The sequence below is a fragment of the Pseudoalteromonas sp. 23_GOM-1509m genome (assembly GCF_000518425.1).
In the GTDB taxonomy this organism is placed as follows: Bacteria; Pseudomonadota; Gammaproteobacteria; order Enterobacterales; family Alteromonadaceae; genus Pseudoalteromonas; species Pseudoalteromonas tetraodonis.
Genome location: NZ_KI912434.1, coordinates 159,029 through 216,699, shown reverse-complemented (window position 1 = coordinate 216,699; position 57,671 = coordinate 159,029). Strand labels below are relative to the sequence as shown.

Below are 57,671 nucleotides of genomic sequence, written 5' to 3'. Positions count from 1 at the left end.
ATGCTTGATCAACATCGCTGCCACCACCCATCAGTAATACAGCACCTTGATCAGCTGTTAATGTGCTGCATGAATCAGCACTGCCACCTTGTAAATATGCTTGTAATGAACCTGGTTTTGCAGGGCGAGAACTATAGCCACAATCATCGTTACCACTTCCGCCACCGGTGTTACTACCTTCACCAAAATTGACTGTTAGATCGTACCAACCTGTACCCGAGTAACGCGTTACTTTTACATAATAAGTACCCGTTGATTGCGCGTTATAACTGCCTGTTTCTGGCACATTACTGGTCGCCCCTTCGGCTAGGGCCGACCCCGTTTCTTGATATAATGCCCAGTCAAAGTCATCACGAGTATGATGATCAAGATTAACTTCAATAGGTCCGGTTTGCGTTAGTTCGAATCTAAACCAATCAGTATCATTTCGACTCAACGAGCCTGCAACGGCGGTATTACTACAAAGTGGGGAATTTGCATTGCTTTCAGTGTCGTTTGATTCAACCTCGTTTGTTAAACAAGCATTACTTGCAAACGAAAAAAACATGCACGCGGCTAGTGATCCATTAAGAATTGAGAGTTTTCTTTTCATTATTGTTACCTGAATTTTAATTACATAGAAGCCTTCCTACTGCGAGGCATTATTGCTTTTAAATTATTCAGGTTTTTTTATTCGTCGAACCATTCACTTAAATGATAGTTGACAGAACATTCTTGAGGAGCACTAGGAGTGATAATAAATAGTTTGTTCATTTATGCCTCCTAAGTGATTATTGGTGTGTTTCAGCATTGTTGCTGAATGTTCAATATTACAGTTAGGTGTTCAGTTTGCAACTATTTATTAACTTTTATTTTACTTTTTGTTCCAGGCTTTTGTTTTTATTGATTTATAAACATGTTTCATCGTTTATAGACTCTATTTGCTGTTCTTGAGCCAGTAATGCTAATTTTTCACGTTCAGCTTTAGACACATAAGCAGGTTTATTACTTTTATGTAATTTTGCATTTGCGCGCTTATCTTTGTTATTAAACTTTGTAATGATCTTTTTTCTGCGATTCATGATTAACCCCGTAATTTTAAGGTGCGCATTATACAGGCATCTTTAGTAAAGCTGTTAGATAAATATAGTGGCGGTTTTACGCTCTGTCGCAAAGCGTTGTTTGTTATTAAACAAGGGCGTTATAATTATGGTTCTTAGTTGTTAATTAAATGGGATTTGTTTTGAAAAAGTTAGCTTTAGCTAGTATCGCTTTATTGGCCTTTAATACTCATGCACAATTAAATAAAATTAATGACAGCGTGGCTGATTACGCTGTAAATACCTACCAAAGTGCGCAAGTACATACACTCACAAATTTGGTGTCTTTTCCAACGGTTAATAAAAGTGATGTTAGCGCACCACAAAATCCCGACTTTATTGGCTTTAAAGCGTTACTAAAAATGAAAGCGGCTGAGCTTGGTTTTGATTATCAAGATTTAGGTTACACCGTACTTATTGGTATGGGGCAACAAACTGATAAGGTAACCATAGTAACTCATGGCGATGTACAACCTGCTAATGCCAGCAAATGGAAGCAAAGCCCTTTTATTATTGACACCTCAGAGGCGGGTAAGTTGGTTGGTCGTGGTACCGAAGACGACAAAGGCGCTATTGCGACTGCAATGTACGCCATGAAGGCGATAAAAGATAAAGGCATAGCGCTTGATAACCGTATTGAATTAATGATTTACCTAGCGGAGGAGTCTGACTGGGGGCCGTTAACTGAGTTTATGAAAACTTATCAGCAACCAAAGTATGCGGTAACCATTGATGCCTCATACCCTGTAGTGGTTGCTGAAAAAGGCTGGAGCTTAATTGCGCCAACATTTGATGCAACATCACCACAAACAGGTGTGTATGTCAGTGAAGTAACCGGCGGCGCATTTGCCAGTCAAATCCCTGAAGATGCCAGTCTATTACTACATAACGCCAACGAAACATTAATTAATCAATTAAAAGCAAAAGCTAACATACTTAAGCAAGTTGAATTTAATTTTACAGAGCAAAATAACGCGCTTGCCATAAGTGTTAAAGGCATGTCGGCCCACTCATCTGAACCGGAATCAGGCGTTAACGCCATTGCTTATTTAGCTGAAATATTTAAAGACGTTGAGCTTGAAAACAACAGTGATGGCCAGCTCATTGATTTTGTTAATCAGCTTATTGGTTTAGATATTCACGGTAAACAGTTTGGCGAAATTGCTTATGAACATGACTTTATGGGGCCAATGACCGTAGCGCCTACGGTTATTGAACGTGAGGGTAATGCGCTTACTTTAGCGGTCAATGCTCGCCGTCCGGTTGGTAAAGATGAGACGTTACTTAAACAACAAATTGATACTGCGCTTGCTAATTGGCAAACGGCTAATCAGGTTACGTTAGCTAACATTAAAACCACCATTGGTACGCCCATGCTTTTAGATAGCGCACCCCATGCGCAAAAGCTACTTGATATTTTTAAGCATTATACGGGTGATAAAAACGCTGATTTTGTTTCAATAGGGGGCGGTACAAATGCCAAGCTATTTGATAATGCCGTGTCGTTTGGCCCATCTATGCCGGGCAAACGCTACACCGGGCACTCAGAACATGAGTTTATTACCCTTGAGCAATTAGCACTTAATTTACGTATGTACACCGCAATGATGATAGAGCTGGGGAATATGTAATTTTGGATATATAACCTATATCTAATACGAAAAAACCGCCGTAACGGCGGTTTTTTTATAGCAACGGTGTGCTATTGAAAATCAACTTCTGGCAAGCATTCAAACCCTGGTTTTGCAAATAAGTAACCTTGCATTAGCTCAATACCTGCGTGTTTTAACCACTGATATTCTTCAACGGTTTCAATGCCTTCAGCCAGAGCTGTAACATTTAGCGCGCTAAACATGTTTAAACAGTGAGTTACGATTGCCTGGCGATTTTTATCTTTGTCGATATCTCTGATCAGCGCCATATCAAGCTTGATAATATCAGTTTGAAAATCGGCTAATAGGTTTAATCCAGAATAGCCTGAACCAAAGTCATCGGTGGCTGTTTTAAAGCCTAATTCTTGGTAATAGCTCACAACACGTTTTACATGTGCGCTGTCTTCTATTTTTTCGACTTCTGTAAATTCAAACATAATATTTGTTGTAGGGAAGTTATACTTTTTAGCGGCTTCTAGGGTGGTACGAATACAACGCTCTGGCTTGTAGATAGCGTTTGGTAAAAAGTTAATACTAAGCATCGAATCTACACCTAGCTTTGATGCAAGTGCAATCGCTTTAATTCTGCATAACTGATCAAACGTATAGCGGTTAGTATCGTTAACACGAGAAATAATAGAGTAGGCCGATTCATTATTTAAACCACGGACAAGTGCTTCATATCCAAAAATAGTATTATTTTGACAATTTACAATAGGCTGAAATGCCATGGTAAAGTCAAAATCTAGTTCATTCGAATCAGCGCAATTGCTACAAGAAACTTTTTCGCAATTTAGTGATTTATCATTCATTCATCGTACCCTTTGTTTTAACCTACAAAATAAGGTGTGGTTAAGCCTGCCCTTAATCCTAACAAAGTATTGATATTTTACATAATCTATTTAACTGTTTTTGTTTAACCTTTTTGTAACTCACTGCGATTAAACAGTGCCTTTATTTCTATGATTAATGAAAAAGTAGCAATAAGGTTATGGCTTTTTTACATGCGCATAACCTTACTTTTCATGAGCTTTAAGCGCTTTGCGCCTAGCTTAATACACTAGGTATTTACTTAAGTGTGGCGTTAAGCGAAATCTCAGTATTTAATAATTTTGAGATAGGGCAGCCTTTTTTGGTTTGTTCGCACAATGCTTGAAATTGCTCATTTGAAATATCTGCAATGGTTGCATTTACTTCAAGGGCAATGTGCGTCACGGCAAAGCCATCATCCACTTCATCTAAACTAACCACTGCTTCGGTGTTTATGTTCTCAGCGGTAAAGCCCGCTTCACCAAGTGCCAGCGATAAAGCCATACCAAAACAGGCACTATGTGCTGCACCCACTAATTCCTCAGGGTTTGAGCCTGGCTTATCTTCAAAGCGGGTATTAAACCCATACGGCTGGTTATCTAATGCGCCACTTTGCGTTGAGATATAACCTTTCCCTTTTTTAATATCACCAGACCATGTTGAACTTGCAGATTTTTTAATCGTCATTATGTTCTCCTTGTTGAGGGTGTAGGCTTTTTAGGTTAATTAGTCATACCGTGTAGTGTTTGCAATACGTTGTAAACACTACACGGTAAAACAGCTAAAAAGCGTTATTTACATAGATAGTTGCAAAATAGAAGCCAAATAATTTAATAAACAAGGTCCACGTTATGTTTGGGATTATTTATTATCCCGAATTTAGGTTATATCAGCTATTTGCAGGTGATAAGGCGGGGCGCTTTCACGGTTTTGAAACGCTAAAATAGCGTTGTTTTTAATTATTCCGTGTTCAATATTGATAGCGCGGCGAATGGTTTCGTCTTTTTGCCATTGCTCTGGACCGGCTAAAACAGTTGGCAAGTATACAATGAGCGCGGCAGAAATAGAGCGCGTTGCACTTTCCCATAAGTAGCTAGGGGTATGATCAACCGCGTAATAATCAGTGGTTTTATAGCTAAACATTGGGTGTTTAAATGTTGTTGGCTTTGCAAAAAAGAATCCCATTCCTTCATCACAACTTACATCTATTATAAGGCTATTGGGTTTTAAGCAATCGGCTTCAGATTCAATCACAAAATTGACGGGGTTTGCGGTTTCTTGGTAGGTGCCATTAACAATAATGTCAGCTTCGCTAATAAGCTCAGTAAGCGGGCGCTGCGACCCATCGTGCTCAACCACCATCATACGAGCTTCGCCTTCAATGCCTGGGCGTACTTTAACATAATGACAATCAAGTACTTCCTCACGCACTTCATGATCGGGGCGCTGTATACAAATTGTAATATCTCTAAAACCATGAGCTTTTAATGCATAAATAGCACCTCGGCTAACAGCGCCAAAACTAAAAATAATGGTTTTACGTTGATTACCGTAATGGCCATCAATGCCTTTTAGTTGCAGAGCATGTAACACCGCACAATAACCAGCCATTTCATTGTTTTTATAAAAAGTATGACGGCCCACATTCCCCTGTGGTGACCATACAAACATGTCTTCAAAGGCAATAAGAGTGAGCTTTCTATCAAGGGCAGCTTGGGTAATTGCTTGTTGTTGTACGCAATGTACATAGCCCCAAATTGTGCCGCCTTCTTTAAGTTCTTGTAAATCAGCAAGCACTGGTTTGGCAATAATGACGGTGCCTAATTGGGTTAAAATATCACTGCGGGTGGCAATGCCGCCTGTCAGTGCTGCAATTTCTTCGTCGCTCATATTAAATGCCGCGCCATAACCTTGCTCAAAAATCATTTTTTTTCTGAGTTTTTCAGGTATACGCATTAAATGCACAGGATGAATAGGGTAGCGTCTTTCATCTGTTTTACGTGATGTTCCAATTACGCCAATAGTTAATTCACTCATGCTATATCCTTGATTAAAGTATGCTGAGTTTATAAACGAATAATGCTACATCGCTAACAAACAAAGAGGGGTTTTACAGGCAAGCTCACGCCATGGCTGTAAAATAAGGCTTGGTAAAGGGTGTTCTTTTAATTAGCTGTGCTAGGTGTAATGAATGTTGAGCAGGCAGAGGGTAGAGTGTTAACTTGCATTGAATAACAAGTTGAAACGTTAACCACTATAACAGCTATGTAAGATATAAAGTGAGATTAAAGCGAATATGCGTGTATTGGTTTTTATAAGCGGCTATTTGCTGCGTTTGCACCGCTCTGAGCAATAAATAACGTTATCCCAATCTCGTTGCCACTTTTTACGCCACGCAAACGGCTTATTGCATACTGGGCAAATTTTTTGCGGTAAGTTAAGTTTTTTGTGCGCCATAATTAGGTGTTCTCTTTATTGCTGTTACTGCGAGTTTTGCGTTTTACACGGGTGATTTTTTGAGTCGGAGCTACGTGTTTTTTAAGAATTTTACCTATGGCGCGTTTTACATCGGGCCGCTCTCGGTATTGCCATAGCCGTTCGCGGGCTTCTTTTGAGGCGGTGGTTAAATCAAGCATCGGCTCAGGGTAGTCTTCACCTAGTTTAAAGTCGTTAAATAGCGCTTCCATGGGCGTTTGCTCCCAAGGTTGATGTAAATATTCAATGGGGAGCTTTTCAAGTTCAGGGCACCATTTTTTTATAAACGCACCGGTTGGGTCTTGATCCTCCGATTGCTTTATTGGGTTGTAATGACGAATGGTATTAATACCGGTGACAGAGGCTTGCATTTGAATTTGTGGGTAATGAATTCCCGGTTCAAAGTCTAAAAAGTAATTAGCCAGCGGAAAACTTGCCTGTTGCCAGCTGATGTTTAAATGATGCGTTACAAAGCTAACTAGCATAGCGCGCATTCTAAAATTAATATAACCGGTGGCTTTTAAACAGCGCATGCAGGCATCAATAATAGGAATACCAGTTTGCCCCTGTGCCCAGCGTTCAATATCGCTAGTAACCTGGGCGTCATCACGATACGGAAATGCATGGTAACCCGGATTTAGCGCTTTAAATTCCATGGTGCATTCGCTTTCAAACTTTTGCATAAAGTGGCAATGCCAATGCAAGCGTGATACAAACGCGGCAAGTGGGCGCTTCCACCCTTTTTTATCAGCAGAAGTGCTATGGTATGCGTCAATCGCCATTTTATACACTTGCCTCAGGCTGATATTCCCCCACGCTAAATAGGGCGATAACCTAGAGCAATGTGTACGGCTTAAGCTTGGGCTGGATATTCCTTTTTGATAACTCTTACCGCGTTCAGCAAAAAAGCTTTGCATTACTTCACGGGCAAGTCGAGGGCCCCCGTGCTGAAAATGTTCATTATCTTGCGTGTAGGCGCTCGGCAGTATAGGTGTTTGATAATCAGTAAGAGTAAGTGGTTTTATTTGCTTCCAATTAGGTATAGCAATAGGTGCTTGCATGGTTTGTTGCCAGCGCTCGTTCCAATTACTGCGATTTCTTTTGCCACGTATCACAGCCCCGGTTGGCGACTCTAACCAGTTAATGTGATGGTGTTGGCACCAGGCTTTAATTGCTATGTCACGCTCAAAGGTATTGTTTAGCCCTATTTCTTGGTGGCTAAAGAGGTTTGTGATTTCAAACTGCGAGTGAAGCGATTCAAGTAGGGTTTGCATATCTTCATTAAATATATATACGCGGCTGTTAAAGCGAGCCAACTGAGTGTTTAAGTCGCAAATAGATTGATATACAAAGCGCCAATGCCGCTCGTTGTAATGCACATCGTCAATTAGTAAAGGTTCGAAATTATAAATTAAGAGGGTAGGCAGGCCGTTACTAAACGCATTTTTTAAAGGCTGATGATCGCTTAGGCGTAAGTCACGTTTAAACCAGACTATGTTTATTTTTATGCGCATGGATTCAATGTATTATTTAAAAATGCTATGAAGTAATTATTTAACTTGTACGCAGCGTAGCGATTTTCCGATTTAGTTTTTTAAGATTAAAAGTGAGAAATCATGTTTTTAGATTTAACCGATAATAGCAACCACTCTGTTTATAGCTACTTAGTAGGCGGTATAAGCCCAAGACCGATTGCGTGGGTAAGCACGTTAAGTGGAGAGGGGGTTGCTAATATTGCGCCTTATTCGTTTTTTACTGTTGCTAGTTGTAACCCGCCGGTTTTAAGCGTAACGCAGGTAAACCCTCGCGATAATGCAAATAAAGATACGTTAAATAATTTACTCGCTACCAAAGAGTGCGTAGTTAATATTGTTAGCCATTCGCTTGTTGAACAAATGAACCAAAGCTGCGCTAACTATCCACGTGACGTGAGTGAGTTTGATGCTGCAAATATACAGCGTACCCCCAGCCAATTAGTCAGTGTGCCAAGTGTTGCTGCGTCAAAAGTGCGCTACGAATGTAAGTTGCGAGAGGTGATTACTATTTCAGATGAGCCAAGCGGTGGGCAAATGATGCTGTTAGATGTAGTGGGTATTTTCCTCGACGACACCGTTTTAGTGAACGGATATATTGATCCAACGCGTTTAGATGCGGTGGGTAAAATGGGCGGCGATTATTTTAGTACCACGAAAGACAAATTTGCATTAAAGCGCCCACAGTTATAAAGCAATGTTGGTAACCTATTATTCGGTTTGTGGTAAAAAGAATGCACTTATAGCACCTAAAAAACCAAGGGTACTGTAAAGTAAAATTAGCTCAGCGGTTGATAAAAAAGCCTCGAGTAAACCTATACTACCCAGAAGTAGTAATAACACCCCAATTACCGTGTTACTTACCGATACATAATCGGTGCGTTTATTGCCCTCAGCCATATCAACAAGGTAAGTTTTTCGCCCTAAACGCACGCCTTGGTGTGCAACTGAGAGTAAAAAATACAATATAGGCATAACCCACCAATTTAGCAGTAGTGCGCTATACCAAGTGGCAATAACAAATACGGCTAAGCCATTAAATGTGACTAATATAGCGCTAAGCACTAAAACACGCTGGCTAGATAAATCACTGAGCCTGCCCCAAATAGGCGCCGAGACTAAACTAGCAAAGCCAGAAACGGCAATAAAAGTGGCAAGCAGAGAAAATTCAAAAGACTGTTTACTGGCTAAAACTATATAAAAAGGGGCACTTAGAGCTGAGCATAAAAGTAGCGCACGGGTAACAACAAAATGGGCAAATTGTTTATCTTTATAAAGCAGCTTAAGTTTAGAAAACGCATGCAGCAAGCCATTTTCACCACCATCGGTTGCCCCTTTATATTCATTTATTTGGCTGTAAAAAAAAGCCGCGATCACCCACATTATTGCACCGAGTGCTAAGGCTATAATGACGGTGTTTTGATCTTTTTGTTGTGAAAAAAACCACATAAGCAAGCCAAACGTTAAGGTGGCAAAACCGGCAATACTGGCAGCTAAGCCACTAATATTACCGCGCTGTTGCTTAGGAATAACTTTTCCAAGCACATCTTTTGCGGCCACCGAGTTAAACCCTCTAGCTAAGCTAAATAAAATTAATAAACCAATAATGGCGTAACCCGCAAGCTTGCCCTCAAGTGTAAACGCGACACCAACCATAGCCAAAATACATAAAGACTGCACAATAGCGCCAATAACCCACACCCATTTACGAATAGGCAATTGGCGGATAAAGCCAGCAATGGCCAACTGCGGCAGTAGTGAACCCGACTCTCTAATAGGTACTAGCCAAGCAATAAAACTCGCTGGCACGTTTAAGCTTTGCATTAACCACGGCAGCGTTATTTTGGGGTTGAGTAGCGCATCAGCAAACTTACTAAACAGTTGGCTTAGCAGTAAAGTAATAAAATTACCGGGGACTTCTTGGCATGCGTTTTCGTCAATGGCCTTACACGCGCGAGCATCTTCTTCGTTATTTAAGCGTTTATAAATTTGCTCTTTTGTTAGTTTTTTCACTCTATTTTACCGCTGTATAAGTACAAATATCTATATATATTAAGATGATATGGTTAACATATCTACTTTACTCATTGTTTTTAAGTTCATATGGCAACCATTTTAGGAGTTTTTTAAATAATATGTCTTGCGCAATGGGCTTAGAAATATAGTCGTTCATTCCAACCTGTAAGCACTTAGCTTTATCGCCTACCATAGCGTTTGCTGTCATAGCAATAATAGTAATTGGGGGATTTTTACTTCCAGCTTCATTTACTCTTATATTGGTTGTGGCTTGGTAACCATCCATCACTGGCATTTGGCAATCCATTAAAATGAGTGAGTACGGGTTATGGGAAGTTGTTTGTTTTAAATATTCGAGCGCGTGCTGGCCATTTGCTGCAATATCAATGCTATTAATTCCTATTTTTTTAAGCGTGGTAGAGGCGACGATTTGATTAATGTTGTTATCTTCAACCAGTAAAATACGAATACTTTTGTCCCACACAATATCATCGCTCGACAAAGGCTGAGTGTCAGATAAATCCTCAGTAATGAGGCTGCTATTACTTTGCTGTTTATCGCTAAAGCAGGTCGATAGCATCTTAAAAAGATTTTGTGTGATTATGGGCTTTGTAACAATGGCTGAAAACCGAGGCGCTTGATATAAATCGCGCTGTTTATTTAGCTCACCCGTGGTCATTAAAACAACATGCGCAGCCATAAGATCTACTTCTTTATCAAGGGTTTTACTTAAGGTTAAAGCATCGCCGTCACTTAGCTGCATATCAATCATAATTAAATCAAAACAAAGGTTTTGTTTTTCGATATATTGCTGACATATTTGCACAGCCTGCTTTGCGGATGGGCTGATTACGGCTGTTGCTCCCCATTTAGTAAACTGCTTGTGTAAGATAGAAGATTGAGTTTGATTGCTGCACACAATTAAAATATTTAACGATGACATATCTACAGGGGGTAATACTTTTTGTGGGTTTTTACTGCGTTTTAGAACAACATTAAAGCTAAAGTTACTGCCCTTATTTTCTTTAGATTGTACCTGTATATCACCTTCCATTAGGTGGCATAACTTTTTAACAATCGCTAAGCCTAAGCCCGTGCCTCCATATTTTCGTGTTGTTGAAGAGTCAACTTGAGAGAATGATTTAAATAGCTTGGCTTGTTGGGCTGCAGAAATACCAATCCCAGAGTCTATTACTTGGCAGTTAAAACGCATTTGATTATTGTTAATCGGTGTGAGTTTAGCAATAACTTGCACTTCGCCTTTATGAGTAAATTTAAGTGCATTATTTACTAAGTTTGTTAAAATTTGTTTGAGGCGTCCGGCGTCACCAATGACAAAAGCGTATTCAAGATGCTCTATATCTAGCATTAACGGAATATTTTTACTGTGGGCATGAATTGCTATTGTTTCGATAAAATCGTCGAGCATGTTACAAAGGTTAAACTCTAACTCCTCAAGCTCAAGCTTACCGGCATCCACTTTTGAAAAGTCTAAAATATCGTTAATAATATTTAATAAGGAGTTTGCACTATTGAGTGCAATGCTTACCTGATGGTGTTGTTTTTCATTTAATGAGCTATCTAAAATCAAATTAAGCATGCCTAATACGCCATTCATAGGCGTGCGAATTTCATGACTCATTGCTGCTAAAAACTCGCTTTTGGCAATGTTAGCCTGTTCAGCCGCCGCTTTTGCTTCAATTAATAATTGATTCGCTGCTTTTTGCTCAGTGATATCTTGCTGAATTCCCACGTAAGCTGTGAGTTGTTGCTGCTCGTTAAAAACAGGCGAGATTTGTAGGCTATTCCAAAATTCCGTGCCATCTTTTTTATAATTTAGTATTTCTATACGTTGAGTTTTTAATGTTTTTATTGCATTAGTAATAATATCTATTGCGTTCTTATCGGTGTTTGGCCCTTGAAGTAAGCTGCAATTTATTCCTAGCATTTCCTCTTTACTATAGCCTGTTATTTTTTCAAATTCAGAGTTTAAAAAGACTAAAGGAAAGCCTTGCACACTCGCATCGGCTATAGAAATACCCACATTACACGATTCGATTGCCTGCGCTAATAAATCATTTTGCTCTTTTGCTTGTTTTAATGCTTTTTGAGAACGTTTTTGCTCAGTAATGTCAGTTACAGAGCCTGCCATTCTAATTGCTTTATTATGCTCATTGCGCAGTGCCATCCCTTTTACTGTAAAATAACGATAAGCGCCTGATTTAGTCTTTAATCTATAATCGTAATTAAAGGGAATGTTGCTAATTAAGTGATTTGCTATTTGCTTTTTATGCTTGGTTATATCATCAGGGTGAAGTAACTTATAAAGTGCATCAGCACAGTGAGGCAAAGCGTTTTTATCGTTTTCGTCGTAGCCAAGCAATACGCTAATACGGGGAGAAAAATATACTTCATTTTTAATAATATCCCAATCCCAAATGCCATCATTACTGCCTTTAACTGCCAGTTCGTAACGCGCTTCACTTTGCTTTATCGCTTCTTTTGAGGATTCTAAAAGCTTAAATGGGTTTAGTAGTAAGTGCCGACCAAATACAAACAGGAATAACGACGATAAAGCCATACTTACAATAATTGATATAGCAATATCGATTATGAAGCGAGTAGTTTTAGCAGCAATTAAATTGGCAGTAATGTAGTAGTTTAATGTTATATCTGTATTGCCAATGAGGTTTTGGCCAATACTGACATACTCGTCACCTTGATTTAAATTAGAATAAAAAACCCATGGGCCTGCTAAAGTCAGTCCATGACTTTCACGGTCAAAGTCGGTCGGTAGTAACTGGGTCATTGGCGTATTAAATTGCACCATAAGCACGCCCTCAGTAAAGTTATTATATTTTATAGGCACCGCAATGGTGAATAGGTCGGTATTGGTTGGCTTATTTAATATCACCGCCTTTTCTGTATGCTCTTCAAGTAAGCTATTTATCCATGGTTGCTCAATTATACTCAGCTCGTTAAGCGAAGGGTCGTTACTAAAAACCACCTCTTTTAGTACGTTTATAATCGTTATTTTTTCGGTGCTCCCCATTATTTTATATTGAAAAAGGTAATCTTGGAGTAGCGCTTTTGAGGTGTCTGACCCCATTATGGCGTTAGATAAAATAGGTTGACGAGCAAGGTCATTAAGAATTTGTGTTCTTGTTTCTAAAAATAGTGTGAGGTAGCTGGTGGTGAGTTTAGATTCAATCTCAAGACTTTTACTTTGCAAATCATAGATAGCTGTATTTGCGCGATGACCAACAAACAGTAAAGAAATAGTCACTGATAATATTAAGCTCAATGCTAAAAAAGTATAAAAAGCATTATTTGTTGAGAGCTTAAATTTTTTATTTATTAATGCTCGCATTACTCAACATTGCCTATTGGGTTTTCGATAATGTGTATTTTTCCATCTGGCTGATAATTTGCCATGCATAAATCGTCAAAACCAAGCGCTTCGTGGGCATCAATATTATTAGCTGACCACACAGCAAAAGGACGTTGGTATTGTTTTATTAAGCCATTAACTGGCATGGTTAAGTTCTCAAGTGCATGTTTAATTTTTGCTCTGTTGTGCTCTGTATTATCGGTTAAAGTTATTTGTGATATGCCCTGTAACAATAGTTTTGTTAAGTCGTAGGCATGAATAAATCCAGCCGGAGAAATTAACTCAGTGGATGCTACAGGGGTAGGCTTGAGGGATAAGCTTTGTGCTATAACATTTTTAGTTAAAGCGGTTTGCGGCGTTTTTAAAAATGAAAAACAGCTTTGTATAAAATGTAAGCTCAAGTTTGATTTTATGGCTTGCTCAACGTTGGCAAAAAAATCCCCACCCGTTATTCCCCAATGACTAACAATAGGAAGGCGTTCATTTTTGGCAAAACTTGCCATCGCATTTATAAATACAGCCCCCTCAATGGCATTTCCAACAAATAAAATACACTCTGCAGGTGTATTTTTTATTTGATGCAGCATTAATTTGGCGTTATTTATTTTTGTGTTCCAGTTAAACCATTCTACTTGTGGTTTTATATCACCAAAGGCCTCAAGCATGGTGTTGTTGTTTGATTTTCCCCATGGCGTGTCTTCTAAAAGTAAGAGCGGATTTTTGCAATTTAGAGTTTGCGTTGCAAATTGGGCCATTCTATAACCGGCTTTTGTATCATCTACCGAGAGCCTAAATACCCAGTTGTCATCGCTAGGGTAGCGCGTAATAGACCCTCCGGCAGCCCAAGGCAGTAATAGTAATAGTTTGTTTTTATTGATGAACTCTCTGTTTTTTATATATGGCGGGGAGTGCAATCCACCAATAAAAACCAGTGCATTGGGGTCTTTTAGAAACTGCTGCATGTGCAATAAGCTGCGATTCGAATTACCTCGGTTGTCTTTTTCAATCAGTGTCAGCTGATAATCTTGTACGTTATTATTAATCTCAGCTAAAGCAGTCAGCACCCCCATCTTCATTGCATAGGCCGATTCGTAATGGTTTGAATAATCTGAGTCATGGTAGAGCGTTAATGTTTTTACATCTTCGCTGCGTGCACTTAAAGGAAGTGCTGCAATATAAAGTACACTTAAGAGGAGTACACAAACCAAAGATTGCATAATAAACTTTATGTTAGTAATTTTTATTAAAGTTAGTCTATTTTGGCGTGTTTTCCTGTTTTAAAAGGAAGTTATTTAATTTTTTATAAAAATATAAAACTGAAATATGATTCAGTATTTTTTTATTAATGGGCATAAAAAAGCCAGCTAAGCAGCTGGCTTCTTGAACTGTTTTGACTTTTAGTTAAAGTCTTGGGCAGTGTGGCGCTCTGCCATTTGTTCTTCTTCTGGGCCCCACGTACGATTAACGCGACGACCTCGTTTTACGCCAGGGCGTGCAGCCACTTGTTTAGCCCAGCGCATAACGTGAGTGTAAGAAGCCACATCTAAAAACTCTGCCGCGTCGTATAGGTCACCTAAAACCAGTGAGCCATACCACGGCCAAATAGCAATGTCGGCAATTGAATATTCACTGCCTGCCATGTATTCATTGTCACTTAAATGGCGGTTTAGTACATCAAGCTGGCGCTTAGTTTCCATGGTAAAACGGTCAATCGGGTATTGCATTTTACTCGGTGCATAACTGTAAAAGTGGCCAAACCCACCGCCTAAGTAAGGTGCTGAGCCCATTTGCCAAAATAGCCAGTTACGACACTCTGTTTTTGCTTTAAGATCGTTAGGAATAAAGGCATCAAATTTTTCGCCTAAGTATTGTAAAATAGCACCTGACTCAAATATGCGTGTTGGCGGTGTGGTTGAATGATCCATCAGCGCGGGTATTTTTGAGTTCGGGTTTATATCAACAAAGTCAGAGCCAAACTGATCGCCTTCACCAATATTAATTAAATACGCATCGTATTCGGCATCGGTTAAGCCAAGCTCTAAAAGCTCTTCAAACATAATACTAACTTTTTGGCCATTGGGTGTTGCCAGCGAATAAAGCTGAAATGGATGTTCGCCAATCGGTAATGTTTTGTCATGAGTAGCGCCTGCAATGGGGCGATTTATACTAGCAAATTTACCACCACTTTCACTGTCCCATGTCCATACTTTAGGCGGGATGTATTCGTTGTTTTCACTCATAAATAACCTCTATCTTTATTAAACGCGTGTTTCAGTTGTTGCTTGCTGATCTTTTAATTTATCTGCTTTTGCTAGTTTATAGCCTAAAAACAATCCACTTAATGCACCAAACAAATGGCTCTCAAACGAGATATGAAAACGCTGTGGTAATACGCCCCAGATAAAGCCGCTGTATAAAAATGCCACGATAACAGCGATAAAAATCGATTTAAATGAACGTCTTACAATGCCATAGCATAAAATAAAGCCCCACAAACCATAGATGACTCCGCTTAGACCCACATGAATATTACTGCGAGCAAACATCCAAACTAATAGACCACCTACTAAGGCGGTGAATATAAATACACTATAAAAGCGCTGTACGCTGTACTGGCAAATTAACCAGCTTAATACAGCAAATGGCAACATATTACTGGCAAAATGCCACCAGCTACCGTGTAAAAAGGGAGCACAAAGAATACCAACCAGCCCTTGAATACTTCTGGGATAAATACCTAAACCGTTTAAATTAATGCCTGGTAGGCTATTAATAAGCTGCAATACAAAACAAATAATAATAATGCTAAAAATAGCAAAGCGGGTACTGGTAATAAGTGAAAGCGTGTTTGGTTTAGTGGCCATAGTGTGATCCTAATTTACCGAAAGTGTTGCCAGTATAGGAATTGTATAAGGTAATGAAAAGCAATTAAAAAAGCACAGCATAAAATGCTGTGCTGATTTGAGTTGTTGGCTGCTATTAACCTAGTTTAGTTAATAGCTTTTTAGCCGCAAGTTCTGAGCTTGCTGGGTTTTGACCGGTGATCAATAAACCATCTTCTAGAGCAAGTACGCCCCAATCATCGGTTTTTTGGTAATCGCCACCTTTTTTGATAAGTTCGTCTTCAACTAAAAATGGAACAATGTCAGTAAGTTGTACAGCAGCTTCTTCGCTGTTAGTAAAGCCCGTTACTTTTTTACCGGCGACTAATGCATTGCCATCAGCGTCTTTAGCATTTAAAAATACCGCACTTGCATGACACACGCCAGCGACTGGCTTTTGCTCTTTAATAAAGCTTTCAATGAGCGATACAGAATCGGTGTTATCGACTAAATCCCATAAAGGGCCGTGACCACCAGGGTAGAATACGGCGTCGTAATCAGAAGAGTTTACTTCGCTTAAAACTTTGGTATTTGCCATCAGTGTTTGTGCACCACTGTCTGCATCGTAACGTTTGGTTGCCTCAGTTTGAAAATCAGCAAGTGTACTAGTTGGGTCAATCGGTGGCTGACCGCCGTTTGGAGAAGCCAATGTTACTTCAATACCTGCATCAACAAATGCGTAATAAGGGGCTGCAAATTCTTCTACCCAAAAACCAGTTTTTTCGCCTGTGTTACCAAGCTCTGCATGTGATGTAAGAACCATTAGTATTTTTTTAGCCATGTAAGGTATTCCTTATGATGATTTAAATTAATTAATCTTGCTTGGTAAATACTATATGCACTAAGAGAGCTTTAAACAACGATGATAAATTTAACTTAATTGATTCAATAATTGATACAATAAGAGGGTTGAAGTTAAAACCGCATTGGAGCACCTATGAAAGTCTCGTTTGAACAGTTAAAAAGCATGGTGGTATTTGCACAAATTGTAGAGCAGGGCAGCTTAACTGCAGCGGCAAAACAATTAGGGCTGACCCGTGCCGTAGCGAGTTATCACTTAAAAAAATTAGAAACACAGCTCGAAGTGACGCTACTTAACCGTTCTACCCGCACTATGGCGTTAACCGAAGCCGGAATGGCCTATTATGAGCGTTGCCGTGTTATTACAGAGCAAGCTAATGCCGCTAATCAGCAAATAGAAAATATAAAAAGTGAACCTCAAGGGCTATTAAAAATAAGTTGCCCAGTAAATGTAGGGATGCAGTTAATTGTACCGGCAATAAATACCTTTAAACGTCAGTACCCTAAAATTGATATAGATTTACAGCTCACAGATGACGTTGTGGATATTATTAAGCACGGGTTTGATTTTGCAATTAGAGGGATTGCACTGCGCGATTCGAACTTACAAGCCACTAAGCTCACTACTATGAGTACCTGTATTTGTGGTGCGCCCGATTATTTTGCGCATTTTGGTAAACCCACCACAGCCGATGAGTTGGCAAAGCATCAATGGGTGGTTTATCAATTAGGCAGTAAAACGCTGACCTTACAAAAAGAAGGAAAAAAGGTCGATATTACAATGCAAGGTAGTTTAAGCACCAATAACGCTGCTGCACGCACTGCGTTTGTAGAGGCGGGGCATGGTATTGGTCGTATTCCACTTTATGATGCATGGCCAAAAGTACAAGCGGGTTTGCTGCAAATTATACTCGATGATTATAAAAGCAAAGACATTGAGCTTTATGGGGTGTTCCCGCCTGGGGCGGCGGGCTCTAAAAAACTGCGTTTGTTTATTGATTATTTAAAAGCGTATTTTGTAAAGCAACATACCGCATTAGGTATGCTTAAATAATAGCGCTTAAAGCACTCGGTTAAACAAAGCAACGGCTTGTTGATACATGGTGATAGCAAGTGCTGCGTCGTACCGCTCGCCTTCATCACGCATAAAGGCATGTTGCGCGTTCACTTCTTGCCATTGGTAATTAATACCCGTACTAACCGCTTGTTGATAAATTTTGTCGCGACCTTGTTGTGGCACATGGGGGTCTTGTTTTCCCCAAATAAAGTGGATTTCACCTTGTATATCGGCCATACGTTCAAATGAATTATTCCCTTTTTGTGCGGGAAGAGTATCGCTATGAATATCAGTGGCATATAAGCAGAAAGCAGCTTTTATTGCGGGGTTTAATGCGGCCCTATACGCTAAATGCCCACCAATACAAACACCCATTGCACCCACAGAGCCAGTACAATAATCGTGTGTTTGTACAAAGTCGATTAACGCTTGGGTATCGCTGTCGTGAGATTCAAGCGGTTTTGCCCATTTATCATTATTGCCTTTATCTTTACCCGCATCATCATAAGCAAGCACTGTCCCGATAGGGTTAAGCTCATGAAATACTTCTGGCACAAGTACCACAAAACCATGACTTGCCAAAATAGCGGCGCTGCGAGCAATCGGTGCGGTTTGCTGAAAAATCTCAGAGTAAAAAATAATGGCTGGGAATTGCCCGTGAGCGTGTGGGCGATAAACCGTAGTGCGCATTAACCCCGTTGGGGTAGGCAAGTCAGCATGGTGGTGTTGGATGATCATAAAAGTGCTCAGTTAAATAATATATAAAATATATGGTAACTGAGCGCGATAAAATAAACACGCCTTAAAGTTTAAATACTTGCAGGCATGTTATTACAACTAGCATAGTAACTTACGGTTGCTGGCCAATCGGAAAAGATACCCATTACACCTACGTCTTGCGCTAACACATCAACCACAGTGAACATATCGCCATCGTTATCTATAACATCACTAATTGACTGATAATAATAACCGCCACCTTGATTTAGAGGGCCTGAGCGCTCAAGACTCCATGCAATGATATTAAGCCCCGCGGCTTTAGCGTCAATGGCATACTGTGAGGGGACAATATTACTGTTGTTATCTATGCTTAATAGCATCCATATGGGTGGCGCAATAATTTTAACGCCGTCGTTTACGAGCTCTGCCATAGATGGCTGCCATGTTGCAGCGTTGTTTGGATCAAACCCTGCATTGCTGTCGCGCCCATCTAAATAGACACTCTGCGCTGCAAATTCAGGATTAGTATTAATCCAATATTTTACGTCGGCTAAATTAAATGATTGCGGGTACACTCGCGAAGCGGGTACTTCCATTTGCGTGTATTCATCCAGCATTTTTTGTGCGTATTGCGTTTGGGTCATACCGTTAAAGGGCATACTCACTTGAGGTGATTTAAGCTCTGGGGTCATTTTTACTCCCAGCTCTTTAAAGAGTGCAATACTTTGTTTGTGGGTCATGAGTGTACCAGAGGTGGCGTATAAGTCAGTGCGCCAACTGGGTGTACCTTTCATGTAATCGCTAACATTGGTGGCACTGGTGTTTGCGCCATCCATCTTGCCCTCAAGGGTTAAAAATTCTGCCAAACTAATATCACTGGTACAACATTTAGCTGAAGCAGGCGTGCCACTGTTAGAGTTTGCTGGGGTAAATGGCTCACTGCATTTAGCAGCCAATGTTGGAATGGCTAAAATATTGGTGGTGGTGTGCAAGTCGCACTGAGAATGACGACATACTAGCTCTTTATCATTGGTAAAGGTTACATCGCATTCGACAACACCTGCTCCCATACGAGCGGCTGCAATATAAGATTCTTTAGTGTGTTCTGGGTATTGCATTGGAGCACCACGGTGACCAATTGAAAAATCAGTACGGTAAAAAGGACCTTCCTTGCACGATTCTAATTTTGTTTTTAGTGCGCTGCTAGCCATATCGTCAACTAGGTAGTCTGGGCGAGTACCTAGTTGAATATTAGTGCCTTGTACTACTTCAACAATAACCGGGGTAGGTACTTCAACAATTTCAACGTCAGTGTTGGTAACAACCACTTCTTTTTCGACTATTTTTACATCGTCATCACAGCCAGTAAGTGAGCTTAATAATAAAAAAGTTGTTAGAAAAGGTATGCGCTTCATTATTTGTCCTTAAAAATAAAAGTGGACGCTACCTTACTAATTTTTAATGACAATTTCACTACAGAGTGATTAATTTACTGGTTTAGCCATTATTTGGTTTACCACTAAGGCAACCAGCATCACTCCTGCGCCAATACTTAATCTAAGTAGGTCTGCGTCTCTATTCCAAATAAGCACATTAACAATAATACCGGCAGGAATAAGCAAGTTGTTCATCACCGCCAGCGCGCCAACATTAACAAGCGTCGCGCCTTTATTCCACATAAAGTAGCCTAAACCGGAGGCCACAATGCCTAAATAAATCAGTATGCCCCATTGAGTTGAGGTACTTGGTAATTTGTTAAGATCACCAAATAAGGCGTAACAGGCGCTTGCAACAATTAGTGCGCCAATAAAAAACCAACCAAATACGGTTTTATCATCGAGTTGTTTATTAAGCATTAATCGTTTGTAGGTTACTTGGCCGATGGCAAAACTAATATTAGCGCCTTGAACCAGTAGTAATCCGACTAAAAAGTTACTGTCTAAGTTTTCATAACGAATGGTAATAGCACCTAGTACGGCAATAAACGCAACGATAAAAAACTGCGGATTAAACTGTTTATTTAGCGCATCGTTTAAAAGCGTAATGTAAAGCGGGGTCATTACAGTAAATAACAGCACTTCTGGCACACTTAAAAACAAAAATGAGTGGTAATAAAAGCCATACATAACCCCCAGTTGCAGTGCGCCTATCAGCATGAGTTTACACGCAAGCGGGGTGGGGATTTTCTTTAAAAAAGGCAAAAATACTAACGCTGCTAAAGCAACACGAATTAACACACTAAACCATGCATCAACTTGGCCTGCTAAGTACACACCAATTAAACTAAACGAGAAGGCCCATAATAGAGTGACGGCAAATAAATAGCCCATGGTGTTGCTTGCTCCAAATTAAAAACGCGAGTGTATACTACACCGACTAACAAAGGGAGGGCTCAGCTAACTGAGCCCAATAATTAACTTATTGCTGTGAGCTTACAAATTGTTTTGCTTGTGCTTTAAGGTCTTCCAGTGCGGCTTTATTATAGTAGCGGTTATGGCTGATCACCCCTTGTAATGATTGCGTGTTACGCACATCAATTAATGGATTGCGCTGTAAAATAATAATATCTGCCACTTTACCAACTTCTAAAGAGGTAAATTGCTGGGTTTTATTTAAAAATGTTGGCCCCGCCACAGTCGCACTTTGCAGTATCTGTTGTGGAGTTAGGCCATAGTCACTAAAAAGAGCTAATTCTTGATGAAGCGACAGCCCAGGGTAAATATAAGAATTTAAAAAGCCTGCATCGGTGCCCGCAATAATAGGCACACCCGCCTCTTGTGCCCAAGGTAGCAGTTGAGCGGTTTGAACAAAGCGTTGTTTACGCTGTTTAATTTGTGTAGGAGTATCTTTGTTTGCGCGATCAACGCGCCACTGGTAGGTGTCTTTTAGGCCCTTACCTAAGTAATTTAAAAACTCGTCCTGCTGGTGGTTATCTTCGTCAATATAAGCCGTAACTTGGCCGCCAATTAAGGTTGGCACAACCGCGGTGTTGTTTTTGGCTAATAGACGGTATTTTTGCATTGCGGTGTCTTTATCTATGTTATTCATCACAATGGGTAAGGCGCTGCGGTAACTCAGTTCACCGGTTTTTACTTTAGCTGAAATTTCATCTTCGTTTTTAGCTGCCGCCTTAAGTAAATATGTCATATGTTCTATCGCGTCTAAACCCGCGCTAGATACATCAGTCACTAATAACGAAAACGGAATATGCCCTGATATTTTGTAACCACGTTTTTTAACTTCTTTTACTGCCTGTAAATAAAGCGCAGGGGTTAATGCGCTGTCAGTAATTTTAATAAAGTCGACATTCATCGCGTCTAGTTTATCAATAGCAGCATGCATTTCTTGGGGTGTTTCCACTTCAAGGTCGCCCGGCCAAATAGAGCCTTTACCTTCAAGCTTAGGGCCTGAGGTATAAATAGTGGGACCTATTAGTTCACCTTTGCTTATTTGCTCGCGCCAGCTTAGAACTGATTCACTTAAATCGGCGGCGGCATCGCGTACCGTTGTTACGCCGTAGGCCAAATATAAAGGCAGTAGCTGCTTATTTTCTTCAATTAATTGTTCGCCACCGCCAAAATGCACGTGCATATCCCAAAGGCCTGGCATAACAAAGCGCCCTTGTGCATCAATTTGCGTGGTGGCACTGTAGTTTAATTTAAGTGAGTTATCGCCGCGGGCAATAATTTTAGAGTCAGAAATGGCAATTGTTTGATTGGGGATCACCACTGCATTTTCGATATCAACAATATTCGCGTGGTTAATAATAATATCGGCATGTTGCTTTTCGTTAGCAAAACTCAATGTGCTTAGCAGCAATGAGAGAGGGAGGAGAAACGTGTATTTCATAAAGGCACCTTAATTTTTTATTAAGGTTAACATAGCCAAGTTATATTGTTTAAGTGTTTGAGTTAAATAGCGTTTTAAATAAGTTAAAAAAGCCCGCAAGCGGGCTTTTATTAACGATTAAAGTAATCGATTAGTCAACTAAACCACGGCGCTTAAGCAGGGCGTCAGTGGTTGGTTTTTGGCCTCTAAACTCAATGTAGCTTTGCATTAAGTCACGGCTATTACCTTTTGATAGGATCTCTTTACGGAACTTATCGCCATTTTCGCGCGTTAAGCCACCGTTGTTTTCCATGTGAGCAAACGCATCAGCGGCAAATACTTCAGTCCACAGGTAAGCGTAGTAACCTGCTGAGTAACCACCTGCAAACGTATGGCTAAAGTAGTTTGATTTATAACGCGGCGGAACAGGGTAGTAATCAATACCATGTGCCTTTAATGCGTCACTTTCAAACTGCTGTACGTCAGTTATTTTCTTATCAGAACCAAATGAGTGCCATTCCATATCCAGTAGTGCTGCGGCTAAATATTCAGTGGTACCAAAACCTTGGTTGAACTTTTGCGACTCAAGTACTTTATCAAGTAGTGCTTGAGGAATTGGCTCTCCAGTTTTGTAATGTTTAGCGTAGTTAGCAAGTACCGTTGGTTCAATCATCCAATCTTCGTGTGCTTGTGATGGAAATTCAACAAAGTCACGTGCTGTTGCAGTGCCTGCTAGGCTTGGGTATTTAACGTCAGAGAATAAACCGTGTGCCGCATGACCAAACTCGTGGAACATAGTTGATACTTCATCAAACGTCATGAGCGTTGGCTCGCCTTCAGCCGGCTTTGGAATGTTTTGTGCGTTGTAAATAACAGGTTTAGTGCCTTTTAAGCCGCTTTGGCTTACGTATGCACTCATCCATGCACCGCCACGCTTACCTTCACGTGCATATGGGTCCATGTAAAATAAACCAATTGCGCTGCCATCGGCGTTAAATACTTCAAATGCCATTACATCGTCGTGGTAAACCGGCAGGTCTTTACGCTCTTTAAAGGTAATACCGTAAAGTTTTTCCATAGCGAAGAACAGGCCGTTATGGATAACCGACTGCATTTCAAAATAAGGCTTAACTAAGGCTGGATCTAGGTCGTATTTTTCAGCGCGTACTTTTTCTGCGTAGAAAGACCAATCCCATGGTTTAAGTTCAAAGTTTTCACCCGAATCATTAATTACTTTTTGAATTGCTTGTGCTTCTGCTTGCGCTTTTTCAACGGCTTTTGGCGCTAAGTCATCTAAAATGCCGTACACGTTATCAGTAGTTTGCGCCATGCGTGAAGTCATTACATAAGAAGCCCAATCTTTAAAGCCTAACAGTTCTGCTTTTTGTGCGCGCAGGTTAGTTTCTTTAATAATGATAGGGCCATTTGTTTTAGCAGCACGATTGGTTGATGCTTTAAAAATTTGCTCACGTAGTTCGCGATTTTCAAGGCTTGCTAAAATAGGTTGTTGCGTGGTGTTCACTAAGGTGATCATGTAGCCATCTTTGCCTGCTTTTTTAGCAGCGGCTGCAAGACCGGCAATTTCACCTTCAGATAAACCCGCAAGTTTGCTTTTATCAGTAACCATAATGACGTCTTCTTTAAACGATTTTAATACGTTTTGAGAAAACTCAGTTGATAGTTTTGCAAGCTCTGCGTTGATTTCACGCATTTTTGCTTTTTCAGCATCGTTTAATTTTGCACCGGCTTTTACAAACTGTTTGTAGTAAAAATCGACTAGGCGTTGATCTTCAGCGCTTAACTTATCTTTATTGTCGTATACCGTTTGTACACGTTTAAACAATGCACCATTTAAATAAATGTCATCAGAGTGAGCCGAGAAAACTGGCGCCATTTTTTTATCAATACGTTGGTATTCATCGTTTGAAATAAGGCCTGATAGGTTATAAAACGCAGCTGATGCGCGGTTTAGTAGCTCGCCTGCCAGCTCCATTTCAACTAAGGTGTTTTCAAAAGTGGCTGGCGCTGGGTTGTTGGCAATTGCCAGTATTTCTGCATTGTGCTGTGCAATACCTGCATCAAATGCGGCTTCGTATTCAGTCGTACCAAACTTATCAAACTCAGGTGCCATGTATTGAAGTGGACTTGGTTTGAACAATACATTGCTTGCGTTAATGTCTTGAACTTGCGCTGCGGTTTCTTGTGTTGTTTCTTTAGTGCTCTCAGAAGAGCAGGCAGATAATAAAAGTGCACTAGCAATCGTAGTGGCAATCAGTGTTTTACGCATAATAACTCCATAGAAAAAATAGCCGAAATAGGCTTAGTGAGTCGAAAACACAGTTAACTTACCAAATTTTGACTTATATACAACAAAGTTTATCGATTTAAAGCAGGATTTAAACGCAAATTAGATTGCAAAAACAGCTTTAGTAGATAAAAGCAGCAGTAAACAGCTCAAATTACCCCAAGGTCAATGCAAGCATGTCGACACGAGACAATCACGGTTGTTTTACCGTCATTATTTTAAACAGACTGTTACTTATTTAATTTAACCACATGCTAGACTCACTCAATTATTAGCATTTACTGATTTACTAACTGCTAGCTTATTTTTATATGGAATAATCATGAATATAGAACAAATTAACGACATACTAGGTTTTGTGCTGTTTAGTTATAACGACGTACATATTACGGTTGCTAAAGTCATTCAAGTCCCACTGATTTTATTTACTATGTGGTTTGTGGTTACACGTATTGGTAAATTGATTAAGAAGTCATTACTTGCTCGAAAAATGAGCCCAGATGCAGTGCATTTATTTACGCGTTTTTATTTCATTTTAAGCATTGCGATTTTACTTTTTACCTCCCTTGAGGTGCTCAACATTCCACTAACCGCATTTGCCTTTGTATCGGGTGCCATTGCCATTGGTGTGGGGTTCGGTGCACAAAATATTATTAATAACTTTATTAGTGGCTGGATATTAATGTGGGAGCGGCCAATCCGCATTGGCGATTTTCTAGAAGTTGGCACTGCAAAAGGGGTGGTTGAAACTATTAACACTCGCTCTACCCGCATTCGCAGAAACGACGGGGTGCATATGTTGATCCCTAATAGCCAGTTATTAGAAAATACGGTTACAAACTGGACGCTCATTGATGGCAATGCGCGCTCATCCGTGAGCGTAGGCGTAGCTTATGGCTCTGATGTATTACTGGTTAAAAAGTTAATTCAGCAAGTATTAGATGAACATGAAGCTATACTCGTAACGCCCCAATCAACCGTGTTGTTTGATGACTTTGCCGACAGCTCGCTGGTCTTTAATGCTATTTTTTGGGTGTGCGCTGAATCTGAAACTCGATTAAGGCAAGTGCGCAGTGATATTCGCTTTAGTATTTATGAAGTGTTTGAACAACACGATGTGGTTATTGCATTTCCACAGCGAGATCTTCATATTGATGGTGAAATTGCACTCACACGTTCATTAGTGAAAAAGTAGTATTTAAAAAAGTGCCGCGTTATTTTGCTATATTTTTTAACAATTCATTGTAAGGACATATGTCCGCTTTTTGGTTGTTTAGTTGCTAAAAGTACACTAAAAGTCGGGATAGTGCGCTTAAGTGTTAAAAATAAGTTTATATTTTTAACACTCAGCATGCGGTAAATTAATTACAGCATGGTATAATCTCGCGCATTCAGTCAGCCTTATTTATGCCGTTTTTGTACTCTCGGTAATAAGGTCCGCGCCGCATAGAGCAAGTCGCGAAAAATTGACTGAATCCGTAATTATTTAATTGCGCAACACATCAACCGTTGAACAAGAGTGCACTAAAAAGGTTAACCCCGACATGAAAGCAATGAAAAGATCTACGTTAGCAACCCTTATCAATGCAACGTTGTTCTCTGCCGTAGCAGGTACTTCAATTTCAGCCCTAGCTGCTGAGCAAGAAACTACTGCTAAGAAGAACCAACTAGAAGTTATTCAAGTAACTGCTCGTAAACGAGTAGAAAACGCTCAAGAAGTACCTGTTGCTGTTTCAGCCCTGCAAGGCGACAGTTTAGATGCTTACAGCTCAGCTGGTATGGATATTCGTTTTATGAATGCGAAAATCCCAAGTTTATCTATTGAATCTTCATTTGGTCGTTCATTCCCACGCTTTTATGTACGTGGTTTAGGTAACACTGATTTCGATTTGAATGCTTCACAGCCTGTGTCACTTGTGGTTGATGAAATTGTACAAGAAAATGCTATTTTAAAAGGTTTTCCTGTATTTGACGTAGCGCGTGTTGAAGTGCTTCGTGGCCCACAAGGTACGTTGTTCGGCCGTAATACGCCAGCTGGTCTAGTTAAATTTGATACCGTTAAACCAAGTCAAGAATTTGAAGGTTATGGCTCTGTATCATACGGTAGCCGTGGCGCAGTTGATTTTGAAGGCGCAGTTGGTGGTTCATTAACAGACCGTTTATCAACGCGTGTTTCAGTACTTTGGCAAGACAAAGACGATTACATTGATAATCGTGCACCGGGCTTTGAACAAAAAGATGCCTTAGGTGGTTACACTGAACAAGCTGCACGTATTCAATTTTTATATGAAGGTGACGATTTCACTGGATTATTTAACTACCATGTCCGTGATTTAGATGGCTCTCCAATTGCCTTTCGTGCCAATACTATCAAGCCTGGCACTAATGACTTAGTTGATGATTTTGAAAATGATGTGGTTTACCACGATGCCGCATCGCGTGCGACGCAACAAGTGGAATCACAAGGTGCAAGCCTTAAACTTGAGTGGGACTTAGCTAACCACACAGTAACTTCAATCTCTGGTTGGGAAAGTGCAGAAATTTACTCTCGTGCTGACATTGATGGTGGTTACGGTGGATTCTCTATCAATGATGTTCCAGTAGCTATGGGTCCTGGTTTTATTCCTTTTTCTTCAGAAAGTGCTGATGGTATTCCAGACCAAGACCAATACACGCAAGAGTTACGTTTATCAAGCAACTTTGCTGGCGATGTAAATTACCAGGTGGGTGTTTTTTACTTCGACGAAGCATTAACGATTGAAAACTTTAGCTATGATACGGCTAATAATGGCGTATTAAATGGGTTTGTTAGCCAACAGCAAGACACTAAAGCATGGGCTGTGTTTGGCTCAGTTGATTACACCATTACTGATGATTTAAAAGTAACCGCGGGCCTTCGTTACTCTGACGATGAGAAAGAGTTCTCAGCAAACCGTACGCTTAGCCCTGTAGGTGGTGCTGCTACTTACATTGAAAAAAATGTAAGCGATGATCACGTAAGCTGGGATTTATCGGCTAACTACAAAGTCAATGATGACGTAAACTGGTATGGCCGCATTGCTAACAGTTTCCGTGCACCGAGTCTTCAAGGTCGTATCTTATTTGGTGATGAAGTAACCGTTGCTGATTCAGAGACTGTTACTTCGTTTGAAACAGGTATTAAATCTGATGTGTTAGATGGCCAAGGCCGTGTTAACGCAACGGTATTTTATTACACCATGGACGACCAACAGCTAACGGCTGTAGGTGGTGGTGCTAACTTTAACCGCTTATTAAATGCTGATAAAACAACTGGCTACGGTTTCGAAATTGATTCTGAGTGGGTGTTAACGGATGAGCTAAATGCCACGTTTAACTTAAGCTACAACAAAACCGAGCTTAAAGACAAAGATTTAGCCGTTGCTGTGTGTGCACAATGTACTGTTACTGATCCTACGTTCCAAGTACCAGGTGCATTTGGTCCTGAAGACCGTGCTATTTTAGATGGTAACAGCTTACCGCATGCTCCAGAGTGGATCTCTAACATCACACTTCGTTACACTAAAGAACTCGCTGAAGGTGAATTCTTCACTTACGCTGATGTGTCGTACCGCAGTGAAATTGACTTTTTCTTATATGAATCAGTTGAGTTTGAAGGTAAGCCACTAACAGAAGTAGGTCTACGTGCTGGTTATGCATGGGCACAAGGCGACTACGAATATGAAGTATCAGCATTCGTGCGTAACCTATTTGACGAGCAACAAGCAATTGGTGGTGTTGATTTCAACAACAACACAGCAATGGTTAACGAAGAGCGTTACATTGGTGCTGAATTTAAAGTTAACTTTTTCTAATCGATAAATTTAACGTTAAATTGTAATTATTGATAAAAGCCTGCCTAGTGCAGGCTTTTTTATTTTTGTAGAGCTGCTAAAGTAGCGCTCATATGTTTATTAAAGAGAAAAAGTAATGGCTGGATTTTGGAATTACCGTGTAATTTTTTGTGAAGCAACCAAAGATGAAGCGGCGCAATATCAAATACATGAAGTGGAATATAACCTAAATGGTAAAGTAACTAACTGGTCAGAAACGGGTGCAGCGCCGTTTGGTACTTCGTTAGATGAACTAAAAGATGATGCTGAGCGCTTAAAAACCGCATTTGAAAAACCCGTACTTAAAGTGATGCGCAAAGCCCGTGGTTACGAGTTAGTTGATGTAAACACCGGTGAAGACGCTTATGCTGAGCCGCCAGCAGGCTTGACTGAGTAACACACATTAATGAAAGGTGCTTAGGCACCTTTTTTAATATTCAGGGCATAGGCTAAACAGCTAAACTACAAGGAGAAGGTATGTCTATTGAAGCGGTATTATTTGATATGGATGGCACGTTAGTTGATTCTGAAAGTGTGCATTATATCTGTTGGAGCCAATTACTTGCGCCTTTTGGTGTGCGTTATGACGAAGATGATTTTTGTCAGCGCTTTTCTGGGCGCCCCACAATTGACGCTGCAAAGGAAATAAAACAAACCCATAACTTGTCTGTGAGTAGTCGCTATTTAGCGGATGAAAAATACCGTTTGTTTAAGGGTCTGTTGACCTTTGCAGATTTAAATTTGTTCAAGCTAGGGGCGATTTAATCGCGGCGCGAGGTTTGTAACCTAGTGGGCTAAGTCAAAGCCGAGCAACAAAGAGTTAATCGCCCCTAGGCAGAACCCTTCGGGCAACGCCTATTTGGCATTGATGCTGCGTTATCGCCTATTTATGGGGAGTAACCACACCACATAGGCTCTGCCTTGCCTAAATACCAAATAGTCTGCTGCAAATTTAACCTTGAAAGATCAACAGACCCTAGCAAACGTTAAAACCAATTTACCGCCTTTAATGCCTTATGCTGCAGATATTTTATTCGCGGTTAAAGAGCAAGGCTTAAAAATGGCGTTAGTAACAGGCAGCGCACGCCATGAAGCTGAGCCAATACTAAAAGGATTAGGGTTTTATGATTTATTTGATACGGTGGTTACAAAAGACGATGTAACCAATCCAAAGCCTGCCGGTGATCCCTATTTATTAGCACTTAAAAATATGCAGGTCGCTGCAAAAAATGCGATTGCCGTTGAAGATACTTTCACTGGCGTAACAGCAGCAAATAATGCAGCCTTAGCCGTTGTAGCGATTGCTAATAAGCACACCGAGCAGCACGACTTCAGTAAAGCAACACAGCAAATGGATAACCTTGAAGAATTTTGGCAATGGCTTCAATCTCAACTATAGTTTAAGCCATATTTAAATTTGCAAGGATGCAGTTATGGTTACTATTCAAAGATACCTATTTATTTTTTTAACGCTTTTTAGTGCGAGTTTATTAGCGCAATTGCCGCAGGTGCAACTCGCTGATGTTTATGATGAAACTAAGCATAACGATATTCGCCAATATTTGGTGAGTGAAAAGTTTGACGGCGTTAGAGCAATATGGACGGGGAAACAATTTGTTACCCGCCAAGGTAATCCAATTAATCCTCCTAAGTGGTTTACCGCCCCTTTGCCTGATGTTTGGTTAGATGGTGAATTATGGACCAAGCGGGGTCAATTTTCTGTTCTCAGTGGTATTGTTAGAACAAAAGTACCCGACGACTTACTCTGGCAAACAGTGACTTATCAAGTATTTGATATGCCAGATACAAGCACGCCTTTTCATCGTCGCTATCAAAATTACCTGTCACTCATTACTAAGTTAAATAGCTCACATATTAAGGCGGTTAAGCAATATCAATTTAGCGACAATCAGCAACTAAGTGATTGCTTTAATGAGGTCACCAAACAAGGCGGGGAGGGCGTTATGCTTCATTTAGCAGAGGCTAAGCATACGAGTGGTCGCTCTAGTGCATTGTTAAAACTCAAACCTTATTTGGATGCTGAAGCGCTAGTTATTGAATATTTACCAGGTAAAGGTAAATACACAGGTATGCTCGGGGCATTACGAGTGCAAACCAAGCAAGGCGTAACCTTTTCTATTGGCACGGGCTTTAGTGATGAAGAACGCAAGCGTCCGCCAGCCATTGGTTCAACAATCACTTATCGATACCACGGATACACTAAAAATGGTTTACCGCGTTTTGCTAGCTTTTTGCGAGAAAGACCCGAAAAATAAAGAGTGTAGGCCAATTCAGTATATATTTTTTAGCAATTATGCTAAATTGCGCGGCCTTTTTGGTAATGTTTGGTGATCTATGTTTGTTGGTTTTGATTATGGTAGTTCTAATTGTGCTATGGGTATTTTAAACGAAGAGCGTGTTAAGCTCATTCCTTTAGAGCAAGGCAAACATTATCTTCCATCAACTTTATACACACATCATAGCGCCTTAGTCGTTGATTTTGTTGCGCAGCATTTGCAGGGCTCAGAGCATGAGCATGCCTATAAAACCGCGCGCCAACCCTTGCTTAATACGCTCCCGCGAATTAAATCAGACCTAGACTTACAAGCCGGCGACGACACTCTATTTATTGGCCGAGAGGCGATTAGTGAATATGTGCAATTTCCTGAAGAAGGTTATTTTGTAAAATCCCCTAAATCATTTTTTGGCGCAACGGGCTTAAAGCAAGGGCAAATCAATTTTTTTGAAGATATTGCCACAGCAATGATTTTAAAAATAAAACAACGTGCTGAATTATCGTTAGGGTATACGCTGAGCCAAACTGTTATTGGTCGCCCAGTGAATTTTCAAGCGGTTGGCGGTGAGCAGTCAAACCAACAAGCTGTGGGCATTTTAACACGCGCAGCAAACCGAGCAGGCTTTAAAGATGTTGAGTTTTTATATGAGCCACTCGCCGCTGGTATTGATTATGAAAGTGATTTAAAGCAAGACCAAAAAGTATTGGTGATTGATATTGGCGGTGGTACCAGTGACTGCTCATTTGTACAAATGGGGCCAAGCTTTAGAGGAAATAGCCAGCGAGATGCAGACTTTTTAGCACATAGTGGTAAACGTGTTGGCGGAAACGATTTAGATATTGCTTTGAGCTACCATGGTTTAATGCCGTTACTCGGGCTTGGCAGTACGTTTAAATCAGGTTTACCGCTACCTAATCAACCATTTTGGCAAGCTTGTAAAATTAACGATGTGAATTTACAGAGCCAGTTTTATAGTGCTCAGCATTATCGTGAACTCAGTGCGCAGTTACGCGATGTCAGCGCCCCTGAACTTTACAAACGACTTATTCACTTACAGCAAAATAAGCAAGGTCACCAATTAGTTCAACAAGCTGAAGCGGCTAAAATTGCATTAACATCCGCAAATAGTTTTAATTGTGATTTAGCCTTTTTAGATAACTCATTAAGCAAAGATATTTCAGTCGCTGATTTAGCGCTTGCTGTTGACGATAGCATTAGCCACATTGTGACCTTGGCTAAACAGGCAATTACTGATGCCAATACCACTCCCGATGTGATTTATTTAACTGGGGGGAGTGCACAGTCTCCATTAATTAAAGCGGCGTTGAGTGAGCATTTAGGCAACATAAAAATGGTGAACGGTGATCACTTTGGTAGTGTAACTGCTGGCCTTACTAAATGGGCCAGCATGCTTTATAAGTAAGCTGCTATAGAGATATTTGTCGGGTTGCGAGGTATTTTTCGTAATCTGGCAATGTTCGCTCAAGCTCTATATCCATTAATGGTGAGCTAAGTAGCATATCGGCACTCACTTCATTACACGCCACAGGAATATTCCATACAGCAGCTAAACGTAGCAGAGCTTTAACATCGGGATCATGAGGTTGCGAGGCTAAAGGGTCCCAAAAAAAGACTAATACATGTATTTCATGCTCCGCTATTTTCGCCCCGAGTTGTTGATCGCCGCCCATAGGGCCACTTAATAATTGAATAACATCAAGCCCTGTTGTTTTCTCAATTAAATGCCCAGTAGTCCCTGTGCCATATAAAGTGTGTTTACTTAGAATGGCCTTATGTTTTTCGCACCATAACTTAAGCGCGGCTTTTTTTCCGTCATGTGCTACTAAGGCTATATTTTTTTGCGCAGGTAGAGATTGTATTTTTTGATCCATGCTGATTCTTATTAGTTAGAGTAATAAATTGATAGCCAAGGCAATAAATACAATGCCTGTGAACCTATCAATCCAAAGCTGGCTATTTGGGTGATTTCTAAAAAATTGAGCTATTTTATCGCCGAAATAAATATACGTGCAGTCAATCGGAAAAGCAAAGATTGGATAAAGTAGCCCAAAAAATGCCAGCTGAAAGGTTGCAGATGACAAGCTAGGGTCAACAAATTGTGGGATAAAAGCAATAAAAAACAAAGCCACCTTAGGATTAAGCACTTCTGTCATCATGGCTTGAAACATGACATTTTTGTTTTTATTGGTTGTAACATGCGGTTTATCGCTTTGCTCACAAGATGGTGGCATAAACGTGCCTTTAAGCATCATAAAACCTAAGTAACATAAATAGGCTGCACCTGCATATTGTACGCTGGCATAGGCTGTTTCAGAGGCTTTTAAAATAGCACTTAAACCAACAACCGCAAAAAATGTATGTACTACGCCACCTAAAGCAAAGCCAAATGCACTTTGCATACCTGCTTTTCGCCCGTTAGCAAATGTTTGCGCCATTAAAAACGCGTTTGATGGCCCTGGCGCAACGGCCATTAAAAAGCTGGCGAGTAAAAATGAGAGCAAAAAGTCAGGGTTGATCATTAAATAGTACGAAAAAGAAGTGGTAAGTGATTTTATCAAGCAATGAGAAAAATAAAAAGCGGGCATATTGCCCGCTAAGTTGAGGATACTAAATTGTTATAAAACTAGCCGTTATGCTTTTAAACATAACGAAGTGCTAAATTTATTAAAAACTAACGGTGATATTATTTGAACACACCGTAGTGCTCAGCGCTTCACATACTTGATATGTATAGGTGCCGCCACCTTTAGTATTAATGCTGTCGGTGTAGACATTATTATTTGCAGTGGTAATGACTTTGCTACCATTGCGGTAGATATCAACTTGGCTTGTTGCTGCGCCATTCCAACTTAAATCAACAAATTTAGTGCCTTTTGATTTGTAACCTGAAGCGCTAAGAGAGATATCATCTACGCCTGGCTCGGGATCAACGCCACCCGTGCCGCCACCCGCACAGCCGTTTGCTGTAAGGTAAGCATCAGCGTCTGCCGCTTTTACAATACCATAGCCAAAGTAATCATCACGACCAGCAGCCCCTTGATCTTGCGCTGTTGCTTTTAACGCATCGCGAATTTCTGTGCCTGTACAGTCTCTATGGTTAGACCATACTAGCGCAGCAATACCTGAAACTGCAGGCGTTGCCATTGACGTTCCACTCATAAAACCATAATCAGTTGCGCCAATATTAATTGTCACGTTTGTACTAGCAACTAATGCGCTACGATCTTCAAATGCAGCGCCTACAGCAGGAATTGAAGTATCGTTGGTATCACCTAGTGTTGCGTATAACATGCCGGCTTCATTGTTGATAATAACCGCACCTAAACCGCCTGAGTTTTCACAGTTAGCAACTTTGTCATAAAATGAAATAACACCACGATCAATCATACATACTTTACCAGCGGCACCTGGATCAACTGTTTCGCCGGTCCCCATAAAGTAGGCACTCGCCGTGACTTGACCTGCATTTTCCATTGCTGATGAATTATATGCTGTGCCATCGGCTGACATACTCGCTGCTGTAGCCATACCTGCAGGGTAGGTTGATAGCGTATCAACACCACCGGCTGTTACTTCTACACAAATGGTTTCATCGTTTGTTGCACGTTTACCACGACCTGATGAACAACTTGGGAATTGTGAAAAATCAGCAATTTGATTATTGGCATCATTAGCACCAACCATCATAACTGACGGGTAGCCTGCAGGATAAGAACGTACGTTATTACCATCATTACCCGCGGCAGCAACAACAAGGCCGCCTGCATTGGTAAAGTTAGCAAACGCATTTGATTCTGTACTGTTTGAGCCGCCGCCCCCTAAGCTCATACTAATAATGTTCGCACCTGCTTGAGAACATAAATCTGCTGCTTGAGCCAAGTCAGATGAGTAACCCCAGCCTGATTCGTTAAATACTTTAATAATGTGCATTGCCACACCCGGTGCCATACCTACCACACCAAGGTTGTTGTCTGCAGCACCAATTGTACCGGCTACGTGAGTACCATGTGGGCCGCCATTATCAAACCAATTACCGGTGCCACTGTCGTTATCACCGGTGATGTTGCCCCAAATAAAGTCAGGGTTTGAGCTATCTAAGCCGGAATCGATAACACAGACTTTCATGCCTGCATTGGCATCAAAAGTTACTTGATCAACCTGTGATTGATAAACGGCATAAGGCGTAATTTGCTGCTGCATTGCATCGCCTACATCATCGTTAAATAATGACATAGGTACACGCTTATGATCTTCTTCAATGAGTTTAATATGTGGGTTGTTGAGTAGGCCTTTTAAGCTACTTAAATCTTGACCAGTAAATTTTGCGGCAATAAATCCATTACCATCTACTTTAATCTCACCACCTAGTTTTTTAGTAAGCGCTTTAACAACACCTTTTTTATTATTATCAACTTGAATGATGAAGCGATCGTTTGCAGCATGGGCAGTTCCGGCTGCAAAAATACCAGTAAGAACTAATGCTAAGGCGAGTTTATTCTTTTTCATATTATAATATCCTAGAATTAATTGGTTAACTTTCTGTTAACTTGAGCTAACATTAAAATAATAAAAAGCAAAAAACAAGGTGTTTTATCTATAAAAACGAAATTATTTAACTAAAAATTAATTATTTTTAAACAAAAAATATATGTTTTGTTTGGATTAGGGGCGGCTAATCAAGTAGCACCTGAATTAGCCAAAATGAGAGAAGTATTGAAAATGCGTTAGTGGCTAAGCATATTTAGCATAACGAAACAGTAAATAACAAAAAGGAATTAATAATAGAAAGTGCGTACCAATAAGCTCTGGGGTTGATAAGTTTAAGTATTGAGTAATAAAAACCAATAAGCTTGCTCCACTCATTTGCATTGCTCCCAAAAGAGCAGAGGCGGTGCCAGCTTGTTTAGGAAATAAACTCAAAGCACGCCCAGCGGCAGAGCCAAGTGTTAAAGCAAAACCAAATGCTGCAATGAACATAGGGATCATTAATGCCAATGGCGTTTTATATTGGCTTAATAACAACATAAGTAAGCCGGCACTCACTAGCACTAAAAGGCCTATTTTTAAGGCTCTTTTAGGTTGGCGTTTAATGTAAATAGGCATAATAAAACTAGCAAGAATACTAAGCACCGCATTGAGCGAGAACCAAAAGGTAAAGTCGGCTACGCTGCCACCTAATTCCGTAATGAGCCAACCAGGAGCCAGTGTTACAAACACCAATATGGCTGACATAGTGACCATACATAACAAGCTATTAAATAAAAATAATGGAGTTGAAATGATGGGGAAAAAGCGTCTTAAATCTAAAATATGCCCCTGGTAATGACTGTCTGCTGGTCGTGTTTCCCTAAACAAGAATAAGGTGACAATAAACCCCAGTAATGCAAAACCGGTTAAAAATAGAAAGTTCATTTGCCAACCAAACTGTACGGTTAGCCAAGCACCTAAAATGGGCGCTAATGCTGGAATAAAGCAAACGATACCGTTTAGATAGGTAATTATTTGGCCACTGCGTTCACTACCAAACTTATCTCTTACTATTGCAAAAGCGACAACAAAGGTAGCGCACGCGCCTAACCCTTGAATAGCACGAGCAAACATCAGTACTAAAAAGCTAGGAGCATAATATGCACCCAATGCCGCCAGTCCATACAAAGCGACCCCAGTTAAGGCAACGGGCTTTCTGCCAAAACGATCAGCGAGTGGACCTGCAATTAATTGCCCTAAACCAACAGTAAGCATAAAAATAGCCACCGTTTGCTGTACTTGCTTTTCGCTCACTGAGAATTGCTCTGCGATAGTGGGAAAGGCAGGCAGGTAAATATCAATGCCCATCGGACAAAAAATGACGAGTAACGCTAAGATAAGTAATAAAGTAAAATTGGGTTTAGCGGGCTGTGTATGCATCAGGTCTCCTTTTGTCGGTATTTTAAGTGGCGACTGATGAAAAAGAAAGGGCTTATGGCCGATGTATCAGCCAACTTACCTACTTTTAACCTTATTATGATTATTTTTGTTTAAGTATCACACTTCTTTAAACTGATCCGATGTGTTAATTTGCTTTTTAAGCAAAGACAATGGAAAAATAATAATGAGTAATGAGTCTGCATTAATAAAAACATGGCATAAATTTAAAAAGTGGCCATGCGGTAACTGGCTTTTCAGTAAAGCCGTGTGTTTCAAGGCACCTTATTTTGGCTCTATGAAACCCACTATTTTAGATTTAAAAGCAGGGCACTGTAGTGCAGTGGTTAAAAACACACGCCGTGTACATAATCATATTGGAACAATTCATGCGATTGCTCAATGTAATTTGGCTGAGCTGTGTGCGGGAGTGATGGTGGATGCGACGGTACCGTATAAAACACACCGCTGGATACCTAAAGGTATGACAGTACAATATTTAGCTAAAGTAGACACAGACGTTACCGCGATTGCTGAAATTGAGTTGCCTCATCAATGGATTGATAAAGAAGATTTAGTGGTGCCGGTAAAGCTTTATAATACCCGAAATGAGTTGGTGTTTACTGCAGATATAACCATGTACATCACAAAGAAGAAGTAATTGCTAAATTATATTTTTATATAAAGTATTAAAAACAATGGTTTAGTTTATTGACTAAACCATTTTTTGTTCAGGTTTAACTTTTTGCAGTAGACGACTTGTTTACAAACGAAAGGCCACTGTCTTCATTGTCAACAATGGCTTTTACATCGTTAACCGGTTTTGGTTTATCTTTAGCATGCTCAATGACTTCTTTTTCAAAGCGCTGCTTTAAACTACCTTCAATAATCGCACCGGCTTCTATGCTTAGTGTGTCATGAAAAATATCGCCAAGGACATGGGCATTATTTTCGATCTTCACTTCGCTTGCATTTAAAGAGCCTATGATTTTACCTTTAACAACAACGCTGCTAGCCTCAACAACGCCTTCAACAACACCGGAGGAGCCGATAACTAAATGCTCAGCTTTAATATCACCGTCAATACGTCCATCGAGTTGCACTTCACCTTGGCTAACTAAAGAGCCCGTAATACGCACATCGTTAGAAATAATTGAGGGAGTATGACTCACTCGCTTGATTGATGAGTCCGTTTTTGCTTGTTTATTTTTACCAAACACGAGAAAGCGCCTTTGTTATTTTTAGTGGATTGACATGCTTGTCGTCTATTAATACTTCATAGTGTAAATGAGTACTTGTACTTCTTCCGGTACTGCCCATTAAACCAATGACATCGTGCTTTGCAACAACTTGGCCTTTCTTAACATTAACTTTGTTTAAGTGACCAAAGCGCGTTACAACGCCATTTTTATGTTCTAATTCAATAAAGTTACCATAACCACCATTGCGGCCAGCTCGACGTACCGTTGCATCGGCAGGGGCAAAAATTTCTGTTTTATGCCAGCCAGCTAAATCAACGCCTTTATGAAATGCGCGTCTTTTATTCATGGGATCTTTTCGAAGCCCAAAGTTGCTCGAAATATAATATTTTGCGGCAGGTAAGGGTAATGTGTTCGGCAAGGCGGTTAAAAAGTTTTCTAGCTGATTTAAAACAAGCAACTTATCGGCAATTGCTAAAAATGTATTGGGTATTTTACTTTCATCAAGTATGTCCAGCGGGCCACCTTGCGCCGTTGTTTGTGCCGCTAAGGCGAGGTGCTGTGCAAGTGCATTTTCGAGACCTGTGTCTTGCAATATTTCTAAAATAGCGTCGTGGCGTTGATTAATTTGCGCAGCTAATAAGGTAAAATTAGTATCGTATTGTTCATTTAGTAAAGTATAGCGCTGCTCAAAACTGGTGGCGCTATTATGGGCATGTTTGTTTTGTGACTTGTCATCTTCGAGCGGCTCATGGAATTCGCTCTCACTCTCATTTATAGGGGAGGAGTCAAGCTCACCCTCTAATTTAATGGCGTCTTTGCTAATAGAAGCAGGCAATGATTCAATCATACCTTGTAATAAAGCTTGTTTTTGTTCTAGTTCAGCTAACTGTTCTTGTTGTAATGCATAGCGTTGCTGCTGCTGCTTTACTTTTTGTTGCCACTGCGCTTGCTTATCAAGTTGAGTTTGTTCGATATGAGATATTTGGTGTGTTTGCATATACACACGAATACTAGAGACACTCATCCACACAATAGCGGTGATAATAATAGCGAGTACAGAAACTTGTAACCATGGCGCCAAAACCACATGCTTTACTTCGCCATTTTGGCGAATAAGCAGCTGGCGAGCTGGGAAGTTTTTATGAAAAAAAGATTTTATGAATACAGGCATGTCACATATTTACTGGCTATTAACGGATTCAAGATAGCAATTTCAACTAAAAAAGCCAGAAAAAAATTGTAACTATGGCTTAATTAATAAAAAAGGGCGGCTTATTCGGCCACCCTTTTTTACTAGTTTATTGATTTTGCAATTATTTTGCTGGCAGTACCGTACTCTCCACGCAGCCGAAGCCAATACGTGCAAAACCTTCTTTTTCACACCAGCCACGCATTATCACGTTGTCGCCGTCTTCCAAGAAGCTACGCTGTTCGCCGTTGCTTAAGGTGATTTTTTCTTTACCACCACGAGAAAGCTCAAGTAATGAACCAGCTTCTTCATGAGTTGGGCCTGATTGCGTTCCAGAGCCCAGCATGTCACCTGGCATAAAGTTACAACCGTTTACCGTATGGTGAGTCACCATTTGTGCCACAGTCCAGTAAGAATGCTTAAAGCTAGATTTAGATACTTGTGTTGGATTGTAGCCTTCATCACGCATTTTTTGCGTTTGAATTTTAACATCCATTTGAATATCAAATGCGCCTTGATCACGGTTAGCCGTTGATTCTAAATATTCCAATGGTTGCGGATCATTTTCATCACGCGTCCAGCTTGTTCTAAATGGTGCAAGTGCTTCGGTAGTTACAATCCATGGTGACACGGTTGATGCAAAGTTTTTTGCTAAAAATGGACCAAGCGGTTGGTATTCCCATGCTTGTAAATCACGTGCTGACCAATCGTTGAAAACACAAAAGCCAAACACATGTTTTTCAGCATTTTCAATGGCAATAGCATCACCCAGCTCATTACCCTTACCCAAGTAAATACCCAGTTCAAGCTCGTAATCAAGACGCTTACACGGACCAAATGAAGGTACTTCTGCGTCTGGCGCTTTAGTTTGTCCTTTAGGGCGATGGAACTGCTGACCAGATACGCCAATAGATGACGAACGACCGTGATAACCAATCGGTACCCACTTGTAATTCGGTAGCAGTGGGTTATCAGGGCGGAATAAACTACCTACGGCCGTAGCATGATAAATCGAGGTGTAAAAGTCGGTGTAATCGCCAATGCGACACGGCAGAGCAAATTCAATCTCGCTTTGCGCAATAAGTGCGTGTGTAAGTTGTTCTTGATGCTCAGAACCTTCACGTAATGCTTTCGATAATGCTAAACGTAGGGCTGACCAATATTGCTCACCCAGACCCATAAACTCATTTAGTGTAGGTTTACTTGCTGCAGCAATGGCGACTTGAGCATCGCCACTAAAAATAGCGAGTTCATTTACTTTTGCTAAATCAATAACCTGATCGCCAATGGCAACCGCGCCTCGGAAAGCTTCGTTGCTATTTTTGCGACGTACTTCGGCAAAAGGTAGATTTTGGATAGGGAAGTCACATTGTGCATCATTTGCTGATGCAACCCAGCTAGTTAAATTTATATCATGGGTTTCGTTAATTAAACTCATTACATTTCCTTTGGTTTAGTTGGTCGCGCATATCAATTTATTAGATAAGAACATAGCACCAGCAAATTTTAAATATCTACTAGTTATATGGTGATGAAAAGCGCGATTTAAACACGCAAAGAGAGATAAGCTCTCTTAGTTACGATTAAACGACAAAAAGCAGCGAAATACGCTGCTTTTTAGAGTCATAATTTTAATTATAAAACGCCGCGGCGTTCTTGATCTCGCTCGATTGATTCGAACAGCGCTTGGAAGTTACCTTCACCAAAGCCACCATCGTCAACACGTTGAATCATCTCAATGAAGATAGGGCCAAATAAGTTTTTAGAGAAAATTTGCAATAAGTAGCAATCTTCGCTTTGGCTATCAACCAGGATTTGATGCTCACGAATCTTTTCTTTGTCTTCTTTAACCCATGGTACACGGTCAAAAATAGTATCGTAGTACTCAGGGATAATATCTAAAGTGGCGATAGTTGATTTATCTAACTTATCAAGTGAGCTCACTAAGTCGTCGGTTAAAAAGGCTAAATGCTGTACACCTGGGCCATTGTATTCGCCTAGGTATTCATCAATTTGGTTATTGTCGTTACCTTTACCTTCATTGATTGGAATAGAGAAAGTGCCACAAGGTGATTTTAATGCATAAGAGAGTAAGGCTGTTTTTTGGCCTTTAATATCAAAGTAGCGCACTTCGGTAAAACCAAACACGTCTTTATAAAAGTTAGCCCATGTTTCCATCGTGCCTTTATATACGTTATTGGTTAAGTGGTCGATACGTAAGAACCCTTTATCATTAACGACGTTTTGCTCAGCTAAATCTTCAAAGTCGTTTGCGTAGATAGAGCCTTTATCGCCAAACTGTTCAATAAAGTATATTAAGCTGTCGCCAATGCCGTAAATAGCAGGGTACGGTAAGTCTTTATTTGCTGCATCAGTAGCAGGCTTAGCGCCACGCTCAACCGCTGCTTCAAACGCCGCTTGAGCGTTCTCTACGCGCCAACCCATAGAACAAATTGCTGGGCCATGATTTTTAGCAAATTCAGCTGAAAAACCATCGCGTTCATTATTTAGTAAAAAATGAATATCGTTTTGGTTGTAATAAACAATGTCTTTACCTTTGAATTTTTTTAACTTTGAAAAACCAAAATCGGTAAACACTTTATCCATGTAATCGGCATCGGGTGTTGCGTACTCGGTAAATTCAATACCAACCAAACCTAAAGGGTTATTTACTTCACTCATTATAATTACTCCCGCAATTAAGCACTGCGATTATTAGTTATCGTATTGCCTGCATGATTAACCAGATTGGTGTTTTGGGGAAGAGGGTGTTGTTATTTAGTAAATAGCGCGTGTGTAAATTTTACGAGACGGTTATCAAAGTATGTTGGTTATTTACATACGAGCAGGTGAAAGTAAAAATTAGGTAGCGAGATAAAAGTACAGGTTTTCTTATTAAGTTTTTGATTATTAATAGTTTAATTTAATTTATTTATATGTGTTTTTAGTTTTTTTGCGCTAAAAAAAGTGCGGTTTTTGTATTTTATTATTTACACTTTTAATGAGTTTGGTTAGCTGCGATATATATAAAATCAAAGAGTATTGATGGTTTGCTGCTATAAACTCGTTTGTGCACAGTGATGAGGTATAAATAATAAACGGCTGAATGTAAAAATTGTGTGGTTTAATCTAGCGGCCATAAAAATACCCCCTGCAGTTAACTACAGGAGGTATTTGATATCATTTATCAAAGCTCATAATTATGCGTGTGATAAATCTAAATTATTGTGTTGGTGCGGTTTGTTCTAAACCTTGTTTTTCCCATATTTTAGCTTTAAAACTCATCAGTACTAAGATGATACCTACACCGATACTAAATAAGGCAATTTGTAGGTAAAGGTTCGGGATTTCTTCAACATTGTTAGGATCAAAGTTACCAGCAAGTAATCCTGAAATAACGTTACCGATAGAGTATGTAAGTACGAATACCCCCATCATTTGACCAGTAAAGCGGCGAGGCGATAACTTACTTACAGCGCTCAATGCAACTGGGCTTAAACAAAGCTCACCCACTGTGTGTAAGAAATACGTAGTAACAAGCCAATAAGGTGCTACTTTTAAGCCTTCAGCGGCATAGTGTGCTGCCATAAACATTACTAAAAAGCCTGAAGCCATAATAACGAGGCCCAACGCACATTTTACGCTGTAAGTAGGCGAGACCATTTTTTTAGATAAATTAATCCAAAAAGCGGCAAAGAATGGCGATAGCGCAATAATGAACAATGAATTTAGAGATTGGAACCAAGTCGTTGGAATTTCAAATGTGCCAACCAGACGGTCTGTATAGTCACGAGCAAACAGATTTAATGAAGAACCGGCTTGTTCAAAGCCAGACCAAAAACAGGCTGAAGCGACACAGACTAAAAATAGCGCCCACATTCTTTGTTTTTCAGCATCGGTTAGTTTGCCTTTGAAGTATATAAGGCCAAAGTAAACGAAAAAGATAACAGTAAATATAACTGCGGTGTACCCTGCAACAATCGATGGGTTAATGACAATAGCACCTGTCATCGCAGCAGCGGTAACACCGGCGGTCGCGATAACAAATGCTGCAATACCCCCCCATGCGCGCGAAGTACCTTTAGGACTTAATGGGTTAGCAGGTAAGGCGCTGTGATCTGGTAAGTTTTTAAGTGTGCGCTTGTATTGAATTAAACCAATACCCATACCAACAGCCGCGGCACCAAATGCCCAGTGCCAACCTACGTTTTCCATAAAGTAACCACACACGTAGTAACCAATTAAAGAACCTAAGTTAATACCCATGTAGTAAATAGCGAAACCACCATCACGGCGCTCATCTTCGTCAGTATAAAGCTGACCAACCATGGCACTGATATTAGGTTTAAGTAAACCAGTACCTGTTGCAACAAAGATCAAACCAATGAAAAATGAATATTCATGTGGCACGGCTAAAATAATATGGCCACACATGATAATAATACCGCCATACCATACTGCTTTTTGGCCACCAAACAATCTATCTGCTAACCAACCACCAGGTAAACCTAAAAAGTATACTGAACCTGTGTATAAGCCATAAATTGCAGCAGCAGAAGCAACGGTAAATCCTAGGCCTTCTTGTTGTAAACTTGCTGTCATAAATAATACGAGCATCGCTCGCATACCGTAGTAACTCATTCGTTCCCACATTTCTGTGAAAAACAGGGTTGAAAGTCCTTTAGGGTGACCAAACCAGCCACTGTCAGAATTTGAACTCATATTTACTTCCTAATTCATTATTGTTTTGATGACCTTGTGGTTTTTTATTTAGCTAAATTTTTACTCATAAAAAGTATAATAAATGCTCGATCATCAGTGTTTTTTATGCAGCTAAGGTAATGGTTTGCTAAACGCAGCTATACGTTTAGGTAAGAGTCACACCCTTATCCTAGTTACAATTGCGCCTAAGTATACATAGACCTTTGTGCGAGGGGAAGCGTTGAGCGCGCTATCATACATCGGTTATGTAATTGTTAAATACCAGTGTGTGAACCCCTATTTGCTGCAGTAAACACCTAAACTTATCAAAAAATATCTTTAACATCATAGGTAACATTGTCATACCAACGTTATCTTTAACACTGTTTAAATACAGCTTGAAAAATAAATAAAAGCTTTGTTTTACGGGTAGTTATAGCTACTAAATTTTTAATAATAGTTAACCTTTACTACTTTAATTTAATAATCACCACTTAGATTAAACATGAGCGAATATTGGCGTATGGACAGTAATGATTCGCTCATTGCAGCATATAATTTATACAAGGCCAGCTAGACTAAATTGAGTTGCAATAACCCCGACTTTTAGTGAACAGCCAAGCTTGAATTCGTTAAGTGCTTGAAAAAGCCCTCTAGTTAGTAAAAAAACATTTTTTCGTCCAAATTTCTTTACAATAAACTATGCTCGTAAACAGAGTTAGCGTATTATTCACGCCAACTAGTTTTTCCTTACCTGAGGGTGTATGCGTTTAGATATTCACTGTGCAGACCGAGTTGGTATTGCTCAAGAGATTCTTAATATTTTAGTTAGCTACAATGTTGACTTAAAAGGGATTGAAGTCGACTCAGTAAATTGTCGTATGTATGTGAGTTTTCCTGAGATTGAATTTGAACAATTTCAAAAAATCATGCCGTCTATTCGCTTAATCGATGGTGTACATGATGTACGCACAACCGCGTTTTTACCGTCTGAACGTGAGCACAACGAACTTAACACCTTATTAAGAGCACTTCCTGATGGCGTTATATCTATTGATGCTAAAGGGTGGGTACGCCTGTGTAACGACGCAGCCTGCAAAGATTTACAACTCACAGAAAAAGAAGTCACCGGTGCTAATATTAATAATTTGCTCAAAGGCTTTAACTTTACTCGCTGGTTAGAGGGCAAAGAAGTACTAGGGCAAACCACGCGTGTTGAAGTAGCTGGTGAAGATTTTATTGCAGATATTCTGCCTATTGCGGTCCCTCAGGGTAGTGAAGGCGATGTATTAGCGGGCGCGGTAATTAATATAAAATCGCAAAGCCGTTTAGGTCAGCAAGTGAGTGCTTTTAGGCGTTATGGCCAAGAAAGCTTTGCGACTATTCATAACTTTAGCACGGCGATGCGCCGTGTTGTTCGCGAAGCGCGAAAAATGGCGCAGCTTGAAGCCCCCATTCTTATTACGGGTGAAACGGGAACGGGTAAAGAATTACTAGCGCGAGCTTGTCACTATGCATCTAACCGCTCAGTAAAACCATTTATTGCTTTATCGTGTGCCTCGTTACCAGATGATGTTGCTGAGTCCGAACTATTCGGTTATGCAGGGTATGAAGAAAACGCAGCCCCTAAACGCGGTGTACTTGAACAAGCGGATGGTGGAACGGTATTTTTAGATGAAGTCGGTGAAATGTCGACGCAGCTACAAACTAAACTGCTACGTTTTTTACAAGACGGTACGTTTAGAAAAGTTGGCGACGAAAACGAAGTTAAAGTGAACGTACGTATTATTGCTGCCACGCAAAAAGATTTACCAGCAATGGTTCAAGAGGGCGTATTTAGAGAAGATTTATACTACCGAATTAATGTATTAACACTGGAAATTGCGCCGCTTAGAGATCGTAAAGCGGATGTTGGGCCACTTGCTGAACACTTTATTCAAAAATATGCGCAGCAAAATGGCCATACAGTCCCCGAGTTATCTGAAGAATGTTTAACGTTTTTACAAGATTACCCATGGCCTGGCAATGTACGCCAATTAGAAAACGCGATTTACCGTGCGGTATCGTTGTTAGAAGACAGTGAACTGCGCGTTGAACATTTACAGTTACCTACGTTTACCCATGATTTAGGCTATTTAGAGTCTGATTTTGAGGGCTCGCTTGATCAAGCGGTTAAGCGTTTTGAAGCCACCTTACTGCGTAAGCTTTATCCTGCCTATCCTAGCTCTCGTCAGTTAGCTAAACGCTTGGGACTAAGTCATACTGCTGTGGCTAATAAATTGCGTGATTACGGCATTAACCGCAAAACGGTTAAAGTTTAAAAATAGATACCCAAACATCCTCATTTAGTGATTGATTCCTTGGTTTAAAAACAACCAAAGGAGTCAATCGCTATGATACACTGATAAAAACTCAACTGGTAAGACCTCTACTGTGAACTTATATTTTAGACTGCTGCTGTTATTTTTTAAAATTAAACGTAATCGTGACTATCAATCGTTGTTAGATACGGTTGATATAGACTACAAAGCATTACCAAGTGACTGCGATATTAATTTGCATTTAACCAATTCGCGCTATTTAGCGATGATGGACTTGTCGCGTACCTGGATGACTGAACGGGTTGGTTTGCTTAAGCAAATAATGAAACGTCGTTGGTTCCCTATTGTTAATGCGACAGCCATTACCTACATCCGCGATATTAAGCCAATGCAACGTTTTACCATTAGTACGCGTTTGGTTGGCTGGGATCATAAATACTTTTACATTGAACAAAAGTTTCATTCAGAGCGTGGCTTACATGCCATTGCTTATGTGCGCGGCGTGTTTAAAAGTAAGAAAGGGGTGGTCAGTGTTGAGCATATGCTCGAGGTTGCAGGCTTTGACGGGGTTGCACCCATTTTACCGGCTGAAATAATTCACTGGAAAGAAATGCTTGAGCAAAAAAAAGTAAATAACTTACCTCGCTAAACACAGGCAAAAAAAAGGCCTAACGGCCTTTTTAACACACACATAAACGTTATTAAAACGAGTATTTAAGACCAAACATGGCAACAACAGGGTCAAGTGACACGGTTGATGTTAATGCTTTTGCGCCATTAGCATAAACAGTCGCATCAGTATCAATATCCATGATAGATACCATAGCGTGTAGGCCCCATTTTTCATCAATCTTGTAGTTAGCACCTACTTGAGCAACAAAACCAAATGAATCATCTAGTTTTACTTCTACATCGTTAGTTCCTAACGTTGCTTTAAGTGCTGCAGAAGGCTGTTCGTCAAAGAACGTCGTATAGTTAATTCCCACACCTACAAACGGACGAAGTGCATAGCTGCTATCTAAAAAGTGGTACTGTGCAACCAGTGATGGTGGTAAATGTTTAATATCAGCAATTTTATTACCAGCTAAACCACCAGTACCTTCTACATCATGAGAAAACGGCGTTGCTGCAATAAGCTCTAATACCCATTGGTCGTTAAATGCGTAATCTACAGTAATACCTAACTGAGTATCTGAGTCGCCTTTTAAGCCTAGAGTGGGTGCTTCGTTGATTTTTGAACCATCGTTATCTGGATTAACATTAATTGCGCCAACATTAACACTAAAGTTAGCGTGTGCTGCAGGAGAAAGAGCCAGTAAAGAAGTAAGTATTGCAATGCTTAGTTTAGTTTTCATGTTGTTCTCCGTGAACTACTGTGTGACTATTTGTTGATTGAGGCTATTATTGCTCGAGGTTAAAAATAAAAACCTGTTCTAGATCAAAGTTTCAAAAGCGGATGAGTAAAGAGCCTCTATTTATTGATTTAGATTAAACTTTTACTTAATTAGTGCTTAAAAATTATTGACTGATCACTTAAATACAAGCCGCAAACGAAGTATTCATAATATAATCAGCTAGTTTTGTTAAACTAAGGCTATGTTCACGGTTTAATAAAAGTAAGCGACCTCATGACTCCCTCTGGTCAACTATTTCTTCAAGGCTCCATTGCTAAAGCGCTGTTGAAATTAGGTATTCCTATTATCCTCATTAATATATTGCAGTCGGCTTATCAGCTTACGGATGCATTTTGGGTTGGGCGATTAGGAGCAACCCAAGTCGCTGCAGTGTCTATTAGTACCCCGATCACTTTTTTAGTCATTGCTATAGGCTCTGGGCTTGCAATGGCCGGTGCTATTTTATCGGCGCAATACATGGGCGCAGGTCAGCAAGATAAAGTGAACCATGTTGCAGCGCAAACGGTGTTAATGGTTGCATTTACCGCCTTAGTGTTAGGGCTACTTGGTTATGTACTTTCCCCATACTTTTTAAAACTGCTAGGCGTTGAGCAGGCGGTTTACAGTGATGCGCTTAAGTTTATGCATGTGTCCTTTATTGGCGTTATTTTTGTGTTTATTTACGCCATGTTCCAATCGCTAATGCGGGGCATTGGGCAAACTAAAGTACCTTTAATCATAGTTAGCACCACCGTGTTACTTAATTTTATTCTCGACCCCTTATTTATTTTTGGTTACGGCCGCTTTGAAGGGCTTGGCGTTATGGGCGCTGCGCTGGCGACTTTGGTTACACAAAGTTTAGCGGCGCTGGCGGGCATTATTATATTTTTACGCGGTCGCCATGGCATTCAATTACAGCTAAAAAGCTTCTATCCCGATTGGCAATATATGAAACGGGCTTTTTTCTTAGGAGCGCCTGGTTCTATTGAATTATCAACACGTGCTTTTGGCTTGATCATCATGTCATTTTTAGTGGCAAGCTTTGGAACCGTTACCATTGCGGCTTATGGCGTGGGCTCTAATATTTTGCAAATGGTGATGATCCCTGCCATGGGTTTATCAATGGCGGTATCAACCTTGGTGGGGCAAAATATGGGCGCCGGCAATATTAAACGGGCTGAGCAAATAACGAAGCTTGCCAGTATGTGGGGATTAATAGGCCTTTCTTTTGTTGGGGGCATTGCTTACTTGTATGCTGATACGCTGGTGGCATTTTTTATTCCCGAAGATAACAGTGTAATAAATAAAGGCGCGCAGTTTGTTCAAGTGATGTGTTTAAGCTGGGGGGGAATTGGTGTTCAGCTTTGTATTGTTGCTGCTTTTCGTGCCTCTGGGAATATGCTTAATGCCATGATTATCGCGTTATTATCACAATGCGTGGTGCAGTTTCCTGCCGCTTATATTCTTTCTAATCACACTTTGCTTGGCGATCAGGGAATATGGTATTCGTTTGCAATTACGAACATAACCATCGCACTGATAGCGTTCGCTTGGTTTATGCGTGGCGCATGGAAAAAAACCAGATTAACCAAAGAAGATAAACACATTGTGCAGGTGACACGAGAAACATTAATAGAAGAGGGCACACGTTAGCCTGTACTTTCATAATGCGGTCATAAAAAGTCGTTGTAATAAATACACTGCTAAAACGAGGTGTGTTTATTATGACAAAAGCTATCAACAAAAAAGTACCCGCGCCGTACTTAACTATTCCACAGTTAAAAACGCTCAGTCACTTACAAACGCTGATCCAATTTAAGTCAATTACGCCTAATTCCGCTGGTGGTATTGAGTGGCTGGCACATCAGCTAACTGATTTAGGTTTTAGCATTGAGCAGTTTAGTGCCCATAATGTCACTAATTTAATTGCTAAAATATCTTTTGGAGCAGGCCCTGTGGTGGCATTTTCTGGTCATATTGATGTGGTCCCTGCTGCGCAAGGTGGCTGGTTAGCTGATCCGTTTGATGGAAAAATAATTAATGATGCGATTTATGGGCGTGGTGCCGCCGATATGAAAGGAGGCATTGCAGCCATGCTTAGCGCAACGCAGTCGCTAATACATAGTGCGCAGCAAAAGCAGGGCACCTTGTATTGGTTGATCACCTCTGATGAAGAAGGTGAGGCAGAGCATGGCTCAGTGTTGATTGCGAAACGCCTAGCACAACAAGGTGTTGTGCTTGATGGCTGTATTGTTGGTGAGCCTACAAGTCATTTGCAAGTGGGCGACACCATAAAAAATGGCCGACGTGGCGCGCTGTCAGCACGTTTAACCATTCAAGGAAAAGCAGGACACGTGGCCTATCCTGAAAATACCATCAATGCTGCGCATATCAGCGCTGAAGTAGTGAATAGATTAACCCAAATTGATTGGCTTTTAGATGAGCCAAGCTCAAAAACAAGCTTGCAAGTTACCGGTATTAATATTGATAACGTGCTTGATAATTTAGTGCCTGCTCAATGTGATATTACGTTTAATATTCGCTACAGCCATGGGTATAAAAGTACAGATGTGAAACAGCTGGTACTTACTGCACTGAATGATTTAAACGAATATTTAACGTTGCAATGGGAGCGTCCATGTGAACCTTATTATACAAGCCATAGGGCAGAGCGCTGCTTACTCGCCCAGCTAGAGCAGGCAATATTTAACGTGACCGGAAGCTATCCAGTACTTAGTACCAGCGGCGGGACTTCAGATGGGCGGTTTTTTGCAAGTAAAAACACGCAAGTGATAGAGTGCGGGGTTTTAAACCAGACCATTCATCAAGTTAATGAACATGTGCCCATTAGCGACTTGTTACAAATAGAGAAAATATACACCCAACTATTAGTACATATATTTAGCCAGTCTAATAATCAGGGGATTTGATAAATATGAAATTGCCTAAGTTTAAGTATTTAAGTTTAAGCGCCCAAGCTTAGGCGCTTAAGTTAATATTTTAACGGCAAAACTCAGTTTATTGAGGCGGTGTCTTGCGCTCCCAAATAGCGTTTTGCTTTACTCGGTTTTACTTTCTCAAGGTCGACCAATACCAATCCATCAATACAATTATTAAATTGCGGATCAATACTAAAACTTAAAAACGTTACCCCATTTGGCTCACATAGCTCGGTGTATTGTTTAAATAGTGTGGGTACATGGGTGCCCATATTAGCCAGTATGTGTTTAAGTTCTACAAAGTCTTCTTTGATGTTGTTACCCATAAACAAATTAGTGCATTGAATCTGCTGCTCACGGGTATGACGAAAAGCATTGTTAGGCGTTGCGAGTGACTTTTCAGAGCCATAATAGTGCTGATAATAATGCACCAGTAAGGATTTTGCTTGCTCTGGCAGTGCGTTTGACACACTCACTGCACCAAATAAGTAACGATACTGAGGGTAGCGATTAATAAAAGCACCAATGCCATACCATAAATAGTCGAGGCTTTTTCTGCCCCAGTATTTGGGTTGTACAAAACTACGGCCTAATTCTATGCCTTGCTTGAAGTATGGCGTCATCTCTTGGGTATAATTAAATAAGCTATCGGTATAAAGCCCACGTTGAGAGTGCTGTTCAATCACATCCTGCGCGCAGGCTAATCTGTAAGCGCCAACTAGTTCGAGTGATTGTGCATCCCATAAGACTAAGTGTTGATAATGCATGTCGTATTTGTCTATATCACGGCGATTGCCACTGCCTTCACCTACTGCACGAAAGGCAATTTCCCGCAGGCGACCAAGTTCACGAAATAACGGTGAGCTGCCTTGGTATTGGTATAAATAAATAACCATGCCATCACTGGTTTTACCTAAATGTTCACAGCTTTCGATGGCTTTTTTTAATTCTTTTTTACACTCTGGTGAGGCAATAGGAGCATGAGTTTTTAGTGGCAGTGTTTTTTTAGTGGTTAAACGGTACAGCTGTTTTCGTATAAGCTCGACCACTTCCTTGTCTTTTAAATCGGGTATTAAATAAGATTCAGGAGCAATGGAGGCGCCTATTTCAAATTCGAGCGATTTTTGGCGCTGTTTAAACATTTCTTTGACTAACAATAAACTGGCAAGCGGTTTATATAGCATAGAGGCTCCGTAAAAAAGCGGGCTGTTTCTGGCTTTTATATGTATGGGTAAAATTGGGCTATTGGCTTTTTTAGCGATACGTAAAAACCCGCTGTTCCATTTACAGTCTTTGATCCCTGTTGGTCGAAGTCGAGAAACTTCACCCGCAGGGAAAATAAGTAATGCTCCTTCATTTTTTAAATGCTGGTGAATATTACTAAGCTCTTGTTTTTTACTCTGCCCCGACAAATTATCAACGGGTAGTAATAATGAATGCATTGCATCAACGGTCATTAGCATTCGGTTAGCCACGACTTTTAAATCGGCACGCACCGTCGATAACACATTAATTAATGCAAGCGCATCTAAGGATCCAATTGGATGATTAGCAATAATGACAATTTTCCCTTCACTGGGAATACTTTCTATTTGTTTTGCTTTGTATCGAGTGTCAAAATCAAGTTCATCAAGTACTTGCTCGACAAATTCTATTCCTTGAAGATGGGGATAAGTTGTTGCAAAGTTTGTAAACTCTTGTTCATGTAATAAGTAGCTAAGGCTCTTTTTTACCAGTTTTTTTATTTTAAATGAGTTAGTTAACTGTGGTAAGTTAGTCGCAATTACTTTATCTACACTGATCATACGCACCTCTTTTTTTATACTAGGCTAAAGCCAATATGTTTAGCTTAGAGTGCGGATATGACAATACGCGGTCAGTTGTGTGACTTTTTAAAACCGTTTACATACTATTGAATTGAACCATACCAGTACTATTATTTAGGGTTACTTTTTAAGGAATCATCATGTCAGTTTTGGTGGCTATAACAGGTCGAGACAACACAAAATTAATAGCAAAAATGAAATCACGATTGCCTAGTATTCGAATTGAAGAACTTGATGATTGCCAAAATTTAGAGAGTGTAGAGTTCGTTTTAGCGTGGAATGCGCCTGCATCACTGTGGCCCACGTTACCAAATTTAAAGGCTGTGTCATCGTTTGGCGCTGGCGTTGATAGCATTGATTTAAGTTTATTACCTGCGGATGTAGAGGTCGTGCGTATTGTTGATAAACAGTTAGCCAACGATATGGCTGAATACGTACTTACCCATGTATTAGCACAAAAATTGCGATTAAAAGAATATGCAATAAAGCAACAGCAAAGTATATGGAGACCTAAAAGAGCGCATAAACATAATCAAGTAAGCATTTTAGGGTTTGGCGAACTAGGTCAAGCATGTGCACATAGGCTGGTTAATAACGGTTTTAACGTAAATGCTTGGAGCCGAAGCCCTAAAACATCAAACATTGCGACACTCTATCATGGTGATGACGGCTTAACACAGATGCTTGCGCAAACCGATTATTTAGTATGTTTATTACCGCTTACCAGCAGTACCCAAGGCATTATTAATAAACAGTTACTTGAGCAACTGCCTGAACATGCTGTGGTGATTAATGTGGCCAGAGGTGGGCATATAGTAGAAGCTGATTTACTTGATGCACTTAACAATACACGTATACGCGCAGCAACGCTTGATGTGTTTGCCAGTGAACCACTACCAAGCGAACATCCTTATTGGTTGCATCCAGGTATTACTTTAACACCGCACTGTGCTGCGTTGTCAGATCTGGATAGTGTTATTGAACAAATAGCAGAAAACATTTTGCGTTTAAAAGCGAAACAGCCATTAATAAATTGCATTGATAAGCAGCAAGGTTATTAATTGGCAGTTGTTGGCCTTCAAGGATTAAAATTTGTTTAATTTTTAACAGAAACAGCTTGTTAACATTTGTAATTTTTATTATTGTTAAAAACAGTTCTAACAATAATAAAAAAATAGGATGAATTATGAAACCCAATCAAGGGGGCGCAAAAATTAGCATCGTGGTTGTATCTATCATTATATTAGGAATATCTGCCTGGTTTAATCAAGCCAATGCGGCAGCGCTGCTGATCTGACCCTTATTTTCACAGCAAGATTTAGCTACGCTTGCTGTGTATTTCTCTGTTTTGATGCTTTTTATCATCACTTTTCTTCAATAAAACATACGTCGCACCACTTCCTCCATGCTGCCTAAGTGCAGTATGAAACGCTAAAACGCATGGAATTGTTTGTAACCACTGATTTACGTAACTTTTTAATATCCCTGGCTTGGTTTTATTTTTAATACCTATGCCATGGCGAACGAGTACCATTCTTATATTTCGCTGATGGCAGTCTTGAACAAAGGCTAATAATGATGCGTGTGCATTTTTTAAAAGTTGCCCATGTAAATCAAGCGTCGCATCAAGCTGATATTTCGCTAATCTTACATTTTTAAAAACCGCGCTTTGTACGCCCTCTTTTTTAAAGCTTAATATGGCAAGTGGATCGAGTAATTCAAGTGGTTCATCCAACGGATTGAACTGTTCAGAGACTAAATCTGATTGTGCTGCTTTATTTTTTTCTTGCTGGGCGATGACCGCTTTATGGTTTTTAGGTGGTAAGGTCACAGTGTCATGCGTTATGGGGGTAACATCTTCCATAGAAGATAAGAATAAATCGAAATCTGACAATGGCATGGGCTTATCTCAAATTAGGCAAGGGTCTGTTGACCTTTGCGGATTAAAATTTGTTCAAGCTAGGGGCGGTTTAATCGCGGCGCGAGGTTTGTAACCTAGTGGGCTAAGTAAAAACCGAGCAACAAAGAGTAAATCGCCCCTAGGTAGAACCCAAAGGGCAGCGCCTGTTTGGCATTGATGCTGCGTTATCACCTATCTATGGGGAATAACCACACCACATAGGCTCTGCCTTGCCTAAATACCAAACAGACTGCTGCAAATTTAACCTTGAAAGGTCAACAGACCCTATTACGAGATAAATTTTAACTTAGTTCAAACTAAGACCCAAGATCTTTAAAGCTGCAGCAAAAAAAAGCCCAGAAAAACTGGGCTATAAAATATTCTAAGGGGAAGTAATTAATGCTGAGATACGCTAAATTGCCCAAACGTATAAACTTTGAACAAGTAAAATGTGTTGATCAACACTAAACTCATATTTGAAATAATACTCGACGACATAAGATCTAAGCTAAATGATAGGAATAACAAACCACACGCACTAATCGCAGCAACGCGAAGCAGTGTCAGTTGGTTGATAAAGAATGCACCTAAACCTAATGCAAGTAGTAATGTATTTAAAAGCCAATCTAGCTCGTTTAGCATGGTCGTTTCAATAGTTCAGTTGTTGAAAAAAGGAGCGCCATTATGTTGATCTTTTGCACAGCTTTCAACCAAGTAATTTTAAATTTTCAGATTAGTTTTTTTAATGCTAAAGGTAGGTCATTAATACCGAAAATAATCCCTCTTCAGCAATAACATGATATTTTTGGCAGCTTTGTGGTTGCTGAAGATCTACACAGAGGTATAGTGTTCTGCGATGCTTATCTAGTCTAGGGTGCAGCGTTGAATCTAGTAGCTTTGGTTTATTGGCAAATAGCCCTGGCCAATAAATACTTTTGCTAACCATGGCTGATTTTTTATAGGTGAGTAAACTAGGCTTTGGCGCTAAAACAAATATAAGTAATAATATCGTGAAAATAAAAAATGCGGTTAGTTTGGCGCCACGTTTTACACTTACTGCGCGCGGGTTTGATTGTGAGCCAAGGTTTGCAGGCTTGTTACTAGGTATTGGTTTAACATAGGCCGCTTTATTTTTTTTGCGACGACTCTTTTTTGTATTTTTCGACATAAAGCAAATCTGGCCTTTTTGGCTTAGCTCTCTATAATAAAGTAAATATTTGTATTTTAAGCAAATCACCAATTTCGCAGACACGGCTTTTAGCCTATAAGGATTATATATGAATACGCAGCTATCTATTTTAATAGTTGATGATGTTAGCACGGTGCGTAGCTTTCTAAGTCAAACATTGATGCATTTAGGGATAGAGAATGTAAAAGAAGCGTCTACGGCCGCGCAGTGCATAAGTGAATGCCGTGCAGCAAACTTTAACATTATATTTTTAGATATAGAGCTACCTGACGGCGATGGTAAAGAGCTTATTGCGCAGATAAATGAGTTATCACCAGAGACAAACGTGGTGATGGTGTCGGCGCATTCAGGCGTTGAAAATGTGAAGGATGCAATAGATAGAGGGGCAAAAGGATTTGTGGTTAAGCCATTTTCTCCGAAGAAAATTGCGGCGATGCTGAAAAAGTTTTATCCAGAGCTCGATAACGTTTAAAAAGCGTATTTATTTTGGGTAAAAAAAAACCGGCAAAAGCCGGTTTTTTTAATCTTGCAAAAACAAATTATAGCGCTTTAATTTTAGCAGCTAAACGGCTCTTATGACGAGCAGCTTTGTTTTTGTGGATTAGACCCTTAGTTGCGTAACGGTCTAGGATAGGTGTAGCAACAGAAAAAGCTTGCTGTGCAGCTTCTTTATCGCCAGCTTCAATAGCTACGATTACTTTTTTGAAGTAAGTACGCATCATTGAACGACGGCTTGCGTTGTGCTGACGGTTTTTTTCGCTTGTGATAGCGCGTTTTTTTGCAGACTTGATGTTAGCCAAGGTTTGCTCCTAACAATCTTAAATAAAGCTTAAATTAAAGGCCGTGGAATATGCCTGTTTTTATCATGAATGTCAATTTAATTTTAACAATCCAAGAAAAACTGCTCCTTATAACGAACATCAATTTGCCGCTTTAGCAGTTAATGGCGCTATTGTAACAAAGCAAGGGGTTCGAGCCTAGTGCTTTAAAGCGATTTATAAAAAAGACTATGGCATAATTAACTTAATTGCTGATTTTTAATATGGATTTATAGTGTCAAAAGGTTTGTTTCGTTCCGGGATGATTGTAAGTGCAATGACAATGATCTCGCGTATTTTAGGGCTAGTGCGTGATGCTGTTGTTGCTAACTTGTTGGGGGCAGGGGCTGCTGCCGATGTGTTTTTATTTGCAAACCGTATTCCTAATTTTTTACGCCGTTTATTTGCTGAAGGGGCTTTTGCACAGGCGTTTGTACCTGTATTAAGTGAAATCAAAGAACAACAAGGCGATGATAAAGTCAGAATATTTGTTGCGCAGGCGGCAGGTACACTCGGCACAATTTTACTACTCGTTACGCTTTTTGGTGTTGTGGCATCCCCCGTTATCGCCGCTTTATTTGGTACTGGTTGGTTTATTGATTGGTGGCAAGGTGGCCCTGACGCAGAAAAGTTTGAGCTTGCCAGTTCACTATTAAAGCTGACCTTTCCTTATTTATTTTTTGTAAGCTTAGTGGCGCTTAGTGGCGCAGTAATGAATGTGTATAACCGTTTTGCAGTTGCCGCATTTACTCCCGTATTACTTAATGTTTCTATTATTGGTTGTGCCATTTTATTGCATGACCAATTTTCTGTTGGTGCATATGCATTAGCAATAGGCGTATTTTTAGGGGGCGTGGTACAGCTATTATTTCAACTGCCGTTTTTATATAAAGCAAAAATGTTGGCGCGCCCGCGATGGGGTTGGCAAGACGAAAATGTTAAAAAAGTGCGTAAATTAATGCTCCCAGCGTTATTTGGTGTATCAATTAGTCAAATTAACTTATTACTCGATACGGTAATAGCTTCATTATTGATGACAGGCTCTATCGCTTGGCTGTATTACTCAGATAGACTGATTGAATTCCCACTTGGTTTATTTGGTATTGGTATTGCGACGGTTATTTTACCTGCGCTATCAAAATTACACAGCAGTAAAAAAAGTAGCGACTTTCAACATACCCTAGATTGGGGAGTGCGATTTGTGATTTTTTTAGGGCTCCCGGCCATGATAGGGTTGATGATTATAAGCCCGTTGATTATTACTGTGCTGTTTGATCACGGCGCGTTTAAAGAGGCAGGCATTGATCACGTTAAGGCAGTGAGCTTAGGGGTGGTTGCCTACTCGGTGGGATTAGTCAGTTTTATGTTAATTAAAGTGTTGGCGCCTGGGTTTTATTCTCGCCAAGATACGAAAACACCGGTGCGCATTGGTATTGTCACTTTGGTGCTTAACATGGTGTTTAATATTATGCTGGCGCCCTTTATTGGCTATTTAGGCTTAGCACTGGCAACCTCTATGTCGGCTAGTTGTAATGCCTACTTACTGTACCGACAGCTTAAAAAAGAGAATG

General features: G+C 40.1%; 50 protein-coding genes and 1 pseudogene (2 of these 51 running past the window's edge). 18 read left to right on the top strand and 33 right to left on the bottom strand.

The features are described 5' to 3' along the window. Together N523_RS0116575 and N523_RS19435 are read right to left on the bottom strand one after the other, a co-directional pair. Nucleotides 1-592, bottom strand: partial view of a pre-peptidase C-terminal domain-containing protein gene (locus tag N523_RS0116575; protein WP_028835422.1) — the start only. 809 nt of this gene lie to the left of the window's left edge; only the first 592 of its 1,401 coding nucleotides appear in the window; it begins with the start codon at nucleotides 590-592; its stop codon lies off the left edge, out of view. Between the two features lie 295 nt (nucleotides 593-887). Beyond that, entirely contained in the window at nucleotides 888-1,061 is a 174-nt protein-coding gene (locus tag N523_RS19435) for a DUF2986 domain-containing protein (protein ID WP_013464421.1), read from the bottom strand. 161 nt (nucleotides 1,062-1,222) lie between these two features. Between N523_RS19435 and N523_RS0116565 the strand changes: the two genes are divergently transcribed. Beyond that, a complete protein-coding gene (locus N523_RS0116565; protein WP_028835421.1) occupies nucleotides 1,223-2,710 on the top strand; it encodes a dipeptidase in 1,488 nt (495 codons plus the stop codon). A gap of 71 nt (nucleotides 2,711-2,781) precedes the next feature. Here the strand turns inward: N523_RS0116565 and N523_RS0116560 are convergent, their stop codons facing one another. From N523_RS0116560 to N523_RS0116545, 5 genes are all read right to left on the bottom strand, one after another. Beyond that, nucleotides 2,782-3,543, bottom strand: a complete 762-nt coding sequence (locus N523_RS0116560) for an EAL domain-containing protein (protein ID WP_028835420.1) — start codon at nucleotides 3,541-3,543, stop codon at nucleotides 2,782-2,784. Between the two features lie 256 nt (nucleotides 3,544-3,799). Next, nucleotides 3,800-4,228 (bottom strand): OsmC family protein, encoded by a 429-nt coding sequence (locus tag N523_RS0116555; protein WP_013464424.1) that lies wholly within the window; start codon nucleotides 4,226-4,228, stop codon nucleotides 3,800-3,802. Between the two features lie 192 nt (nucleotides 4,229-4,420). Further along, nucleotides 4,421-5,578, bottom strand: coding sequence for a N(5)-(carboxyethyl)ornithine synthase (locus N523_RS0116550; RefSeq protein ID WP_028835419.1), 1,158 nt, complete (start codon nucleotides 5,576-5,578; stop codon nucleotides 4,421-4,423). 285 nt (nucleotides 5,579-5,863) lie between these two features. After that, nucleotides 5,864-5,998, bottom strand: a complete 135-nt coding sequence (locus N523_RS19430) for a DUF2256 domain-containing protein (protein ID WP_010391223.1) — start codon at nucleotides 5,996-5,998, stop codon at nucleotides 5,864-5,866. Between the two features lie 2 nt (nucleotides 5,999-6,000). Further along, complete coding sequence (locus N523_RS0116545) at nucleotides 6,001-7,530, bottom strand: cryptochrome/deoxyribodipyrimidine photo-lyase family protein (protein WP_028835418.1); 1,530 nt, start codon at nucleotides 7,528-7,530, stop codon at nucleotides 6,001-6,003. A 102-nt stretch (nucleotides 7,531-7,632) separates the two neighbouring features. On the opposite strand from N523_RS0116545, the gene N523_RS0116540 reads away from it, so the two are divergent. Continuing rightward, nucleotides 7,633-8,241: a flavin reductase family protein gene (locus N523_RS0116540; protein WP_028835417.1), complete on the top strand. Its 609-nt coding sequence runs from the start codon at nucleotides 7,633-7,635 to the stop codon at nucleotides 8,239-8,241. A gap of 18 nt (nucleotides 8,242-8,259) precedes the next feature. Here the strand turns inward: N523_RS0116540 and N523_RS0116535 are convergent, their stop codons facing one another. The 6 genes from N523_RS0116535 to N523_RS0116510 all read right to left on the bottom strand — a co-directional run bounded on the left by N523_RS0116535 (nucleotide 8,260) and on the right by N523_RS0116510 (nucleotide 16,618). Continuing rightward, nucleotides 8,260-9,561, bottom strand: a complete 1,302-nt coding sequence (locus tag N523_RS0116535) for an MFS transporter (RefSeq protein ID WP_028835416.1) — start codon at nucleotides 9,559-9,561, stop codon at nucleotides 8,260-8,262. A 67-nt stretch (nucleotides 9,562-9,628) separates the two neighbouring features. Further along, complete coding sequence (locus N523_RS0116530) at nucleotides 9,629-12,934, bottom strand: PAS domain S-box protein (protein ID WP_028835415.1); 3,306 nt, start codon at nucleotides 12,932-12,934, stop codon at nucleotides 9,629-9,631. Then, a complete protein-coding gene (locus N523_RS0116525; RefSeq protein ID WP_028835414.1) occupies nucleotides 12,934-14,172 on the bottom strand; it encodes an ABC transporter substrate-binding protein in 1,239 nt (412 codons plus the stop codon). The genes N523_RS0116530 and N523_RS0116525 overlap by 1 nt, the downstream gene beginning before the upstream one ends. 180 nt (nucleotides 14,173-14,352) lie before the next feature. Continuing rightward, nucleotides 14,353-15,195: a glutathione-dependent disulfide-bond oxidoreductase gene (yghU, locus tag N523_RS0116520; RefSeq protein ID WP_028835413.1), complete on the bottom strand. Its 843-nt coding sequence runs from the start codon at nucleotides 15,193-15,195 to the stop codon at nucleotides 14,353-14,355. An 18-nt stretch (nucleotides 15,196-15,213) separates the two neighbouring features. Continuing rightward, nucleotides 15,214-15,819 carry a rhomboid family intramembrane serine protease gene (locus N523_RS0116515; protein ID WP_028835412.1) on the bottom strand — a complete coding sequence of 202 codons (606 nt, stop codon included), beginning with the start codon at nucleotides 15,817-15,819 and terminating at the stop codon, nucleotides 15,214-15,216. A 115-nt stretch (nucleotides 15,820-15,934) separates the two neighbouring features. Then, nucleotides 15,935-16,618, bottom strand: coding sequence for a type 1 glutamine amidotransferase domain-containing protein (locus N523_RS0116510; protein ID WP_028835411.1), 684 nt, complete (start codon nucleotides 16,616-16,618; stop codon nucleotides 15,935-15,937). Between the two features lie 156 nt (nucleotides 16,619-16,774). Between N523_RS0116510 and N523_RS0116505 the strand changes: the two genes are divergently transcribed. Continuing rightward, nucleotides 16,775-17,692 carry a LysR family transcriptional regulator gene (locus N523_RS0116505; RefSeq protein ID WP_028835410.1) on the top strand — a complete coding sequence of 306 codons (918 nt, stop codon included), beginning with the start codon at nucleotides 16,775-16,777 and terminating at the stop codon, nucleotides 17,690-17,692. A 6-nt stretch (nucleotides 17,693-17,698) separates the two neighbouring features. Here N523_RS0116505 and N523_RS0116500 read toward each other — a convergent pair whose 3' ends face one another. From N523_RS0116500 to N523_RS0116475, 5 genes are all read right to left on the bottom strand, one after another. Beyond that, a complete protein-coding gene (locus tag N523_RS0116500) occupies nucleotides 17,699-18,433 on the bottom strand; it encodes a dienelactone hydrolase family protein (RefSeq protein ID WP_028835409.1) in 735 nt (244 codons plus the stop codon). A 71-nt stretch (nucleotides 18,434-18,504) separates the two neighbouring features. Beyond that, entirely contained in the window at nucleotides 18,505-19,830 is a 1,326-nt protein-coding gene (locus N523_RS0116495; RefSeq protein WP_028835408.1) for a glycerophosphodiester phosphodiesterase family protein, read from the bottom strand. A gap of 69 nt (nucleotides 19,831-19,899) precedes the next feature. Next, nucleotides 19,900-20,745: a carboxylate/amino acid/amine transporter gene (locus tag N523_RS0116490; RefSeq protein ID WP_028835407.1), complete on the bottom strand. Its 846-nt coding sequence runs from the start codon at nucleotides 20,743-20,745 to the stop codon at nucleotides 19,900-19,902. Nucleotides 20,746-20,833: 88 nt separating this feature from the next. Next, nucleotides 20,834-22,264, bottom strand: coding sequence for an amidohydrolase family protein (locus N523_RS0116485; protein ID WP_028835406.1), 1,431 nt, complete (start codon nucleotides 22,262-22,264; stop codon nucleotides 20,834-20,836). A gap of 130 nt (nucleotides 22,265-22,394) precedes the next feature. After that, complete coding sequence (locus tag N523_RS0116475) at nucleotides 22,395-24,530, bottom strand: M3 family metallopeptidase (protein WP_028835405.1); 2,136 nt, start codon at nucleotides 24,528-24,530, stop codon at nucleotides 22,395-22,397. A 340-nt stretch (nucleotides 24,531-24,870) separates the two neighbouring features. On the opposite strand from N523_RS0116475, the gene N523_RS0116470 reads away from it, so the two are divergent. The 7 genes and pseudogenes from N523_RS0116470 to yegD all read left to right on the top strand — a co-directional run bounded on the left by N523_RS0116470 (nucleotide 24,871) and on the right by yegD (nucleotide 32,119). Further along, nucleotides 24,871-25,743, top strand: a complete 873-nt coding sequence (locus tag N523_RS0116470; RefSeq protein WP_028835404.1) for a mechanosensitive ion channel family protein — start codon at nucleotides 24,871-24,873, stop codon at nucleotides 25,741-25,743. A gap of 349 nt (nucleotides 25,744-26,092) precedes the next feature. Further along, nucleotides 26,093-28,381 carry a TonB-dependent receptor gene (locus N523_RS0116465; protein WP_028835403.1) on the top strand — a complete coding sequence of 763 codons (2,289 nt, stop codon included), beginning with the start codon at nucleotides 26,093-26,095 and terminating at the stop codon, nucleotides 28,379-28,381. Nucleotides 28,382-28,496: 115 nt separating this feature from the next. Continuing rightward, nucleotides 28,497-28,796: a hypothetical protein gene (locus N523_RS0116460; protein ID WP_016899420.1), complete on the top strand. Its 300-nt coding sequence runs from the start codon at nucleotides 28,497-28,499 to the stop codon at nucleotides 28,794-28,796. 80 nt (nucleotides 28,797-28,876) lie between these two features. Further along, nucleotides 28,877-29,164: an HAD family hydrolase gene (locus N523_RS19125; RefSeq protein WP_231485853.1), complete on the top strand. Its 288-nt coding sequence runs from the start codon at nucleotides 28,877-28,879 to the stop codon at nucleotides 29,162-29,164. 220 nt (nucleotides 29,165-29,384) lie between these two features. Next, nucleotides 29,385-29,798: pseudogene (locus tag N523_RS19120) on the top strand (HAD family hydrolase); the annotation flags it as partial. 34 nt (nucleotides 29,799-29,832) lie between these two features. Beyond that, nucleotides 29,833-30,675, top strand: coding sequence for a DNA ligase (locus tag N523_RS0116450; RefSeq protein WP_028835402.1), 843 nt, complete (start codon nucleotides 29,833-29,835; stop codon nucleotides 30,673-30,675). Nucleotides 30,676-30,754: 79 nt separating this feature from the next. Next, nucleotides 30,755-32,119: a molecular chaperone gene (gene yegD / locus N523_RS0116445; RefSeq protein ID WP_028835401.1), complete on the top strand. Its 1,365-nt coding sequence runs from the start codon at nucleotides 30,755-30,757 to the stop codon at nucleotides 32,117-32,119. Between the two features lie 4 nt (nucleotides 32,120-32,123). Here the strand turns inward: yegD and N523_RS0116440 are convergent, their stop codons facing one another. From N523_RS0116440 to N523_RS0116425, 4 genes are all read right to left on the bottom strand, one after another. Further along, nucleotides 32,124-32,588: a methylglyoxal synthase gene (locus N523_RS0116440; protein ID WP_024602847.1), complete on the bottom strand. Its 465-nt coding sequence runs from the start codon at nucleotides 32,586-32,588 to the stop codon at nucleotides 32,124-32,126. A gap of 15 nt (nucleotides 32,589-32,603) precedes the next feature. Then, complete coding sequence (locus N523_RS0116435; RefSeq protein ID WP_024602846.1) at nucleotides 32,604-33,236, bottom strand: LysE family translocator; 633 nt, start codon at nucleotides 33,234-33,236, stop codon at nucleotides 32,604-32,606. Nucleotides 33,237-33,381: 145 nt separating this feature from the next. Beyond that, nucleotides 33,382-35,223, bottom strand: coding sequence for a S8 family serine peptidase (locus tag N523_RS0116430; RefSeq protein WP_028835400.1), 1,842 nt, complete (start codon nucleotides 35,221-35,223; stop codon nucleotides 33,382-33,384). 225 nt (nucleotides 35,224-35,448) lie between these two features. Then, nucleotides 35,449-36,624: a multidrug effflux MFS transporter gene (locus tag N523_RS0116425; RefSeq protein ID WP_013464448.1), complete on the bottom strand. Its 1,176-nt coding sequence runs from the start codon at nucleotides 36,622-36,624 to the stop codon at nucleotides 35,449-35,451. A 184-nt stretch (nucleotides 36,625-36,808) separates the two neighbouring features. On the opposite strand from N523_RS0116425, the gene N523_RS0116415 reads away from it, so the two are divergent. Continuing rightward, nucleotides 36,809-37,282: a hotdog fold domain-containing protein gene (locus N523_RS0116415; protein WP_016899426.1), complete on the top strand. Its 474-nt coding sequence runs from the start codon at nucleotides 36,809-36,811 to the stop codon at nucleotides 37,280-37,282. 76 nt (nucleotides 37,283-37,358) lie between these two features. Here the strand turns inward: N523_RS0116415 and N523_RS0116410 are convergent, their stop codons facing one another. The 5 genes from N523_RS0116410 to N523_RS0116390 form a co-directional block, all read right to left on the bottom strand. Beyond that, complete coding sequence (locus N523_RS0116410; protein ID WP_013464451.1) at nucleotides 37,359-37,841, bottom strand: bactofilin family protein; 483 nt, start codon at nucleotides 37,839-37,841, stop codon at nucleotides 37,359-37,361. After that, nucleotides 37,831-38,994: a M23 family metallopeptidase gene (locus tag N523_RS0116405; RefSeq protein WP_028835399.1), complete on the bottom strand. Its 1,164-nt coding sequence runs from the start codon at nucleotides 38,992-38,994 to the stop codon at nucleotides 37,831-37,833. Before N523_RS0116405 ends, N523_RS0116410 begins: the two co-directional genes overlap by 11 nt. Before the next feature lie 142 nt (nucleotides 38,995-39,136). Then, nucleotides 39,137-40,450 carry a fumarylacetoacetase gene (fahA, locus tag N523_RS0116400; RefSeq protein ID WP_028835398.1) on the bottom strand — a complete coding sequence of 438 codons (1,314 nt, stop codon included), beginning with the start codon at nucleotides 40,448-40,450 and terminating at the stop codon, nucleotides 39,137-39,139. Between the two features lie 197 nt (nucleotides 40,451-40,647). Next, nucleotides 40,648-41,694 (bottom strand): 4-hydroxyphenylpyruvate dioxygenase, encoded by a 1,047-nt coding sequence (gene hppD, locus N523_RS0116395; RefSeq protein WP_016899429.1) that lies wholly within the window; start codon nucleotides 41,692-41,694, stop codon nucleotides 40,648-40,650. Between the two features lie 540 nt (nucleotides 41,695-42,234). After that, the gene (locus N523_RS0116390; RefSeq protein ID WP_013464455.1) at nucleotides 42,235-43,734 is read right to left on the bottom strand and encodes a peptide MFS transporter; all 1,500 of its coding nucleotides are present in this window, start codon (nucleotides 43,732-43,734) and stop codon (nucleotides 42,235-42,237) included. A gap of 743 nt (nucleotides 43,735-44,477) precedes the next feature. On the opposite strand from N523_RS0116390, the gene tyrR reads away from it, so the two are divergent. Both tyrR and N523_RS0116380 read left to right on the top strand, forming a co-directional pair. Further along, nucleotides 44,478-46,034: a transcriptional regulator TyrR gene (gene tyrR, locus N523_RS0116385; RefSeq protein ID WP_013464456.1), complete on the top strand. Its 1,557-nt coding sequence runs from the start codon at nucleotides 44,478-44,480 to the stop codon at nucleotides 46,032-46,034. Nucleotides 46,035-46,146: 112 nt separating this feature from the next. After that, nucleotides 46,147-46,683: a thioesterase family protein gene (locus N523_RS0116380; RefSeq protein WP_016899430.1), complete on the top strand. Its 537-nt coding sequence runs from the start codon at nucleotides 46,147-46,149 to the stop codon at nucleotides 46,681-46,683. Nucleotides 46,684-46,735: 52 nt separating this feature from the next. Here the strand turns inward: N523_RS0116380 and N523_RS0116375 are convergent, their stop codons facing one another. Next, the gene (locus N523_RS0116375) at nucleotides 46,736-47,389 is read right to left on the bottom strand and encodes an OmpW/AlkL family protein (RefSeq protein WP_013464458.1); all 654 of its coding nucleotides are present in this window, start codon (nucleotides 47,387-47,389) and stop codon (nucleotides 46,736-46,738) included. Nucleotides 47,390-47,662: 273 nt separating this feature from the next. Between N523_RS0116375 and N523_RS0116370 the strand changes: the two genes are divergently transcribed. Continuing rightward, nucleotides 47,663-49,081: an MATE family efflux transporter gene (locus N523_RS0116370; protein WP_028835397.1), complete on the top strand. Its 1,419-nt coding sequence runs from the start codon at nucleotides 47,663-47,665 to the stop codon at nucleotides 49,079-49,081. 71 nt (nucleotides 49,082-49,152) lie between these two features. Next, a complete protein-coding gene (dapE, locus tag N523_RS0116365; protein ID WP_028835396.1) occupies nucleotides 49,153-50,358 on the top strand; it encodes a succinyl-diaminopimelate desuccinylase in 1,206 nt (401 codons plus the stop codon). 83 nt (nucleotides 50,359-50,441) lie between these two features. On the opposite strand, the gene N523_RS0116360 is transcribed toward dapE, so the two are convergent. After that, the gene (locus N523_RS0116360; protein ID WP_028835395.1) at nucleotides 50,442-52,172 is read right to left on the bottom strand and encodes a GNAT family N-acyltransferase; all 1,731 of its coding nucleotides are present in this window, start codon (nucleotides 52,170-52,172) and stop codon (nucleotides 50,442-50,444) included. Between the two features lie 161 nt (nucleotides 52,173-52,333). On the opposite strand from N523_RS0116360, the gene N523_RS0116355 reads away from it, so the two are divergent. Then, complete coding sequence (locus N523_RS0116355; protein ID WP_028835394.1) at nucleotides 52,334-53,254, top strand: 2-hydroxyacid dehydrogenase; 921 nt, start codon at nucleotides 52,334-52,336, stop codon at nucleotides 53,252-53,254. A 257-nt stretch (nucleotides 53,255-53,511) separates the two neighbouring features. Here N523_RS0116355 and smrA read toward each other — a convergent pair whose 3' ends face one another. The 3 genes from smrA to N523_RS0116335 form a co-directional block, all read right to left on the bottom strand. Further along, complete coding sequence (smrA, locus tag N523_RS0116345) at nucleotides 53,512-54,093, bottom strand: DNA endonuclease SmrA (protein WP_028835393.1); 582 nt, start codon at nucleotides 54,091-54,093, stop codon at nucleotides 53,512-53,514. Nucleotides 54,094-54,489: 396 nt separating this feature from the next. Beyond that, a complete protein-coding gene (locus N523_RS0116340; protein WP_013464466.1) occupies nucleotides 54,490-54,735 on the bottom strand; it encodes a hypothetical protein in 246 nt (81 codons plus the stop codon). A 106-nt stretch (nucleotides 54,736-54,841) separates the two neighbouring features. Then, the gene (locus N523_RS0116335; protein WP_028835392.1) at nucleotides 54,842-55,261 is read right to left on the bottom strand and encodes a hypothetical protein; all 420 of its coding nucleotides are present in this window, start codon (nucleotides 55,259-55,261) and stop codon (nucleotides 54,842-54,844) included. A 109-nt stretch (nucleotides 55,262-55,370) separates the two neighbouring features. On the opposite strand from N523_RS0116335, the gene N523_RS0116330 reads away from it, so the two are divergent. Beyond that, a complete protein-coding gene (locus N523_RS0116330; protein ID WP_008114419.1) occupies nucleotides 55,371-55,754 on the top strand; it encodes a response regulator in 384 nt (127 codons plus the stop codon). 67 nt (nucleotides 55,755-55,821) lie between these two features. Here the strand turns inward: N523_RS0116330 and rpsT are convergent, their stop codons facing one another. Beyond that, nucleotides 55,822-56,082, bottom strand: a complete 261-nt coding sequence (gene rpsT / locus N523_RS0116325) for a 30S ribosomal protein S20 (protein WP_008114420.1) — start codon at nucleotides 56,080-56,082, stop codon at nucleotides 55,822-55,824. A gap of 295 nt (nucleotides 56,083-56,377) precedes the next feature. Here rpsT and murJ point away from each other — a divergent pair, with 295 nt between their 5' ends. Then, nucleotides 56,378-57,671: the 5' portion of a murein biosynthesis integral membrane protein MurJ gene (gene murJ, locus N523_RS0116320; protein ID WP_033103915.1), read on the top strand. 245 nt of this gene lie beyond the right edge of the window; only the first 1,294 of its 1,539 coding nucleotides appear in the window; it begins with the start codon at nucleotides 56,378-56,380; its stop codon lies beyond the right edge, outside the window.

Coding starts and splice junctions, on each gene's coding strand:
- N523_RS19435 (WP_013464421.1), bottom strand. CDS start 1,061: ATGAATCGCAGAAAAAAGATCATTACAAAGTTTAATAACAAAGATAAG.
- N523_RS0116560 (WP_028835420.1), bottom strand. CDS start 3,543: ATGAATGATAAATCACTAAATTGCGAAAAAGTTTCTTGTAGCAATTGC.
- N523_RS0116555 (WP_013464424.1), bottom strand. CDS start 4,228: ATGACGATTAAAAAATCTGCAAGTTCAACATGGTCTGGTGATATTAAA.
- N523_RS0116550 (WP_028835419.1), bottom strand. CDS start 5,578: ATGAGTGAATTAACTATTGGCGTAATTGGAACATCACGTAAAACAGAT.
- N523_RS19430 (WP_010391223.1), bottom strand. CDS start 5,998: ATGGCGCACAAAAAACTTAACTTACCGCAAAAAATTTGCCCAGTATGC.
- N523_RS0116545 (WP_028835418.1), bottom strand. CDS start 7,530: ATGCGCATAAAAATAAACATAGTCTGGTTTAAACGTGACTTACGCCTA.
- N523_RS0116540 (WP_028835417.1), top strand. CDS start 7,633: ATGTTTTTAGATTTAACCGATAATAGCAACCACTCTGTTTATAGCTAC.
- N523_RS0116530 (WP_028835415.1), bottom strand. CDS start 12,934: ATGCGAGCATTAATAAATAAAAAATTTAAGCTCTCAACAAATAATGCT.
- N523_RS0116525 (WP_028835414.1), bottom strand. CDS start 14,172: ATGCAATCTTTGGTTTGTGTACTCCTCTTAAGTGTACTTTATATTGCA.
- yghU (WP_028835413.1), bottom strand. CDS start 15,195: ATGAGTGAAAACAACGAATACATCCCGCCTAAAGTATGGACATGGGAC.
- N523_RS0116515 (WP_028835412.1), bottom strand. CDS start 15,819: ATGGCCACTAAACCAAACACGCTTTCACTTATTACCAGTACCCGCTTT.
- N523_RS0116510 (WP_028835411.1), bottom strand. CDS start 16,618: ATGGCTAAAAAAATACTAATGGTTCTTACATCACATGCAGAGCTTGGT.
- N523_RS0116505 (WP_028835410.1), top strand. CDS start 16,775: ATGAAAGTCTCGTTTGAACAGTTAAAAAGCATGGTGGTATTTGCACAA.
- N523_RS0116500 (WP_028835409.1), bottom strand. CDS start 18,433: ATGATCATCCAACACCACCATGCTGACTTGCCTACCCCAACGGGGTTA.
- N523_RS0116495 (WP_028835408.1), bottom strand. CDS start 19,830: ATGAAGCGCATACCTTTTCTAACAACTTTTTTATTATTAAGCTCACTT.
- N523_RS0116490 (WP_028835407.1), bottom strand. CDS start 20,745: ATGGGCTATTTATTTGCCGTCACTCTATTATGGGCCTTCTCGTTTAGT.
- N523_RS0116485 (WP_028835406.1), bottom strand. CDS start 22,264: ATGAAATACACGTTTCTCCTCCCTCTCTCATTGCTGCTAAGCACATTG.
- N523_RS0116475 (WP_028835405.1), bottom strand. CDS start 24,530: ATGCGTAAAACACTGATTGCCACTACGATTGCTAGTGCACTTTTATTA.
- N523_RS0116470 (WP_028835404.1), top strand. CDS start 24,871: ATGAATATAGAACAAATTAACGACATACTAGGTTTTGTGCTGTTTAGT.
- N523_RS0116465 (WP_028835403.1), top strand. CDS start 26,093: ATGAAAGCAATGAAAAGATCTACGTTAGCAACCCTTATCAATGCAACG.
- N523_RS0116460 (WP_016899420.1), top strand. CDS start 28,497: ATGGCTGGATTTTGGAATTACCGTGTAATTTTTTGTGAAGCAACCAAA.
- N523_RS19125 (WP_231485853.1), top strand. CDS start 28,877: ATGTCTATTGAAGCGGTATTATTTGATATGGATGGCACGTTAGTTGAT.
- N523_RS0116450 (WP_028835402.1), top strand. CDS start 29,833: ATGGTTACTATTCAAAGATACCTATTTATTTTTTTAACGCTTTTTAGT.
- yegD (WP_028835401.1), top strand. CDS start 30,755: ATGTTTGTTGGTTTTGATTATGGTAGTTCTAATTGTGCTATGGGTATT.
- N523_RS0116440 (WP_024602847.1), bottom strand. CDS start 32,588: ATGGATCAAAAAATACAATCTCTACCTGCGCAAAAAAATATAGCCTTA.
- N523_RS0116435 (WP_024602846.1), bottom strand. CDS start 33,236: ATGATCAACCCTGACTTTTTGCTCTCATTTTTACTCGCCAGCTTTTTA.
- N523_RS0116430 (WP_028835400.1), bottom strand. CDS start 35,223: ATGAAAAAGAATAAACTCGCCTTAGCATTAGTTCTTACTGGTATTTTT.
- N523_RS0116425 (WP_013464448.1), bottom strand. CDS start 36,624: ATGCATACACAGCCCGCTAAACCCAATTTTACTTTATTACTTATCTTA.
- N523_RS0116415 (WP_016899426.1), top strand. CDS start 36,809: ATGAGTAATGAGTCTGCATTAATAAAAACATGGCATAAATTTAAAAAG.
- N523_RS0116405 (WP_028835399.1), bottom strand. CDS start 38,994: ATGCCTGTATTCATAAAATCTTTTTTTCATAAAAACTTCCCAGCTCGC.
- fahA (WP_028835398.1), bottom strand. CDS start 40,450: ATGAGTTTAATTAACGAAACCCATGATATAAATTTAACTAGCTGGGTT.
- hppD (WP_016899429.1), bottom strand. CDS start 41,694: ATGAGTGAAGTAAATAACCCTTTAGGTTTGGTTGGTATTGAATTTACC.
- N523_RS0116390 (WP_013464455.1), bottom strand. CDS start 43,734: ATGAGTTCAAATTCTGACAGTGGCTGGTTTGGTCACCCTAAAGGACTT.
- tyrR (WP_013464456.1), top strand. CDS start 44,478: ATGCGTTTAGATATTCACTGTGCAGACCGAGTTGGTATTGCTCAAGAG.
- N523_RS0116375 (WP_013464458.1), bottom strand. CDS start 47,389: ATGAAAACTAAACTAAGCATTGCAATACTTACTTCTTTACTGGCTCTT.
- N523_RS0116370 (WP_028835397.1), top strand. CDS start 47,663: ATGACTCCCTCTGGTCAACTATTTCTTCAAGGCTCCATTGCTAAAGCG.
- dapE (WP_028835396.1), top strand. CDS start 49,153: ATGACAAAAGCTATCAACAAAAAAGTACCCGCGCCGTACTTAACTATT.
- N523_RS0116360 (WP_028835395.1), bottom strand. CDS start 52,172: ATGATCAGTGTAGATAAAGTAATTGCGACTAACTTACCACAGTTAACT.
- N523_RS0116355 (WP_028835394.1), top strand. CDS start 52,334: ATGTCAGTTTTGGTGGCTATAACAGGTCGAGACAACACAAAATTAATA.
- smrA (WP_028835393.1), bottom strand. CDS start 54,093: ATGCCATTGTCAGATTTCGATTTATTCTTATCTTCTATGGAAGATGTT.
- N523_RS0116340 (WP_013464466.1), bottom strand. CDS start 54,735: ATGCTAAACGAGCTAGATTGGCTTTTAAATACATTACTACTTGCATTA.
- N523_RS0116335 (WP_028835392.1), bottom strand. CDS start 55,261: ATGTCGAAAAATACAAAAAAGAGTCGTCGCAAAAAAAATAAAGCGGCC.
- N523_RS0116330 (WP_008114419.1), top strand. CDS start 55,371: ATGAATACGCAGCTATCTATTTTAATAGTTGATGATGTTAGCACGGTG.